Source organism: Wohlfahrtiimonas sp. XWW7 (genome assembly GCF_056716055.1).
In genome coordinates this window covers 612,672-670,342 of record NZ_CP168032.1, presented here as the reverse complement: position 1 = coordinate 670,342, position 57,671 = coordinate 612,672, and the positions used below count along the sequence as shown (strand labels likewise).

Annotated in this window: 40 protein-coding genes and 4 tRNA genes (2 of these 44 cut by a window edge); 21 read left to right on the top strand and 23 right to left on the bottom strand. The window is 38.0% G+C overall.

The window, feature by feature from the left end:
• Positions 1 to 182, bottom strand: a protein-coding gene (locus ACA100_RS03230; RefSeq protein WP_481076906.1) for an IS3 family transposase; it reaches 1,179 nt to the left of the window's first position. Within the gene, positions 1 to 182 belong to an annotated coding region that runs on past the window's edge; the region does not span the whole gene.
• An 80-nt stretch (positions 183 to 262) separates the two neighbouring features.
• A complete protein-coding gene (locus tag ACA100_RS03225; RefSeq protein ID WP_481078568.1) occupies positions 263 to 3,823 on the bottom strand; it encodes a hypothetical protein in 3,561 nt (1,186 codons plus the stop codon).
• 394 nt (positions 3,824 to 4,217) lie between these two features.
• Here ACA100_RS03225 and pbpC point away from each other — a divergent pair, with 394 nt between their 5' ends.
• The 4 genes from pbpC (at position 4,218) to ACA100_RS03205 (ending at position 10,100) form a co-directional block, all read left to right on the top strand.
• Entirely contained in the window at positions 4,218 to 6,347 is a 2,130-nt protein-coding gene (gene pbpC / locus ACA100_RS03220) for a penicillin-binding protein 1C (protein WP_481078567.1), read from the top strand.
• Between the two features lie 68 nt (positions 6,348 to 6,415).
• Positions 6,416 to 7,516: an extracellular solute-binding protein gene (locus ACA100_RS03215; protein WP_481078566.1), complete on the top strand. Its 1,101-nt coding sequence runs from the start codon at positions 6,416 to 6,418 to the stop codon at positions 7,514 to 7,516.
• A gap of 125 nt (positions 7,517 to 7,641) precedes the next feature.
• The gene (locus ACA100_RS03210) at positions 7,642 to 9,549 is read left to right on the top strand and encodes an FUSC family protein (protein WP_481078565.1); all 1,908 of its coding nucleotides are present in this window, start codon (positions 7,642 to 7,644) and stop codon (positions 9,547 to 9,549) included.
• 23 nt (positions 9,550 to 9,572) lie between these two features.
• Positions 9,573 to 10,100, top strand: a complete 528-nt coding sequence (locus ACA100_RS03205; protein ID WP_481078564.1) for a GNAT family N-acetyltransferase — start codon at positions 9,573 to 9,575, stop codon at positions 10,098 to 10,100.
• 55 nt (positions 10,101 to 10,155) lie between these two features.
• On the opposite strand, the gene torD is transcribed toward ACA100_RS03205, so the two are convergent.
• The 12 genes from torD to ACA100_RS03145 all read right to left on the bottom strand — a co-directional run bounded on the left by torD (position 10,156) and on the right by ACA100_RS03145 (position 34,134).
• Positions 10,156 to 10,797, bottom strand: coding sequence for a molecular chaperone TorD (gene torD / locus ACA100_RS03200; RefSeq protein WP_481078563.1), 642 nt, complete (start codon positions 10,795 to 10,797; stop codon positions 10,156 to 10,158).
• Positions 10,794 to 13,295 carry a trimethylamine-N-oxide reductase TorA gene (gene torA, locus ACA100_RS03195; protein ID WP_481078562.1) on the bottom strand — a complete coding sequence of 834 codons (2,502 nt, stop codon included), beginning with the start codon at positions 13,293 to 13,295 and terminating at the stop codon, positions 10,794 to 10,796. Before torA ends, torD begins: the two co-directional genes overlap by 4 nt.
• Before the next feature lie 24 nt (positions 13,296 to 13,319).
• Positions 13,320 to 14,513, bottom strand: coding sequence for a pentaheme c-type cytochrome TorC (gene torC / locus ACA100_RS03190; protein ID WP_481078561.1), 1,194 nt, complete (start codon positions 14,511 to 14,513; stop codon positions 13,320 to 13,322).
• A 44-nt stretch (positions 14,514 to 14,557) separates the two neighbouring features.
• Entirely contained in the window at positions 14,558 to 14,716 is a 159-nt protein-coding gene (locus ACA100_RS03185) for a periplasmic nitrate reductase, NapE protein (protein WP_481078560.1), read from the bottom strand.
• Between the two features lie 199 nt (positions 14,717 to 14,915).
• Positions 14,916 to 15,290 (bottom strand): type II secretion system protein GspG, encoded by a 375-nt coding sequence (locus ACA100_RS03180; RefSeq protein ID WP_481078559.1) that lies wholly within the window; start codon positions 15,288 to 15,290, stop codon positions 14,916 to 14,918.
• Entirely contained in the window at positions 15,287 to 16,567 is a 1,281-nt protein-coding gene (gene aroA / locus ACA100_RS03175) for a 3-phosphoshikimate 1-carboxyvinyltransferase (protein ID WP_481078558.1), read from the bottom strand. The genes ACA100_RS03180 and aroA overlap by 4 nt, the downstream gene beginning before the upstream one ends.
• Positions 16,568 to 16,743: 176 nt before the next feature.
• Entirely contained in the window at positions 16,744 to 17,709 is a 966-nt protein-coding gene (gene bioB, locus ACA100_RS03170) for a biotin synthase BioB (protein ID WP_481078557.1), read from the bottom strand.
• A 162-nt stretch (positions 17,710 to 17,871) separates the two neighbouring features.
• Positions 17,872 to 19,095, bottom strand: a complete 1,224-nt coding sequence (locus ACA100_RS03165; protein WP_481078556.1) for a beta-barrel domain-containing protein — start codon at positions 19,093 to 19,095, stop codon at positions 17,872 to 17,874.
• A gap of 15 nt (positions 19,096 to 19,110) precedes the next feature.
• The gene (locus ACA100_RS03160) at positions 19,111 to 21,327 is read right to left on the bottom strand and encodes a type I secretion system permease/ATPase (RefSeq protein WP_481078555.1); all 2,217 of its coding nucleotides are present in this window, start codon (positions 21,325 to 21,327) and stop codon (positions 19,111 to 19,113) included.
• Positions 21,328 to 21,416: 89 nt separating this feature from the next.
• Positions 21,417 to 22,829, bottom strand: a complete 1,413-nt coding sequence (locus ACA100_RS03155; protein ID WP_481078554.1) for a TolC family protein — start codon at positions 22,827 to 22,829, stop codon at positions 21,417 to 21,419.
• Positions 22,830 to 23,098: 269 nt separating this feature from the next.
• The gene (locus ACA100_RS03150) at positions 23,099 to 33,670 is read right to left on the bottom strand and encodes an Ig-like domain-containing protein (protein ID WP_481078553.1); all 10,572 of its coding nucleotides are present in this window, start codon (positions 33,668 to 33,670) and stop codon (positions 23,099 to 23,101) included.
• 62 nt (positions 33,671 to 33,732) lie between these two features.
• Entirely contained in the window at positions 33,733 to 34,134 is a 402-nt protein-coding gene (locus tag ACA100_RS03145; protein WP_481078552.1) for a hypothetical protein, read from the bottom strand.
• A gap of 334 nt (positions 34,135 to 34,468) precedes the next feature.
• Here ACA100_RS03145 and ACA100_RS03140 point away from each other — a divergent pair, with 334 nt between their 5' ends.
• Together ACA100_RS03140 and ACA100_RS03135 are read left to right on the top strand one after the other, a co-directional pair.
• Entirely contained in the window at positions 34,469 to 35,224 is a 756-nt protein-coding gene (locus ACA100_RS03140; protein ID WP_481078551.1) for an IS5 family transposase, read from the top strand.
• Between the two features lie 108 nt (positions 35,225 to 35,332).
• Positions 35,333 to 36,598, top strand: a complete 1,266-nt coding sequence (locus tag ACA100_RS03135; RefSeq protein WP_481078550.1) for an MFS transporter — start codon at positions 35,333 to 35,335, stop codon at positions 36,596 to 36,598.
• On the opposite strand, the gene folK is transcribed toward ACA100_RS03135, so the two are convergent.
• On the bottom strand, positions 36,566 to 37,078 hold the full coding sequence (gene folK, locus ACA100_RS03130; protein WP_481078549.1) for a 2-amino-4-hydroxy-6-hydroxymethyldihydropteridine diphosphokinase: 513 nt from the start codon (positions 37,076 to 37,078) through the stop codon (positions 36,566 to 36,568). The two genes, ACA100_RS03135 and folK, sit on opposite strands and share 33 nt — an antisense overlap.
• Before the next feature lie 100 nt (positions 37,079 to 37,178).
• Here folK and focA point away from each other — a divergent pair, with 100 nt between their 5' ends.
• The 4 genes from focA (at position 37,179) to clpB (ending at position 42,095) form a co-directional block, all read left to right on the top strand.
• Positions 37,179 to 37,988 carry a formate transporter FocA gene (gene focA, locus ACA100_RS03125; protein WP_481078548.1) on the top strand — a complete coding sequence of 270 codons (810 nt, stop codon included), beginning with the start codon at positions 37,179 to 37,181 and terminating at the stop codon, positions 37,986 to 37,988.
• Positions 37,989 to 38,170: 182 nt separating this feature from the next.
• Positions 38,171 to 38,374 (top strand): cold-shock protein, encoded by a 204-nt coding sequence (locus tag ACA100_RS03120; protein WP_008316013.1) that lies wholly within the window; start codon positions 38,171 to 38,173, stop codon positions 38,372 to 38,374.
• Positions 38,375 to 38,515: 141 nt separating this feature from the next.
• Positions 38,516 to 39,382, top strand: coding sequence for a class II glutamine amidotransferase (locus tag ACA100_RS03115; RefSeq protein ID WP_481078547.1), 867 nt, complete (start codon positions 38,516 to 38,518; stop codon positions 39,380 to 39,382).
• A gap of 109 nt (positions 39,383 to 39,491) precedes the next feature.
• On the top strand, positions 39,492 to 42,095 hold the full coding sequence (clpB, locus tag ACA100_RS03110) for an ATP-dependent chaperone ClpB (RefSeq protein WP_481078546.1): 2,604 nt from the start codon (positions 39,492 to 39,494) through the stop codon (positions 42,093 to 42,095).
• 64 nt (positions 42,096 to 42,159) lie between these two features.
• On the opposite strand, the gene ACA100_RS03105 is transcribed toward clpB, so the two are convergent.
• The 6 genes from ACA100_RS03105 to ACA100_RS03080 form a co-directional block, all read right to left on the bottom strand.
• A complete protein-coding gene (locus tag ACA100_RS03105) occupies positions 42,160 to 42,822 on the bottom strand; it encodes a hypothetical protein (RefSeq protein WP_481078545.1) in 663 nt (220 codons plus the stop codon).
• A 169-nt stretch (positions 42,823 to 42,991) separates the two neighbouring features.
• Positions 42,992 to 44,758 (bottom strand): BCCT family transporter, encoded by a 1,767-nt coding sequence (locus ACA100_RS03100; RefSeq protein WP_481078544.1) that lies wholly within the window; start codon positions 44,756 to 44,758, stop codon positions 42,992 to 42,994.
• A 194-nt stretch (positions 44,759 to 44,952) separates the two neighbouring features.
• Positions 44,953 to 45,975 (bottom strand): tRNA preQ1(34) S-adenosylmethionine ribosyltransferase-isomerase QueA, encoded by a 1,023-nt coding sequence (queA, locus tag ACA100_RS03095; protein ID WP_481078543.1) that lies wholly within the window; start codon positions 45,973 to 45,975, stop codon positions 44,953 to 44,955.
• A complete protein-coding gene (lysA, locus tag ACA100_RS03090; RefSeq protein ID WP_481078542.1) occupies positions 45,965 to 47,206 on the bottom strand; it encodes a diaminopimelate decarboxylase in 1,242 nt (413 codons plus the stop codon). Before lysA ends, queA begins: the two co-directional genes overlap by 11 nt.
• Positions 47,207 to 47,326: an LPS translocon maturation chaperone LptM gene (gene lptM / locus ACA100_RS03085; RefSeq protein WP_481078541.1), complete on the bottom strand. Its 120-nt coding sequence runs from the start codon at positions 47,324 to 47,326 to the stop codon at positions 47,207 to 47,209.
• 12 nt (positions 47,327 to 47,338) lie between these two features.
• Positions 47,339 to 48,280 carry an asparaginase gene (locus tag ACA100_RS03080; RefSeq protein WP_481078540.1) on the bottom strand — a complete coding sequence of 314 codons (942 nt, stop codon included), beginning with the start codon at positions 48,278 to 48,280 and terminating at the stop codon, positions 47,339 to 47,341.
• A gap of 164 nt (positions 48,281 to 48,444) precedes the next feature.
• Here ACA100_RS03080 and ACA100_RS03075 point away from each other — a divergent pair.
• The 5 genes from ACA100_RS03075 (at position 48,445) to ACA100_RS03055 (ending at position 51,585) form a co-directional block, all read left to right on the top strand.
• Positions 48,445 to 48,520: transfer RNA gene (locus ACA100_RS03075), tRNA-Lys, on the top strand.
• A 62-nt stretch (positions 48,521 to 48,582) separates the two neighbouring features.
• Positions 48,583 to 48,658: transfer RNA gene (locus ACA100_RS03070), tRNA-Lys, on the top strand.
• A 61-nt stretch (positions 48,659 to 48,719) separates the two neighbouring features.
• Entirely contained in the window at positions 48,720 to 50,462 is a 1,743-nt protein-coding gene (locus tag ACA100_RS03065; RefSeq protein ID WP_481078539.1) for a tRNA(Met) cytidine acetyltransferase TmcA domain-containing protein, read from the top strand.
• Between the two features lie 91 nt (positions 50,463 to 50,553).
• Positions 50,554 to 50,629: transfer RNA gene (locus tag ACA100_RS03060), tRNA-Thr, on the top strand.
• Positions 50,630 to 50,736: 107 nt separating this feature from the next.
• Positions 50,737 to 51,585, top strand: a complete 849-nt coding sequence (locus tag ACA100_RS03055; protein ID WP_481078538.1) for an endonuclease/exonuclease/phosphatase family protein — start codon at positions 50,737 to 50,739, stop codon at positions 51,583 to 51,585.
• Here the strand turns inward: ACA100_RS03055 and rdgB are convergent.
• A complete protein-coding gene (gene rdgB / locus ACA100_RS03050) occupies positions 51,530 to 52,141 on the bottom strand; it encodes an RdgB/HAM1 family non-canonical purine NTP pyrophosphatase (protein WP_481078537.1) in 612 nt (203 codons plus the stop codon). The genes ACA100_RS03055 and rdgB overlap by 56 nt on opposite strands.
• On the bottom strand, positions 52,141 to 52,905 hold the full coding sequence (locus tag ACA100_RS03045; protein ID WP_481078536.1) for a transporter substrate-binding domain-containing protein: 765 nt from the start codon (positions 52,903 to 52,905) through the stop codon (positions 52,141 to 52,143). Before ACA100_RS03045 ends, rdgB begins: the two co-directional genes overlap by 1 nt.
• Positions 52,906 to 53,598: 693 nt before the next feature.
• Here ACA100_RS03045 and ACA100_RS03040 point away from each other — a divergent pair.
• From ACA100_RS03040 to nusA, 6 genes are all read left to right on the top strand, one after another.
• Positions 53,599 to 53,913: a hypothetical protein gene (locus ACA100_RS03040; protein ID WP_481078535.1), complete on the top strand. Its 315-nt coding sequence runs from the start codon at positions 53,599 to 53,601 to the stop codon at positions 53,911 to 53,913.
• 12 nt (positions 53,914 to 53,925) lie between these two features.
• Complete coding sequence (locus ACA100_RS03035; RefSeq protein WP_481078534.1) at positions 53,926 to 54,309, top strand: hypothetical protein; 384 nt, start codon at positions 53,926 to 53,928, stop codon at positions 54,307 to 54,309.
• A complete protein-coding gene (locus ACA100_RS03030; RefSeq protein ID WP_481078533.1) occupies positions 54,306 to 55,535 on the top strand; it encodes an extracellular solute-binding protein in 1,230 nt (409 codons plus the stop codon). The genes ACA100_RS03035 and ACA100_RS03030 overlap by 4 nt, the downstream gene beginning before the upstream one ends.
• Positions 55,536 to 55,613: 78 nt before the next feature.
• Positions 55,614 to 55,690 (top strand) — tRNA-Met (locus ACA100_RS03025).
• A 65-nt stretch (positions 55,691 to 55,755) separates the two neighbouring features.
• Positions 55,756 to 56,271: a ribosome maturation factor RimP gene (locus tag ACA100_RS03020; RefSeq protein ID WP_481078532.1), complete on the top strand. Its 516-nt coding sequence runs from the start codon at positions 55,756 to 55,758 to the stop codon at positions 56,269 to 56,271.
• 23 nt (positions 56,272 to 56,294) lie between these two features.
• Positions 56,295 to 57,671, top strand: partial view of a transcription termination factor NusA gene (nusA, locus tag ACA100_RS03015; protein WP_481078531.1) — the 5' portion only. It continues 114 nt past the right edge of the window; the window shows 1,377 of its 1,491 coding nt (coding positions 1–1,377); its start codon is at positions 56,295 to 56,297; its stop codon lies beyond the right edge, outside the window.

The following is a 57,671-nucleotide window of genomic DNA, read 5'->3' as shown; positions in this document are numbered from 1 at the left end:
GAATATAATCGTTTTGTTGTTCTTGGCTGAATCCCTGATTGACCATGATACTGATAAGCTTTGACCCACTTTTTAACGGTGGAGTGATCAATATTAAAATGATCAGCTGTAGAGCTATATCCATTTCCTTTTTGATAAAACTTAACAACTTTTAATTTGAAATCAAAAGAATACTTCGCCATATAAAAACACCCCAAAGTTGTGTCCAACTTTTGGGGTGCAGTTCATTAAATCATCAGGGTTTATTTTTACACCCAATTATTTATGAGCTAAATAGTGTTTGTATGCTTAATCGAATTGGATCACTGCCAACAGGAGCCGTTCGTTTAATTTCCACACACTCAGATTGTCCATTAATGCCACCGACACAATAAACACCCGATTTATCACGATCCGTTTCATATGTACTGTTCTCAGCATCTACCGCTTCTTCCAATTCTTCCTGAACTTCAATCTCAAGATCTTCTAATTTAGTTTCAGTATTACCTTCAGGTGCAGATTCAACATCATCACCAGTCAATGTTCCTTCTGCAGTGCCAGTTTTACCTGCATTTGCGATCCCTATTTCAAAAGAACCACCGCCTGTACCCGCATAAAATGATAATACTTTACCAAATGCTAAATCCGAAACACATGGATCATTTTTAACTGCATCATCATAAAAATCACCACGTTCTCTAACACCCCATGTAGAAAATACTACAGCATCATGTCTAGAATCATATTGTGGATTTAAAATCACACGTTCACCAGAACCAATTTCACCCACTTCACTATTAGTACCTGTAGAGTTTTTAATGCCAGGATTGTCCGCAGATAGAATCACGTACCATCCATCTTCATATTTATTGCCTGTATTGTCGATATTTGGCTTAGTTGGTGTGTTAAGCTCCAACTCATAGCGATCTAATTTTTCATAATCAGGCAATACACCCTCAGCATAATTCACTCGACCTTTCTTCAAATTAGCCACTGTTAATGCTGGCGTCAAAGATCTATTAGACTCATTCGCAAATTTTCTAGAATTTGCTGGCACACCATTGGCAAGATCCGTAATACCATAAATACCATGTGTCACTAAGGAATGTTTATAACGATCTAAATCATAACTTGCTGCCATCCCTGTACCAAAAAACACACGATATAAATTGGAGTTCTGCGCCTTAACCACTAAAGGTTTCACAGAAATAGCTGACTGTCCATAATTAGTCTCTGGCGTTTTAAATAATGCCGTCACAGTAACATCATTGGCTTTGAAATCACTGGTTGGAAAATCAATTTTATACAAAGTGCCCGAATAATCACCGACATAAATACGATCAATTTTTTGACCACCTGTGATGTCATCTTTATTCACAACAATAGATGGCGTTCCTGCACCTAATCCTTTTGGATCTAGTACAATTTGATGAAGTTTTTCACCTGTATAAGCATCAATGAAATATAAAACAGATTTTTCTGTACCAAAGCCATTACCAAAAATCGCAACTGCTTGACCTTCTAATTGAGTGTCTAAGCCAGGAATATCCTGTTTGCCTGAAATTCGATTAAAGAACTCAAAACCAGAATATGTGTAACCTAAATCTTCAAAGCCTGCCGTTTTATTAGGACCTTCATTCGTAATTTCAAATAACGGCGTTACTTTTTTATAAATACTATTAGGATCAGTTTCCCCTGCTGTCTGTTTGTTCTTAGCCCAGTTCTTCACTGCGCTCTCTGTTTCGGCGTAAATACGGTAACCAACCAGACCTTTACCACCGCCGCCCATGCCAGTTAAACCTAAGGTTGCATATAAATATTCACCACCCAAAGATATGCCAGATCGCTGACGTACTTTTGCATCCACAAGATCAGTTTTACCTTCCATCACCAATGTTTGTACACGATCCGCCTCAGCAATTTCATCAAAACGATGCACTAACATTTTTGGGAAATAAGCCGTATCTCTATGTCCGCCCTTATGTGATCCCGTTAAACCACGTTGAGCATTAATGAAACTGATAAAACCATCATTATCACCCACGATCAATAAGTTTTTAGGCTGATAATTCGCCTTATACAATAACCAATTCGATAGTTCTTTTCTTAATGGCGCTGACATTTTTTCTTTAGCAGCACTAATATTTAAAACATCTTTATTAACCGTCACAATGTCAGAGTTTGTGATACTGCCTAAAGGATTCAATCGTGCGCGTAATCCATCAGTCCCAGACTTTTTAAAGTCTGTTAACCAAGTGATATAACTCGACTTAAAGTTAGGATCAATCGCTTGAAACTGAGTCAATACATCTTGATCTGTTAATTCTGATAAATAAGAGCCAACCGTTTCCTTAGGTTTATCTAATAGCGTGACATAACGACCTTGATCAGGCGTTATGGATTTGTCTGTACTCCAAAGTTCATATTGTAAAATGACAGGATTGCCCTTTTCATCTTTATTCACAGGATCTTGATAAGGCACACGCGCACGCACACTACCAAAATTTTGTCTGAAATCATAAATCGTATCGTAACGAATCGTTCCCAAAGATGTTAAATCAACATTGCCATTCGCATCCATAAATGGCGGTCTTGTTAACATATCTGAGTGAATACGGTCATTCATAGACAAAGTACTACTTGTACTCAAAATGATGGACGAAAAGATTGTATCAAAAGCTAACAAAAGATCTTCGGCATTACCTTCACCTTGCTTGAAACCTAAGTTCATACCAGCTTTCTCTTTATTGTTTGCTTTATTAATGGCACTCGTTAAGCCTGTATAAACTGGTGAGTCAGGATTTTGGCCTAAGCTAACGGTATGAATATAAACAGGTGCAGGCTTAGAATATTCATCATTAAACCATGGTTTGCCCGCTTGATCTTTATCCGTCTTTTGATATGTACGCAGATCTGTATTCGCCGCTATATCACCTAGTATTTTTGCCAAAGCTTCATTTTCATAGTTTTTAGAACCAATAGAATAATATCGATGCATATGAACATTATCGACGATCAATGATGATAAATAGTATGTATATCTTCCATCTTTATATCTGCCTAGATTACTATTTTTATATAAATCAGTATCTTCCTTAGCAATGCCAAAGATACTGTTTGTATTAGGTTCACCATCCGTCATCACTACCATATGATTTTGCTGACATCTATAACGCAGAGGATTTTGTACATCTGTCGTATAGTTGTAAAAGACATTACCATTTCGATCTTTAACAATGGAATAACCATCCCCATCACCATTCGATTCATTCAATGGCTGACCACGAAACATTTTAATTGCTTCATAAACGCTACGATATACTGGCGTACCACCTCCAGAGCCATAAATTTTATTTTGAAGAGGATATAAAATGGATTCCTCTAGCTCTGTTGCACTCACATACTTATCACCAACCCATCCCCCACGAGAGTGATCATACCAACTATTAAGTCGACTTGAACGATTCTTATCAATATCATCTAATTTTGAGTAATCACCGATTGGCAGATAAACAAGCCCTTGATCCTCTCTATCTCTATCCCAAAGGAAAGATATCCCTAAATAGGCTTTATCACGATACTTACGCAACAATGTCTTAACAGTGTAATCTAGCGCTGTGGCCCTTGAAACGGTTTTGTTATTCAGCGTCACATCCCAAGCACCACGGTTATTCATCGACCCAGAATCATCCAGCACCATATGGATATTAGGTTTAGCTCTTGGTGTACTAAACACAGGCTCATTCGATGGTTTGAATTTTACTTCTTCAGCAGAAACTGTTGTCATACCAATCACTGGGATTGTCAGTAACAACACTTTATACAATAATTTTTGGTTTAACACTCTATTACTCTCTCGCAATTGGTTATCATCTATACTAATTATCATTATACTGCCAATAACATTAATTTATGCTAATGCAAGTTACACTACATGATTAGCTTTTTAGATTAAAGTGCCATCATTTATGAAAATATCAGCAAAAATCAGCTATAAATGAATAAAATAATAAAAACATTCAATAATTAAAAAGATGATTTTATGATTTATGTCTAAAAATATTTATTAAAATATTATCATTGAGATAACTTTTACTTAATATTTCTAGCCAAAACTTAAAATTTCATAGGGATAAGAGTAGTACATAGACTCAAAATATTGCACTTTTTTCATACAATTTTTTACCCTATGTATAAAATATAATGCCAACCAATCCAATAATCCTAAAGCTGACATCATGAATCGCACTCTTAAAAAGATCTTAAAATATTCGACATATACTGTTGTTGCGATTGCCGTTTCTATCATCGTAGCTTTTGGATTATTTAATCACTTTAATCCATTAGCAATTCCCAAAATAGAACCATCGACTGTTGTTGTGGATCGAAATGGACAAGTACTCAGGCAATTTTCCGATCATAATGGTGTATTTCGTCATTGGGTTGAACTTGAAGATATTAATCCTTTGTATATCAATGCCCTCATTAATTATGAAGATCGATATTTTTATCAACATTTTGGTGTGAATCCACTCGCAACACTTCGGGCTTTTGGGCAATTCATCACAAATGGTAAAGTCATTTCTGGTAGTTCCACATTAACCATGCAGGTTGCGCGTTTATTGTATCCTCATGAACGCACCGTACTTGGCAAAATAGAACAAATGTTCCGTGCTATTCAACTGGAAATGGTGCTCTCAAAGGAAGAGATTTTGACGTTATATGTCAATATTGCGCCTATGGGCGGTAATATTGAAGGTGTTCAAACTGCCAGTTGGCGTTATTTCTCGAAAGATGCCAATAGCTTAAATATCGCAGAAAGTGCATTGTTAGTCGCCTTGCCGCAAAGACCAAGTATTTATCGCCCCGATTACTCATTAGCGAAAGCTAAGATGGCACGTAATAAAGTGCTAGCACGTTTATCGGAATTTGGGCATTTATCAGAACAAGATGCAAAGCGATATCAACAGGAGCCTGTGAATTATCGACCATCACAAACACAATTTTTAGCGCCATTATTGGCTCAGACATTACAAACTCAACAACCTGAAGAGCATATTATCCACACAACTATTGATGGTAATCTCCAAAGAAAATTAGAAAAACTGATCAAAACACAAAGCCAAACATGGCCAGAAAAAATTTCCGCCGCAGCACTTGTTGTGAATAATCATGATCATCAAGTTTATGCTTATATCGGCTCTGCGGATCTTTTTGATCGTGATCGTTTTGGTTATGTGGATATCGTGAAAGCCATTCGCTCACCAGGATCCACACTTAAGCCTTTTGCGTATGGTATGGCAATGGATTATGGCATCATTCATGAAGCGAGTTTACTCACTGATGTTAAGCGTGGATTTGATGGTTATTTCCCTAAAAACTTCGATGATCAATTCCGCGGGGCTGTACCTATGTTTACAGCATTACAAACCTCTTTAAATGTGCCCATTGTGCAAGTATTTCATCATTTAACACCGCACTATTTTGTGAAAAAATTACGAGATGCCAGAGTTGAGCTACATGTCGATACACCAACATTGAGTATCATTTTAGGTGGCGTTGGTATCTCTCTTTGGGAGCAAGTGCGTCTATTTTCTAGTTTAGCTACGGAAGGTAAAATTTACCCAATCACAACATCACCTGAGATCATCACGGATGGCTACGAAATTTTATCCCCCGAATCTGCATGGATTACTTATAAAATCTTAAGTAAAGTCCGCCCAACCAATCGTTTTAATCCCAGAAAAATCGCATGGAAAACAGGAACAAGTTATGGCTATCGAGATGGTTGGGCGATTGGCACAACCGCAGATTGGACAGTTGGCGTATGGATTGGTCGCCCTGATGGCGTGCCCAATGTTGGTGCTTTAGCCAATCGCTATGCAACACCAATGCTTTTTGATATTTTTAACTATCTTCCCAAAGACCAAACTCAATTAATCAAGCCTTATGCTATACAATCTGAAACCATTTGTTGGCCAAGTGGACGAAAAATCACAGAAGTTCCCATTGAATCCTGCTTAGAGCGCTATGATATTGACACAATTGATGGTAAAACGCCGCCAACCTTATACGATGCACCAGGAGAAATGCCGCATTCAGGCTGGCCAAAATTATTGGACATTCAAGATGTCACAATACAATCCGTTCAAATTCTCACATTACAAAATGAAAGCATCATTTTTAAAAGTCCATATGCCATCGAGTTAAAAGCACGCGGTAATCCACCATTTCGTTGGTATTTAGACGGACAGTTACTTGAACATGCAGAACTGGACATTCAATCCCTAGAAATTGGCATGCATACATTAAGCGTTCAAGATTCTTTGCAAAAAGTGAATAAAGTATCATTTGAAATTCGTGACTAAGTTTTCATAAAAAGTATGTTACCCTCTGCAATCGTTCATTTTTCTCTTGATCAATTGGAGGGCAAATCATGTCATTTATTCGTCGACTTTCTGGTGCGTTATTCGCTTTATCCCTAACTTTTACTGCTCAAGCACAAGCAGAGCAAAAACAACTCAAACTCTATAACTGGGTCTCTTATATCGATCAAGAATTAATCGATGAGTTTACAGCACAAACTGGTATCGAAGTGATTTATGACACTTTCGATAGCAACGATACACTGCTTGCAAAAACATTGGCGGGCAATTCCGGCTATGACATTGTTGTTCCTTCTGATTTTGTTGTGACTTACTTAATGCAAGCGGATCGTTTACATAAATTGGATAAAACAAAATTACCCAATTATGAAAATATTTGGCCACTAGCTTTAGAGCGTTTATCGGCATTTGAAGGCATTAATGATTATGCAGTACCATATTTCTGGGGCACAACAGGCATTGGTTACGATGCCAATAAAATTAAAGAATTAGTGCCTGATGCACCTTTAAATTCTCTCGAATTGATCATGAATCCTAAATATGCTGAAAAAATCAGCCAATGTGGTATTTACATGATCGATAATCCTAGTGAATTGTTACCAATCTTCAATATGTATTTGGGTGCGACTGATCCTGAATCTACATCCAAAGAAGATTTGAAAAAAGCAGATGATGCATTGAAGCAGATTCGCCCATACATTAAAAAATTCCATTCTTCTGAGTATATCAGCGCATTAGCCAATGGTGATGCTTGTATGGCTCTCGGTTGGTCTGGTGATTTCTATTTAGCGCAAACAAGCGCTGAAGAAGCAGGCAGAAAAACAGATCTTCAATATGCGATTCCTAAAGAAGGAACAATCATTTGGTTTGATGAATTTGTCATCCTAAAAGAGGCAGAAAATGTTGAAGAAGCTTATGCATTCATTAACTTCATGTTGGATGCAAAAAATAGTGCAAAAGCTGCAAATAATGCCATGTATGCAACTGCCAATAAAGCAGCTTTTGAATATATGGAGCCTAAATTACGTGATAATCCCATTTTGTTCCCGCCTGAAGAGAGCTTACAAAATATTCACATCAAGCAACCTTACACAATCAACGAGCAGAAAAAAATCATGCGAATGTGGATGAATATGAAAAAAGATAAATAAGCCAATGATCTTTATAATCGGCTGATGAATGAGCGCTTTGACAGCGCTCTTTTTTATATTTGATAAAAATTTATGCAAATTCTCTATACTAATAGCTGTCTAATCGGAAATAAGGAGTTTGTCACATGAAAGAAAATTGGTGGGCCATCATTCGAGAAGCAATGGCTGTCAATGGTCGATCAGCACCGTGGGAGCGAGGAATTGGTGCTGCACTTTCAATGACACTTCCAATTCTGGTAGGGCTTTTCTTTGATCAATTGCAATTGGGATTGATCGCGGGTTTAGGCGGATTCACTTATCTCTATGCATTTCGCTTACCTTATGCACTATTATCAAAACAATTATTATTTGTTGGCATATCCATTGTATTGTCAGCATTTTTAGGCTCAATCGTTGCCCCTTATCCCATTGCTGCAACCGTTGTCATGGGCTTGATTGCTGCATTTATGATTTTCATTTTCAATGCTTTGAAATTCATTGGTCCATCTGCCATGTTTTTTGTGTTAGTTTTTGCATTAACAGCAGATATGCCCCATGTTGATTTTTTAGGTGCTCTCACTCGAGCAGGATTAGTTTCGCTAGGTGCTGCATTATCATGGCTGATAGCCATGAGTGGTTTTCTTATTCATCCACATCGCCCAGAAATTCAATCCATGCAAAAAGCTTATCATCAGCTCATTCAACTCACCAACAGCGTTGGCACAAAACAATTTCAACATGAAAAATATTTAACAATGGCAGCTTTAAAAGAAGCAGAAGAGACATTAATTGCAGGTCAATTGCCGTGGTCGCCTTCAGAAACTTATACGCGCCTATTGCATCTTGCCCTTGAAGGTAACGAGTATATGCTTTATCTCGGGAATCACTATGCACAATCCAATGAACCATTACCTAAGGGGATCACAGAACAATTACAGCAAATTACTCAAGCACTTAATACCAAACTTAAAAGCTATCAACCTATCAATAATGTCATATTTGAAGATGTTGAATTACAAGAGTATTTAAACGCTATGCAACAAGCATTAATCTCCCCGATCAATTCTCTCAAAACCATCACACACCATTATGATTATTCTGTGCGAGATATTTTAATTCATGCGCTCGATCGCAATTCTCTTGTCTTCGTCACAGCATTACGATTTGGTTTAATCACAACAATCGCCGCTTTAATTGCTTATGGTTTTGATTTCACAAGGTCCTATTGGATTCCACTTTCTTGTGTTGCTGTTATGTCTGGTGCATCCATGATTGCAACCTATTATCGTGCCATCCAAAGATCTATCGGGACATTGATCGGCATTATCATTGCCAGTACGATTTTATATTTCCATCCTTCAGGCTATGTTTTAGCGGTGATTATTTTCTGCTTCACATTAATGACAGAGATGCTGATAGTGAAAAACTATGGCTTAGCCGTAATTTTTATCACACCCAATGCGCTACTTTTAGCCGAAACCATCACTCAAGGGCAATTTTCCTTCTTCCACTTCTCAGGCGCTCGCATTATCGATGTTTTAATTGGCAGCATGATTGGTTTAATGGGCGTATTATTAATGGGTAAACGAACCGCATCCATCAGAATTCCAAGAATTCTGATGCGTACTTTACGCAATCAATCCCAAATGATTCTTCTGCTCTTCTCTCCACAAAAAAAGAGCACACCGCAACAGATTCAAACGCGCTTAATCAAGATGAAGACAAATTTAGCCAACCTCACAGCATTATATAATGCCGCTATTGGCGAAATTCCTAAAAATAAAGCGCTCATTGAATATTATTGGCCAATCATTTATTCTATGGAAAAATTAGCGTTCTTACTTGAACATGCAGCAGAAAATCCAAATCGCCCCACATTAACGGAAGATGATCTGGCAAAGATACTTTATCTATTTGAAACACTAGCTAATTCAGCTCAATTTGATGAGCCAATGGAACAGATCAAAGTTCCTTCAATACCAAATTTTTATAGTATTGAACGAGAAATTAATACGCTACAATCTGCATTTAGCGTAAACTCCACAAACATTTAATTGATTGCGTAGGTTATTTATCTATGGAAGAATTGTCCATTCAAATTCGTGAAGCTCGTGCAACTGATATCGAGCATCTGCCAGAGATCGAACGATCAGCGGCTCAAATCTTTAAACAAGAAAAAGATTTAGCATGGCTGGCAGATGATGAAGTGCAGCCCACATCATTGCATCAAAACTATATTCAATCTCGAAATAGTTGGGTTGCTGTGCATGATGATATTCCTGTAGGATTCATTAATGGCGTTGAATACAACAACACTTTTCACATCTGTGAATTATCTGTTTCAGAGGCTTGGCAAAGTCAAGGTGTTGGCAGAGCTCTGTTAAATGCTGTGGAACAAATTATGCGTAATCGTGGCATCGCATTCATGACATTAACCACATTCAAAGAAGTGCCTTGGAATGCGCCTTTTTATGAAAAATTAGGTTATGTCACATTATCAGAAAAAGATCTTTCTATATTTCTCATGGACATTTTAGATGAAGAAGCGGAAGCTGGTTTTGATCCACACAGTCGCTGTGCAATGCAAAAGGCACTGCAAGAATAAAACAAAGGGCATCGAAAAGATGCCCTTTTTTACTTTTATCTCAATCAATCAATCATTAATCCTTCAATATACTGATATCCACATGAATGATTGCCAATAACAGCGTACTCAATGCAGGATAAACATCGTACTTTAATTGCTGGCTTTGACTAGCTTCTACAAATTCAGGCAACCATGATAACAATGCATCTTCTAAGAAAATCACTTGCTCAGCATTGATTCGCTCATAGTCATCAAAATTTTGCTCCGCCTTAATCCAATGAGCCATCAAATAAAGATACACCGCAAGATGATCAGCAGGTTCTTTAAAATCCGTTGAAAGCCGTAAAGCATTATCCGACAAAAACTCACGCATTCTACTCTCAACATCACCATATAATCTGCCATCTTCTAGATAGAAAGATGCATAAGGCAATGCTGAGATTTTGTCATCCAATAAGAAATGCTGTGCAAAATCTGCTGATAATTCTAGAACTGCATCATCATCCTGCAATACATCATGTATTGCTGCTCGAAAGTGCAAGCATTCAGCGGATAAACCAATTTGATCCAATAAATCATACAAGCCTGCTAAGCGATCATCTCTATAGCAATCTAATTGATCTTCTGTTTGCTCCAATGCAAACCATGAACCGAACCATTGATAAATGGCTGCACGCTGAGCATTAACAGATAACCACTCTTCTTTTGTCATCATACGATTGGATCCACCTCAATTGGCCCACCAAATGATGTAACATCTGGCGCGGGTCCTTCATACTTACGAATATCCACGATACAAGTATTTGCACTGGTGGCTTGTGCTAAATCAGATGTACCAACATCCATCGTCACAGTATTAGGATCACCATAAGTATCCACAGATCCTACTTCTGCATTCAACGGGCCGTACCAAGCGCCTTCAAATATCCTCAAAACACCTTTCGGGAAGTTGGGAGAGATATTCGCACCTGCAATTAAAGAACCTCGATCATTGAACACCAAAACAACATCACCGTGTTTAATGCCTTTGGCTTTTGCATCCTCTTCATTCATATATACAGGCTCTCTGTCCGCAATTGAATATTTAGCACGAGCACTATCAATCTCACACATTTGTGAATGCAGTCGAGAATCAGGATGTGGTGATTGTAACCAGAAAGGATATTTTTCAGAATTTGGCCCACCATGTGAGCGCTCATTTTTCTCTAACCAAACAGGATGGCCTTTACAGTTGTCATAATGATATGCCGCAATTTTACGACTAAAAATTTCAATGAATCCTGATGGCGTGCCTAAGGCATTGACTTCAGGATCTTCTCTAAACGCGGCATGGCGAACCCATAATGGTCCATCAGGGAATAATACATAACCATCTTCCCAGAATTTCGCAAATTCAGGCATTTCAAAACCTTTGACAGCATTTTCAACCTTACATTCATTATAGAGCTTTTCGATCCACTCCATTTCTGTTAAGCCTTGACGATACTCTTCTTCACGCCCTAAACGCTTCGCAAATTGCGCCCAAATTTCAAGATCTGGCTTGGAATGATATAAAGGATCCACTAATTTATGCATCGCGATCACACCACGATTGCTATACGTTCCATAAATATCAATATCATTGCGCTCATATGGCGTACAAGCAGGCAAGACAATATCTGCAAATCGACACGATGCTGTCCAGTTATAATCTGTATAAACCACTGTTTCAAGCTTCTGATATGCACGCTTCATTTTGTTACGATCTTGCTGACGATGCCATTGATTTGCGCCAGAGAAAATCGCCATTTTATAAGGTGGCAACTTAACTGTAGAACCATTGTAATTGATCTCTTTGCCTGGCTCTAATAACGCATCCACAACCCGAGCGACAGGAATTGTCGATGAATAACCTTGATAATCGGGCTGGTCATATTTCGCCGTGCGCCCAAAATCAAGCGCTAAAGGAAATGCGCCTGGCATAGAAGCACCAGATGTTGGTACACCAACAGAACAATAATGATGAGAATAACTAATGCCGCCACCTGGTAAACCAATCTGCCCAATCATAGATGCCAACACAGCTGCCATCCAATAAGGCTGTTCACCATGTTGCTGGCGCTGTGTTGCCCAACCAAAGATTAATTGCGTACGACCTTTTGCGAATAGTCTTGCCAGTTCACGAATACGATCTGCTTTTACACCACAAATTGGCTCTGCCCATTCTGGCGTTTTTTCGATATTATCAACAGTTTTTCCCATCAAATATGGTTCAAACTGATCAAAACCAACCGTATAAGTTGCTAAGAAGTCTTGGTCATGCAGATTCTCTTTCACCATCGTATGCGCAATCGCAAGCATTAAAGCCACATCCGTCAATGGATTCACATATTGCTGCTCACAACCTAAGAAATTCTGCGTTTTACTCTTCACAGGATCTACAGAGATCACTTGAATTTCACCTTTGGCAATCTTATCTCTCAATTGTTCATAATAAGCAAAAGCTTCATGAGTTTCAGTATTCCAGCCCACTTGAAGATTCTTGATTGGATCATTGCCCCAGAAAACGATCAGATCGCTATTATCGAGAATCAATGGCCAAGAAGTGCCTTGTGAATAAACTTCGGTGGAGCCTAAAACATACGGCAAAATCGTTTGACCTGCACCTGTAGAGTAATCCCCAGCAGTGGTTACGCCAGAACCATGCATTGCCAAAGCGCGTAACATATTATTACCACAGCTATGTAGCTGCCCGACAGAACGCCAACCGACGTTACCGATATGCAATGCCCAAGCACCATATTGCGTTTGAATGCGCTCTAATTCGTTATACACCAAATCTAAAGCTTGATCCCAAGTCACACGCACAAAACGATTATCACCACGCTGCTCTGTATCGCTTTTGTGGCCATGTTTAAACCAATCCAAACGCACCATTGGATAACGCACACGAGATGAGTTATACACAAGCCCAGGAATGTTATAGATCATATCTGTTGGATGCTGATCAAATTCGAAAGGCTTCACTTCTAATAATTTATCCCCTGCAATTTTTGCTCTAAATGCCCCCCAATGTGAACCTGAGAACTTCCATTTCACCAAATTATGGGCATTTTCAGCAGCCGTCGCGCCTTTGAGAATGGTTTGCCCCAACACAACATTTGGAATTAAAGTGGCTGCTGAAGCTAAACTCAATGCTTTTAAAAAGCCACGACGTGATTGATTCGTACTCATAAAATTCTCTCCTCTAGCAACAGATTAGTGACGTTTGTCGCTATCAAAGTCTGATGAATGGAATTGTAAATATTTCAAAACCAATTTTTGGGTATCATTATCCATATTGGTGAAACCTACCATTCCGCTGAAGATTCCAGGCCAAGTGTTTGTATCAAAGTGATCAACAGCTGGCGGTCTATGACAAACACTACAACTTGTATTAAAGCTTGCTTTGGCAACATTCCATAAACCTTCACTCGATGCAGTTAAATCGCCTTTTTTCACCCAAACATCTGCTTTAACGTGTTCCCAACTTAAGCCTGTTAAAGGATCTTCCTTCGTATCCATCACCGTAAAGTTATCTTTATTCTGCGCAAACTCTTTTTCAAAAATTGCACTCACAACATTTAAACCAAATTTTTCATACCAAACGCGACTGAATCCTTTGCTTTTACGCCACAAAGATAACTCAACTTTATCTGCATCTTTCGTGGTTTCAATCACTTTAACGGAGGTTGCAACTTCTAAGGTACCAATACGGTTTTCTAGCGCGGAATCTGAATAAATTGGCTGAGCCACAACGTTATAACCCATTTGATCTATACCAATCTTTTCATTTTTTGCTGATGCGATAAGTTTCGCAAGCTCAGGGCTCATCTGCTGTTTAATTTCTGGCAATTTATGTGCAATCCCTTTATGACACTCAATACATGGCGTATTCAACTGTGCGGCATTCTTCATCTGCATCTGCGCCATAATACTCATTTTGTCAAAATCCATTTGATTATAATCATGACAAGCACGACACTCTTTTGAGCCATTCGCTGTTAAGCGTTTCCATTCGCGTTGCGCCAATTCAAGACGCTTTGCCTCAAACTTCTCTTTCGTATCAATATCGCCCATAACATGAGACAACACTTCTCGGCTTGCCTGCATTTTTCGCGCAATTTTATCCGTAAAATTATGTGGCACATGACAGTCCGCACAATAAGCACGAACGCCTGTACGATTCTTCCAATGTACAGTTTCCTGTAATTCTTCCTGATTATGGGACATCGTATGGCAACTCACACAAAATTGCTCTGTATTGGTATATTCCATGCCCGAGTTAAATGCTTGCCAAAATAATAAGCCCGCAATAAAACCACCAGTAACCAAAACCCCTAAACCAATGGTCATGGACGGTTTTACAAATAGATTTTTTAATTGAATTAATATTTTTTTAATAAACTGCATATTATAATCCCCTAAATTATAATTTATTCTTCAGCATTATTGATTTAATGCGGTGGCCCCCAGAATAGTAACTGCATAAACCAAATAATAAATCCATATGCGCATATGAGTAGAATCGCAGTAATAGGCAGTCCGATAAAACCTAGCAATAAAAAGTTACGCCAATCTTTTTTCTTGTCTGACGCGGAAACTTTATTTGTCATAATCATCTCCCTTCTATTCAATTTTATGATTTTTATAAGAATAATTTATTAGAGTCTAGCACGCTAATAAAGCGGTGTCTTAATTGACAGCCATCAAATTGTAATGAAATGTAATATATAATGATTTTTTCTTATAATAACATGATGATTATTAAGATAATGATAACTTATGATTAACAATTATTTAAATTCATTATCTTCACTCTTGATCAGCAAATATTACATATTCCTGACCAAAAGATTCATATTGATAAGCATCCCCCCAAGGATTAATGATTAAATCCTCTGCCAAATATGGCCCACCCCAATGTAGTAAATTGGGATTTTCTATTAAACTTTGTAAACCTTGCTCTGTTGAAGGATATTCACCAATATCCTTGTAATAAAGATTCAATGCACCTTCAATGGAGCGAATATCCTGTTTAACCGCCACTAATTTACTATCATCATCAAATCCCAAAAATTTCTGCCCCAAAATCGTGATCACAATCGCCACGATGACAGAAATAATCATTAACTCCACAAGCGATAATGATCGAGAATATAATGTGCTTAATGGCTGTTTAATCATCATTCGCTCACTAACTGCTTAAAGACATCAAAATATGTTGGGAATGTTTTATTCACACATTTTGGATCTTCAATGATCACTGGCACGAGGAAGCTACAAAGTGAAAAACACATTGCAATACGATGATCATCATAAGTAAAGATAGAAACATTTTCGTTGAGCTTTGCAACAGGAGAAACTTCAATGAAATCTTCACCTTCCACAACATCTGCACCGAGTTTTTTCAATTCGGTAGCCATGGCATGAATGCGATCTGTTTCTTTAACGCGCCAACTGCCAATGTTACGCAATATGGTTTTACCTTCTGCAAATAAAGCCAATACCGCAAAAGTCATGGCTGCATCAGGAATGTGATTACAATCTAAATCAATGCCCTTTAAGCCTGATTCAGGCTTTTTCACAATGACTTGATGTTCATCCCATTCAACAATCGCCCCCATCATTTCTAAAGCACGCAAGAACTCAACATCACCTTGAATCGTTTTTGTGCCAATGCCATGCATTTTAATTTCACCGCCAATCGCTCCTAATGCTGCAAAATATGAGGCACTTGAAGCATCGCCTTCCACATAATAATCTTTTGGGGATTGGTATTCTTGATGGGCAGGAATATAAAAAGATTCCCAATTACGATTTTCCACCACGATGCCAAAATCTTTCAGCATGGATAATGTGATCGTAATATAAGGCTTAGAAATTAATTCACCATCAATTTTAATCGTCATCGCTTTTTGCGTCATCGGAATGGATAGCAATAATGCCGTTAAAAATTGACTTGAAACAGAGCCTTTCACAGAAACGGTATCGGATGTGATTTCAGCAGGGAAAATTTCTAAAGGCGGATAACCTTCATTCTCCAAATAATTAATGGACAAGCCCATTTCATGCAATGCAGAGACTAAATCTTTAATCGGGCGTTCGTGCATTCTAGGAATGCCTTTTAAAACATAATGCCCTTTGTTTAAAGCTGTTGCTGCTGTCAATGAACGAAACGCTGTACCTGCATTGCCTAGGAATAGTTCAACATCTTTATTGGGAAAACCATTGGCATTACCCGTTAAAATGCATTCTGTGTCACTCAATGTGTTGATCACAATGCCAAGCGCAGTCAAAGCCTCTTTCATGTAGTGCACATCATCACTTTGCAATAAACCGCGTAAATGTGTTTGTCCTTCTGACAATGCAGCCAAAAGAAGAGCACGATTTGAAATACTTTTAGAACCAGGCAATGTCATCTCGCCATTGGCTTGTGTAACTTTAGAGAGCGCTAGAATTTCCATACTTTATCCACATCAAGAACATCATGGTTGAACAAATACTAATTCACCATTCTTCTCGATTCAGCCAATATTTTCAAGGTAAATCTATCAAATATGGAGAATTCTAATATTAAATATCATTATCAATTTTCCGCCCGAAGGGCGGAAAATAAAATTATGAATGCTTAAATATTAAATTAACATACATTATCCAACATTGGGCTATCTGCTGGCGTTAAGTTCAAACGCTCAAATAATGCATTATCATCATCTTGATCCGCATTTGGGCTTGTTAACAATTTTGCGCCATAGAAAATCGAGTTTGCACCTGCCATGAAGCACAAAGCTTGTAATTCCGATGACATATTTTCACGGCCCGCTGATAAACGCACCATCGATTTTGGCATCATGATTCTTGCAACAGCAATCGTGCGCACAAAATCAAAATCATCCACAGGTTTATTATCACCCAATGGTGTACCTTTAATCGGAATTAAACGGTTAATCGGTACACTTTCGGGCGGTGTTAACATATTCGCTAACTGCGTTAACATCGATGCGCGATCACGCTCTGTTTCACCTAAACCAATGATACCGCCAGAACAAATTTTCATGCCAGATTCACGCACGTGATCCAAAGTATCTAGGCGGTTTTGGTAGCTATGCGTTGTGACAATTTCACCATAGAATTCAGGAGAAGTATCCACATTGTGGTTGTAATAATCCAAACCTGTATCGGCTAAAGTTTTCGCTTGCTCAGAAGTTAAGCTACCCAAAGTCATACACGTTTCCATGCCAAGACCTTTCACTTCTTCGATCATCTTTTGAATGTATGGCATATCACGATCTTTTGGATTACGCCAAGCTGCACCCATACAAAAACGGCTTGCGCCATCTTCTTTGGCTTTCTTCGCAGCTTCAATGACTTTTTGCACTTCCATCAATTTTTCAGCATCCAAACCTGTATCGTAGCGAACACTTTGCGAACAATATTTGCAATCTTCCGAACATTTACCTGTTTTAATGGATAACAGACGACTCACTTGGATCTTGGTGGGATCAAAATTTTCACGGTGGACTTTTTGCGCTTCAAATAATAATTCAAATAAAGGCTTTTTAAATAAGCTTTCAGCATCCTCAATCGTCCAAACTTTTTTACTCATAATTTATTTGCTCACTGCATTAATAGAATGAACACATCATAGATGAAACATTGCATCAATGTAAACTAAATTAATATTTATAGATTTACATAAGATTTAGGGCAGGCTCAAGCACAATAATAAAAAGCGATAATTCAATGAATTATCGCTTATCTATTTATCTTATCTCTCTCTCATCGCCTCTTTAATTCTACCAAACGGTTTCATGAGATAATCAAATACCGTTTTTTCCCCAGACTTCACATCAACAGAAGCAACCATACCTGGAACAATCGGATAGCTCTCTCCTGTATTCTTATCAACCAAAGAATCAGTATCTGTCAAAATAAAAACACGATAATAAAAAACTTCTGGTTTAACTTCATCTTGAATAGTATCAGGTGAAATTACTTTCACTTTTCCCTCTAATCCACCAAAAATTGAATAGTCATAAGCTGTTATCTTCACTTTAGCTTCTTGCCCAGGATAAATATATGCAATATCCCTTGGGGACATTCTCGCCTCTATCAATAGTTGGTCATCCAATGGTACGATCTGCATCAACTCACCATTCGGCGGTACAACACCACCTTTTGTCGTTAACATCACATTTTTCACAATGCCACGTACAGGAGATCTCAATGTTAAACGTGATAAAGAATCAGAGCGACCTTTAACGATAGATTCTAATGATTCAACTTCGGCTTGAGTTCTACTGAGTTCTTCTCTCGCTTTAACCATATATTCTGACTGTTTATCTGTAATTTTCATTTCAAGATCAGCCAATTGCCTTTGTAATCTTAAAACATCCACATTGCTCGATGCGCCTTGTTTAGCCAAAGCTTGCGTCAGTGCTAATTCTTCTGCAACCAACTCCACAGATTTTTGCAAACTACTAATAGATTCTTCCAATGCTTCTTGGCGAGTATTATATAAACGTGTTTCAGCTAATGTTAATGCAGGAAAGTCGTTGAGCTCTTCTGGAAAAACTAAATCACTGCCATCTACTTCTGCTTTTAAACGAGCAATGCTGGCCAAACCCGCACGATATTTAGCAGCACTTTCCTCTACCGTTGCTTCTGTTTTGGTTAAATCCAACTGAACCAAAATCTGATCCTTTTCAACAACATCGCCTTCTTTCACATAAATCTCCGAAATGATTCCGCCTTCTAATGACTGAATCACTTGATCTTTAGATGTTGGTACAACTTTGCCTGTTCCTGTTGAAACTTCAACCAATACCGCAAAATATGACCAAACCAATAAAGCCACTATCAACAGCAAACTGCACCAAATAATGCGCGATGATCTTACAATTTCAGCATCATTGATTTGATCGTTATAACGGCGCTTATCTTCATCATAATCTAATAATAGAATATGATCGTCTTTCGACATATTTTTCATACATACTCCTTTATATTATTTGATTTGACCTGATAATTTAGCGAGTGCAACATCTTTTTGTTCATCTAAAACAATCTGTCCATGATCAATCACAATGATACGATCCACCATATTCACAATGCTCATCTTATGAGTTGCCACCACCATTGTTTTATCAGCAACCCAAGTATTTAAACCATTCAATAAATGTTTTTCCGTCACATCATCCAAAGCAGCTGTTGGTTCATCCAACAGTAAAATATATGGATTGCGGATCAAAACACGCGCCAATAATAGAGATTGTCTTTGTCCACCAGATAACCCTATGCCACCTTCTGCTAACATGTGATCCAAACCTGTTGGCAATCGGCGGATAAACTCTGCCGCACCTGTAATATTTAAAGCCTTATTAAGGTCATCATCTGTCGCAAGTGGCGCACCTAACATTAAGTTTTCTCGAATGGTGCCATGAAACAAACTAGAGCCTTGTCCCATTAAACCAATATCTCGCCTCACATCCGCTGGGTCAATGTGAGATAAACTAACGCCATCTACACTCACAACCCCATCACGAGGCTCTAATAAACCTGATAATACTTGTAATAATGTAGATTTCCCTGCACCGTTACGTCCAAGAATTGCGATCTTTTCGCCTTGTTTAATGGTTAAGTTCTTCACAAGCAAAGAAGGGATAACACTATCTTGCCCATAGAAAAAACTTGCCTTTTGAATGTTGTAATTACCTAAAATGACCTTTTTATGTACCTTTTTTTGTTCTTCAGGGTTATCTACAGGTAATTTCATTAATTCATTAATCCCGTGATAAGCAGACTTAGCTTGTTGCCAACGCGTTAAAACTTGTGTTAATCCTGCCATTGGTGCAATCATTCGTCCACTCAAAATCGATGCTGCAATTAATGAACCTGTTGATAAATCACCATTAATGACCATTGGTGCGCCGAATAATACAATTAATGCAAAAGTTGCTGTCTGCACACCTTGTGTCCAACTGGTCAATGTGCTTGTTAAAGATCTTAATCTGAGATTTGCATCTGTTAATACAGCATTATAGTTATTCCATTGATGTTGAAAGCGTTGCTCTGCCTGTAATGTTTTAATATCTTCATTACCTTGCACTGCCTCAATTAATATTGAGTTACGCAACGAACTTTCTCTCATTGCTTCGTTTGCTAATGCTCTTAATTTACCTTGTACTAATAAACCAGGCAGCACCATTAAAACAACCGCGATCACAGGAATCCACACCAAACTTCCCGCCATGTACCAAAACACAACACAAAACAGCAAGAAAAAAGGGACATCGACAAAAGCTGTCACTGTCGTTGATGTGAACATCTCACGCACACTATCTAAATCTCTAATCTGAGAAATAAAAGTTCCCAATGATTTTGGCCTATGGGAATTTTTAATACGCAATGCGTGCCCAAAAACACGATCAGAAATTCTTAAATCAGCACGTTTTCCCAATAAATCAATCACTCTAGTTCTCAGTTTTTGTAACATAAAACTGAAAATAATCGCGATCATCACGCCGCTGAATAATACATATAATGTTGGATACGATTCTGCTGGAATCACTCGATCATAAACTTGTCGTGTGAATAATATGCCCGCCAAAGCCAATATATTAATGATAAAAGAGGCAATAAAAACATGGCTATATGGCTTCCAATCCCTTAAAACCAGTGATTTAAACCATTTCGGATCATGCGGCTTGATATAATCATCAATGCGTGAATCGGGCACTGTATGCGATGGCCTTAATATCACTGCTAATTTGACATTAGCTAATAACGCTTGCTGGCTAATTTGGCTTCTAACACCGCCATCACCACTGTAAATGATCCCTGCTTGCTGATCTTGATCAATGGATTCCACAACCGCAATTTGTCCATCCACAAATTGCACAACTAATGGCAAACGCCAAACAGATAATTCTTTTTCTGTAAATTTAACAACACTAACACTCAACCCAGCTTGTCTAGCCATTCCTCTTAAAACATCACTGAGCGGTTGATCTTTCAACCAATGACTCGTCAATGAAATATTTTCTTTGGAGACATCTAATCGATAATGTTTTGCCACTGTGATCACAGCTTCAATCCAATGGCTATAATCTTTTACTTTATCGATATTTTCTTGTTCACTCACAACACTATCCTCTTCAGTTACCCATAGATTTAAACATTCAAAATGACAAAAATATTCAAATCTATATGCACTGAGTAGCATAAAAGCAAAACACCAAATCTTTAATGATTTGGTGCTTTGATTTGTTGAGTATAGTATTAAATTTCAAATATTTATTATGTATCAATAAACTATTCAGTATAGATATTTAAAGATTCAGCTAACTTGCCTTGTTGATAGGCACATTCCAACTGAGTTTGAATAATATCAAAACGATTATTCACAACATCCACTTGTGCTCTATGGAATTCTTGCTCAGAGTTCAAAAGATCCACCAAAGTTCTTGTGCCTAATTCTAAATACTGCTGCTTATAAAGCTCTTTTGTATTCTTTAAATTACTCACTCGCTGAGTTAATAAATTTTTACGTTGGTTCAAATTCTGTAAGCTCACTTGTGCTTCACTGATTTTCTGTTCAATGTCTAATTGAACTTCCATTCGTTTAGCATCGGCAGATTCCATACGACTTTGAGCTGCTTTTTTACTGGCAGACAATGCACCGCCTTGATACAACGGTATCGAAACATTAATGCCAACTTTGGTATCTAAGCGCGAACCATAACGTGGTGATGCATTTAATGCTTGTGAAGCATGACCATTTAGAGAAATTGTTGGTAACTCATCTGCCCTAGCTCTTTCCAGTTCAGCCACTGCTCGTTCTGCTTCAATCTGTGCTAATTCATACTCAGGTATTTTATTCCATGTCGGTGTGATAAAACATGCTTGCTCTAGCTTGGCAGGCAATTGACCTACAGTTGCATCTTTAATATTTCTTTGTCCTATCATGACCCCCAAAGATTTTACAATGCTTTGATGTTGAGATTTAACATCTAATTCTTCTGATAAAACATCATTTAATCTAGACTTGGCCTGATAAACATCCGATAAGTTACTTGCACCTTTAGCATGACGTTCTTCCACTAATTTACTTAATGAATCCACACTATTCACTTGCTGTTTGGCCAATGAGCTTAAATCTTTAGAACGATTAGCTGTTATCACTGCCAAGGATGAGATATGAATCAGCTCTTCATTGGTTAATTTTGTTTGAACTTGCGCGCCCAAATGTCCATATTTTGCACTCTTCACTGCACTGGAAATTTTACCAAAATCATATAAAACCTGATTGATCTCTAATTTCATGTCTTGCAGATATTTTTTATCATAACGGCTTGATCGATCATTTTCTCTTTGAGCACCTAAACCACCAGAAATCTGCGGATAATAAGCAGCTTCTGCGATTTCGATCATTTCCGCTTCGGTATTTTCATTACCTTTCGCTTGGAATATGCGAGGATGGAATAAAACGATTAATTGTGCCGCATCCTTCAATGAAACCACTTTTTTCTGACCTGAACTATATTTCTGAGTAACAGCTCTTGCCTCTTTGGCTTGTTTGAGGCTTTCTTCAGTGGGTACAACAGGATTCTTTGCAGGATCATCTTCTTGCAAAGGCAAGCTCATTTCAGCGCATGACGCCAATAAAAAACTACATAAACTTAAAAGTACGATTTTCTTCTTTTGGGTTGTAAAGCCTAGTTTCATTATTTACCTATCAAAATCATAAGGATAATTCAAAGATTTCACATCAATAACATAAAACACTCACTATAAACCAAATAAAAATCGTTCAATGTGAAATATGATTCATGATGACTTTTTATACAGCCTCGCATCATAACACAACTCATCAATATAAAATTCTATGTGTAAAGTTAAGTCTTTTAACGATCAATATGCATCTAAAAAAACACGCTTAAGATATTAAGCATCCTAAGCGTGTTTATCACTAATATTGAATCAACATAAAATGATTAGCCAATCACAATTTGATTATTTGCCAATAAATCATCTAACTTAATTTCTGTATCTTGATTCGTCAAATGCAACAATGTTTCTGATGTGTAATGATTGGAAGCATCACCATCACGATCGACAGAAATCGTTGCTGTTTGGCTTTCTTCATCATAATTCACAGTAATGAACTTACCAATAGTTGAACTATCATCAGATAATAGATCTTCCATCGTTAAACCAGTGAAGAAGTCCTCTGAGAATTTAAGAACATCAGCATTATCATCAGTTGTAGGATTACCTAATGCAAAATCAACCCAAGTATCAACACCATGACCACCTGTATTATCATTTTCTAAGCCTGATAATAAGTTGTAAATCACTGTATCGTTGCCTGCGCCTGTTGAGATGATGTCATTACCTTGGCTGCCGATCACTTGATCATTACCAGCACCAGCAATAATAATGTCATCGCCTGCACCGCCATCAATAGTGTCGTTACCACCTTTCACAGTGTTATCCGCTGCATCTGCTGCTATAAAATCTTGATAGTTTTCTTTCAAATAATCATAGATCTCATATTTTGTTGGTTCAGCACCATTTGTAACAGTTGCTTTCAAGTAATCGATTAATGTTGAATAACCTGAATACTGAGGATGTTTCACTGAATCACGACCATCCCATGTCAAATCATTCGTGTTAATTGCATCACCAAATAAGATGTCATGACCATTACTACCTGTAATCTCATCATTACCTGCTGCTGCCGATTTAAACTGAGTAGTGCCACCAATCAAATAAGAAATCAATGCTTCTTGATCTTTCAATACCTGAGTTGAACCTCTATGACTCGAATCCCAATTCTCAACCTTATTACCATCGATATCAGTATTGTCATAACGTTGAACATTATCGATATCAACTTCACCCAAACCTACGCCAAATACTTTGCTCTTATCCGATAACTCTTTAAATTTAGCATCACGATCCGCCCAAGCTTCCGTAGTTTTTCTGCTTGGATCACCGTCTGTAATGAAATAAGTTTGATTTTCATAGCCATTCGCTTGTTTATCAAACCATCCATTCACTTCTTCAAAACCAGCTTCAGGCGCTGTGCCACTATTTGTTTGAGGAATATCATCGATCATCTTAATAATATCATTAAGATTATCTTTATTTGCAGTAAATGTACCGTGATTAACCGCATTATAATCAAACGTAATCAAAGTAAAATTAATTTCACCCTGATGATTAACCATCTGATTTACAAATAATTTCAAACCTTCTTTAGCCACATCCATACGTTTAGGACCATCAGCTACAGCGTTATCCATAGGCCAATACATACTGCCAGATGCATCTAATACAACCGCAACATTATAATCACTACCTGCAGCAAAGTTTGTTTGAACACCACCTTGATCACCTATTAACAGATTGTGAACATCATCCTGTCCGTTAATAACTTCATTACCATTACCTGACGTCTTAATGTCCATTTCAGTGATTAAATCAGCTGGATCTTTAACTGTAATATCAAACTTGAATGAATCTGATTTTGAATCACCATTATCTTTTTCAGTTGCTGTAACTGTTACTGTAATAGTTTCTGTTCCAACTGTGGCGCCTTTGGGTAATTCAAGCACAAAATCTTTGAACTCTACAATATTATCACCGCCACTAATCTCCCAGATACCATTCTTATAAACAGCTTCTGCTGTGCCAATCACCCCATCTTTATCAACAGTTGTGACAGTTAACTTAGAACCGACAGGCACACCATTTAAGGTTACTTCTAATGTTTCAGAACCATCGACATCAGCTAACTTAGCATGAATTCTATCTAACTTAATTTGCTCTGCTTCATAACCAGCATAACCATATTTTACTCCATAATAACCATCTGGATGCTTATTATCTAATTGTATAAACTCTGGTAATTCATCACTAACTGCTTCAGGTGATGGATAGTATTTGACATCTGCACCATTTTCTTCAGTGACTTTAAAGTCAAAGTTACCGATACCACTTTGGTTATAAACATAAAGATTAAAGTCATAAAAACCTGTCTCTTCAACAATAAAATCATTACCATGTGTACCAGAATTTACTCCACCCCAACTTACATACTGAGACGACAAACCATTACCAATAATAATCATACCTGTATCATCGGCTTTACCTTGATATGTATAAGTTTTACCAGCTTCTAAATAAACCAATCCATTAATTAAAATTGCAGCACTTTCATCCACTGTATTATCGATAAGTTTTCCATCTGCATCTTTACCTGAATGCAATTCTGTCGTTGTAGTATGTGTAGCATCCGATACTTTATGTTTTAACAAAGCATCAATACCATTCACAAGTACATCCTTGTTGATACCACTACCAACCATACCGCCGCCATTTGTAACATCATCAAAGTCATATACGCGACCATCAATAGTTACTTTATTTTTAATATTGTTCCAAACATATTTATTAAGCGCTAATTCACCTACATTAAAGTCCATAGATTCTGTAACTGATGGCATATCTGCTACAGCTTCAATAGTTACAGGAACTTCAATAACTGTTGTTCCTTTCCCATTATCTACAATGACTTTAAATGAGTCTGTACCACTATAATTTTCATGTGGTGTATATGTGTATTCACCTGTTTCTGGATCAATGACCACAGTACCATTTTTAGGTTCATTTTCAGGATCAAGTTTATACGTTACTGTATCGCCATTAGAATTAGAAACTATAATTGTTCCTTTTCCTTCCTCATCTTCATTTGTATTCACAGAAGCTGGTTCTACTTGTGGCCCTGTATCTGGAATCGTTACTGAACCCGTACCTTCTTCACCTGGATTACCTGTTTCATCAGTATAAGAACCTGCTGGCACCGTCACAGTCACATCACCATCCACTGCTGGCGGTACTTGACCTGTAATCGTCACTTCACCTTGATCATTGGTCACAGGCTTATCGAACACTACCGTGATCGGACCTTCTGGGCCATCCACTGTAATCTCACCTGTTTGAATCGTTTCAGGATCCACATCTTTTGGATAAGTGATCGTGATCTTACCGTTTGGATCCACTGACACTGTTACTTGTGGTGCATCTGTATCCACAGAACCTTGACCATCTCCAGGTTGACCTTCATTACCTGTTTGATCTTTATAAGAACCTGCAGGGACAGTCACAGTCACATCACCATCCACTGCTGGTGGTACTTGGCCTGTGATCGTCACTTCACCTTGATCATTGGTCACAGGCTTATCGAACACTACCGTGATCGGACCTTCTGGGCCATCCACTGTAATCTCACCTGTTTGAATCGTTTCAGGATCCACATCTTTTGGATAAGTGATCGTGATCTTACCGTTTGGATCCACTGACACTGTTACTTGTGGTGCATCTGTATCCACAGAACCTTGACCATCTCCAGGTTGACCTTCATTACCTGTTTGATCTTTATAAGAACCTGCAGGGACAGTCACAGTCACATCACCATCCACTGCTGGTGGTACTTGGCCTGTGATCGTCACTTCACCTTGATCATTGGTCACAGGCTTATCGAACACTACCGTGATCGGACCTTCTGGGCCATCCACTGTAATCTCACCTGTTTGAATCGTTTCAGGATCCACATCTTTTGGATAAGTGATCGTGATCTTACCGTTTGGATCCACTGACACTGTTACTTGTGGTGCATCTGTATCCACAGAACCTTGACCATCTCCAGGTTGACCTTCATTACCTGTTTGATCTTTATAAGAACCTGCAGGGACAGTCACAGTCACATCACCATCCACTGCTGGTGGTACTTGGCCTGTGATCGTCACTTCACCTTGATCATTGGTCACAGGCTTATCGAACACTACCGTGATCGGACCTTCTGGGCCATCCACTGTAATCTCACCTGTTTGAATCGTTTCAGGATCCACATCTTTTGGATAAGTGATCGTGATCTTACCGTTTGGATCCACTGACACTGTTACTTGTGGTGCATCTGTATCCACAGAACCTTGACCATCTCCAGGTTGACCTTCATTACCTGTTTGATCTTTATAAGAACCTGCAGGGACAGTCACAGTCACATCACCATCCACTGCTGGTGGTACTTGGCCTGTGATCGTCACTTCACCTTGATCATTGGTCACAGGCTTATCGAACACTACCGTGATCGGACCTTCTGGGCCATCCACTGTAATCTCACCTGTTTGAATCGTTTCAGGATCCACATCTTTTGGATAAGTGATCGTGATCTTACCGTTTGGATCCACTGACACTGTTACTTGTGGTGCATCTGTATCCACAGAACCTTGACCATCTCCAGGTTGACCTTCATTACCTGTTTGATCTTTATAAGAACCTGCAGGGACAGTCACAGTCACATCACCATCCACTGCTGGTGGTACTTGGCCTGTGATCGTCACTTCACCTTGATCATTGGTCACAGGCTTATCGAACACTACCGTGATCGGACCTTCTGGGCCATCCACTGTAATCTCACCTGTTTGAATCGTTTCAGGATCCACATCTTTTGGATAAGTGATCGTGATCTTACCGTTTGGATCCACTGACACTGTTACTTGTGGTGCATCTGTATCCACAGAACCTTGACCATCTCCAGGTTGACCTTCATTACCTGTTTGATCTTTATAAGAACCTGCAGGGACAGTCACAGTCACATCACCATCCACTGCTGGTGGTACTTGGCCTGTGATCGTCACTTCACCTTGATCATTGGTCACAGGCTTATCGAACACTACCGTGATCGGACCTTCTGGGCCATCCACTGTAATCTCACCTGTTTGAATCGTTTCAGGATCCACATCTTTTGGATAAGTGATCGTGATCTTACCGTTTGGATCCACTGACACTGTTACTTGTGGTGCATCTGTATCCACAGAACCTTGACCATCTCCAGGTTGACCTTCATTACCTGTTTGATCTTTATAAGAACCTGCAGGGACAGTCACAGTCACATCACCATCCACTGCTGGTGGTACTTGGCCTGTGATCGTCACTTCACCTTGATCATTGGTCACAGGCTTATCGAACACTACCGTGATCGGACCTTCTGGGCCATCCACTGTAATCTCACCTGTTTGAATCGTTTCAGGATCCACATCTTTTGGATAAGTGATCGTGATCTTACCGTTTGGATCCACTGACACTGTTACTTGTGGTGCATCTGTATCCACAGAACCTTGACCATCTCCAGGTTGACCTTCATTACCTGTTTGATCTTTATAAGAACCTGCAGGGACAGTCACAGTCACATCACCATCCACTGCTGGTGGTACTTGGCCTGTGATCGTCACTTCACCTTGATCATTGGTCACAGGCTTATCGAACACTACCGTGATCGGACCTTCTGGGCCATCCACTGTAATCTCACCTGTTTGAATCGTTTCAGGATCCACATCTTTTGGATAAGTGATCGTGATCTTACCGTTTGGATCCACTGACACTGTTACTTGTGGTGCATCTGTATCCACAGAACCTTGACCATCTCCAGGTTGACCTTCATTACCTGTTTGATCTTTATAAGAACCTGCAGGGACAGTCACAGTCACATCACCATCCACTGCTGGTGGTACTTGGCCTGTGATCGTCACTTCACCTTGATCATTGGTCACAGGCTTATCGAACACTACCGTGATCGGACCTTCTGGGCCATCCACTGTAATCTCACCTGTTTGAATCGTTTCAGGATCCACATCTTTTGGATAAGTGATCGTGATCTTACCGTTTGGATCCACTGACACTGTTACTTGTGGTGCATCTGTATCCACAGAACCTTGACCATCTCCAGGTTGACCTTCATTACCTGTTTGATCTTTATAAGAACCTGCAGGGACAGTCACAGTCACATCACCATCCACTGCTGGTGGTACTTGGCCTGTGATCGTCACTTCACCTTGATCATTGGTCACAGGCTTATCGAACACTACCGTGATCGGACCTTCTGGGCCATCCACTGTAATCTCACCTGTTTGAATCGTTTCAGGATCCACATCTTTTGGATAAGTGATCGTGATCTTACCGTTTGGATCCACTGACACTGTTACTTGTGGTGCATCTGTATCCACAGAACCTTGACCATCTCCAGGTTGACCTTCATTACCTGTTTGATCTTTATAAGAACCTGCAGGGACAGTCACAGTCACATCACCATCCACTGCTGGTGGTACTTGGCCTGTGATCGTCACTTCACCTTGATCATTGGTCACAGGCTTATCGAACACTACCGTGATCGGACCTTCTGGGCCATCCACTGTAATCTCACCTGTTTGAATCGTTTCAGGATCCACATCTTTTGGATAAGTGATCGTGATCTTACCGTTTGGATCCACTGACACTGTTACTTGTGGTGCATCTGTATCCACAGAACCTTGACCATCTCCAGGTTGACCTTCATTACCTGTTTGATCTTTATAAGAACCTGCAGGGACAGTCACAGTCACATCACCATCCACTGCTGGTGGTACTTGGCCTGTGATCGTCACTTCACCTTGATCATTGGTCACAGGCTTATCGAACACTACCGTGATCGGACCTTCTGGGCCATCCACTGTAATCTCACCTGTTTGAATCGTTTCAGGATCCACATCTTTTGGATAAGTGATCGTGATCTTACCGTTTGGATCCACTGACACTGTTACTTGTGGTGCATCTGTATCCACAGAACCTTGACCATCTCCAGGTTGACCTTCATTACCTGTTTGATCTTTATAAGAACCTGCAGGGACAGTCACAGTCACATCACCATCCACTGCTGGTGGTACTTGGCCTGTGATCGTCACTTCACCTTGATCATTGGTCACAGGCTTATCGAACACTACCGTGATCGGACCTTCTGGGCCATCCACTGTAATCTCACCTGTTTGAATCGTTTCAGGATCCACATCTTTTGGATAAGTGATCGTGATCTTACCGTTTGGATCCACTGACACTGTTACTTGTGGTGCATCTGTATCCACAGAACCTTGACCATCTCCAGGTTGACCTTCATTACCTGTTTGATCTTTATAAGAACCTGCAGGGACAGTCACAGTCACATCACCATCCACTGCTGGTGGTACTTGGCCTGTGATCGTCACTTCACCTTGATCATTGGTCACAGGCTTATCGAACACTACCGTGATCGGACCTTCTGGGCCATCCACTGTAATCTCACCTGTTTGAATCGTTTCAGGATCCACATCTTTTGGATAAGTGATCGTGATCTTACCGTTTGGATCCACTGACACTGTTACTTGTGGTGCATCTGTATCCACAGAACCTTGACCATCTCCAGGTTGACCTTCATTACCTGTTTGATCTTTATAAGAACCTGCAGGGACAGTCACAGTCACATCACCATCCACTGCTGGTGGTACTTGGCCTGTGATCGTCACTTCACCTTGATCATTGGTCACAGGCTTATCGAACACTACCGTGATCGGACCTTCTGGGCCATCCACTGTAATCTCACCTGTTTGAATCGTTTCAGGATCCACATCTTTTGGATAAGTGATCGTGATCTTACCGTTTGGATCCACTGACACTGTTACTTGTGGTGCATCTGTATCCACAGAACCTTGACCATCTCCAGGTTGACCTTCATTACCTGTTTGATCTTTATAAGAACCTGCAGGGACAGTCACAGTCACATCACCATCCACTGCTGGTGGTACTTGGCCTGTGATCGTCACTTCACCTTGATCATTGGTCACAGGCTTATCGAACACTACCGTGATCGGACCTTCTGGGCCATCCACTGTAATCTCACCTGTTTGAATCGTTTCAGGATCCACATCTTTTGGATAAGTGATCGTGATCTTACCGTTTGGATCCACTGACACTGTTACTTGTGGTGCATCTGTATCCACAGAACCTTGACCATCTCCAGGTTGACCTTCATTACCTGTTTGATCTTTATAAGAACCTGCAGGGACAGTCACAGTCACATCACCATCCACTGCTGGTGGTACTTGGCCTGTGATCGTCACTTCACCTTGATCATTGGTCACAGGCTTATCGAACACTACCGTGATCGGACCTTCTGGGCCATCCACTGTAATCTCACCTGTTTGAATCGTTTCAGGATCCACATCTTTTGGATAAGTGATCGTGATCTTACCGTTTGGATCCACTGACACTGTTACTTGTGGTGCATCTGTATCCACAGAACCTTGACCATCTCCAGGTTGACCTTCATTACCTGTTTGATCTTTATAAGAACCTGCAGGGACAGTCACAGTCACATCACCATCCACTGCTGGTGGTACTTGGCCTGTGATCGTCACTTCACCTTGATCATTGGTCACAGGCTTATCGAACACTACCGTGATCGGACCTTCTGGGCCATCCACTGTAATCTCACCTGTTTGAATCGTTTCAGGATCCACATCTTTTGGATAAGTGATCGTGATCTTACCGTTTGGATCCACTGACACTGTTACTTGTGGTGCATCTGTATCCACAGAACCTTGACCATCTCCAGGTTGACCTTCATTACCTGTTTGATCTTTATAAGAACCTGCAGGGACAGTCACAGTCACATCACCATCCACTGCTGGTGGTACTTGGCCTGTGATCGTCACTTCACCTTGATCATTGGTCACAGGCTTATCGAACACTACCGTGATCGGACCTTCTGGGCCATCCACTGTAATCTCACCTGTTTGAATCGTTTCAGGATCCACATCTTTTGGATAAGTGATCGTGATCTTACCGTTTGGATCCACTGACACTGTTACTTGTGGTGCATCTGTATCCACAGAACCTTGACCATCTCCAGGTTGACCTTCATTACCTGTTTGATCTTTATAAGAACCTGCAGGGACAGTCACAGTCACATCACCATCCACTGCTGGTGGTACTTGGCCTGTGATCGTCACTTCACCTTGATCATTGGTCACAGGCTTATCGAACACTACCGTGATCGGACCTTCTGGGCCATCCACTGTAATCTCACCTGTTTGAATCGTTTCAGGATCCACATCTTTTGGATAAGTGATCGTGATCTTACCGTTTGGATCCACTGACACTGTTACTTGTGGTGCATCTGTATCCACAGAACCTTGACCATCTCCAGGTTGACCTTCATTACCTGTTTGATCTTTATAAGAACCTGCAGGGACAGTCACAGTCACATCACCATCCACTGCTGGTGGTACTTGGCCTGTGATCGTCACTTCACCTTGATCATTGGTCACAGGCTTATCGAACACTACCGTGATCGGACCTTCTGGGCCATCCACTGTAATCTCACCTGTTTGAATCGTTTCAGGATCCACATCTTTTGGATAAGTGATCGTGATCTTACCGTTTGGATCCACTGACACTGTTACTTGTGGTGCATCTGTATCCACAGAACCTTGACCATCTCCAGGTTGACCTTCATTACCTGTTTGATCTTTATAAGAACCTGCAGGGACAGTCACAGTCACATCACCATCCACTGCTGGTGGTACTTGGCCTGTGATCGTCACTTCACCTTGATCATTGGTCACAGGCTTATCGAACACTACCGTGATCGGACCTTCTGGGCCATCCACTGTAATCTCACCTGTTTGAATCGTTTCAGGATCCACATCTTTTGGATAAGTGATCGTGATCTTACCGTTTGGATCCACTGACACTGTTACTTGTGGTGCATCTGTATCCACTGTCACTGTGTATTCATTGGAGCTTACTTCGTTGCCTAATGCATCTTTTGCCACAGCTTTAATTGTGTGAGGTCCATCTTTCAATGCAGTTGTTAATTCAGGTAATTTCCACTTACCATCTTGACCAACTTTTGCCGTACCTACCGATTTTCCATCAATAAAGACTTCAACTTCTGTTGCAGCCTTTGCCATGCCGCTAATGCTAGGCGTATTATCATTAGTTGATCGACCAGATTCGATATTTTCAGGCGCATTACCTACATTATCTTCATAACCATCAATTGATACAGTTGTGGCAGGCATAATTGTTACAGGCACCTCAACAGTTGTTGAGCCACCTTTGCCATCTTTAATCGTTATAGTAAAAGTGTCACTGCCGTTAAAACCAGGATTAGGTATATATGTATATTCACCCGTTTTTGGATCAATGGTAACCGTACCATTGTTAGGTTGACTTGTTAAAACATAGGTTAATACATCACCATCAGGATCAGTAACATCACTGATTTTATCTATTTTTGGTTGGTTCTCTAATGTTGAAATAGGTTGTTGAGCTTTATTGCCAATCACTGTTGGTGCATTATTTCCATTACCACCATTGTCACTACCACCGCCACCGCCAGATAAAGCGGCAGCAGCACCCGCCGCACCACCAGCGCCTAACAATAGTGGCAACCATGGGATGCCACAATCTTCGTCTTCAAAAATTAAATCTGATTCTTCGTCATCTTTCTTCACAAAAAAGTTAGCAATAACAACTGTTTTACCATTTTTTAATTTTAATATTAAGTCATTACCATCTTGAATAAATTCTGCGACATCTTCTCTATATAATTTTGTATGCACTTCTGATGGTGATTTAAGTTCTACTCGTGAACCATTCACGTTCACTTCATTGGATGATTTTTTATCTACGATAACAAATGTTGACATAATTTTTTTATACCCTGATTGCTCTAACAATAATGTTTGGTCAAATTCTGTGGAACGATATTTTATTGATTAACAATAATGAACGGCTTGCCTGCTGCATCCGCTGATACAGTGAATTTTTGCTGTTGACCTGCTTTAATCTCAACATCTAAACCATATTGAGAACATCTGCCTTGACAGTTATCCACAGTAAAAGTGTAATGACCAGGTGATAACTGATAATCTGCACGCTCATCATTTGCAAAACTGCCCACTTTCGTATCGTTAATATAAAAGTTTGTTCGGCACTCTTTAGAGCCGTTAGAATTTTTGTGATCTCTTACAACTTCAATAATTGGATCATTTTTTTCATTATTCACAGCATATGTATTGTGATTAATATTAGAAGCACAACCAAACATCGTAACAGCCATTGATACGATGGTGATACATTTCCCCAGAGGGAAAAAAACTGCATGTTTCATTAATTAACTATCCTTAAACGCCTAAAAACAATATATTTTTTAAATGATTAGCCATTTTTTTACTTCTTATCGTCCATAATCGCTGGCTAATTCGTAATAAGTTATAAGGTTAGTACATAAAAGAAATAAATGTTTTTTCGCAAAAAAATATACTTACTTGATATTCATCAAAACAATTCATATATAAATAGGATGTTTGATTAGTTTTCAATCTAAATATTTTAAATTTTGTAATCTTAAAATAAATTTATTTAGGGCGTGTTGAACATTTGAGTTCAAAATAAAAAATAGCGAGCGGTATAATATTATCGCCAAACAAAATCAACCACTCGCTATGCCCCGAACCATGCTTACTGAAAAGCTTTGGCTGACGCTGAAGCCTATTCTCCTAGATTTAAATATCTATGACAAACCTAATTTAAGAAATATCTTTGAAGGCATTCTTTTCAGAATGCGAACAGGTTGCTCTTGGAGAGATATTCCTAGCTATTTTGGTGCTTCTAATACCATATTTAAAGCTTTTAGCCGTTGGTCAAAAAATAATAAACTGATGAAGTTATTTAAAAATCTATCTAAAAATATTGATTGTGAATGGTTATTCATGGATGGAACTCATATTAGAGCACATCAGCACAGCACAGGATCTGCATCAAAAGCAGATGAGGCAATTTCTAAAAGCGTTGGTGGCAATAGCTCCAAAATACATATGATTGTTGATGCTTGTGGCAATCCTTGCGAGTTTTTGATAACTGATGGCACAACCCATGATGTTAAAGTAGCACCTGAGTTACTCAGTAAAATATCGCTGAAAGCTACAGAATATGTAAGTGCTGATAAAGGTTATGACTCTGATAATCTGAGAAAGATTATTACAGATCAATCAGCTAATGCAGTGATCCCTAAGAAGCGAAATACGAAAGCTAATAATGATCATATGGATTGGTATATTTATAAAATCAGACATTTAGTTGAAAATGCCTTTGCTAGATTGAAGCATTTTAGAGGTATTGCAACAAGATATGACAAGCTAAAACAACATTATGAAAATACAGTTGCTTTAGCTTGTGCTTATATTTGGTTAAAATTATGAATGTTCAACACGCCCTATTTATTAATATTTCTCGTGAAGATCTATTTTAGTAATGCATACCCTTTTGCGGTACTATTCTATTTTTGTCATTTATGGATACATAAAGGTATGAATAATTCTTTGACGAGATCAGACATTAAAACCTTGTCTTTATCTTCATTGGGTGGCGCTTTAGAGTTCTATGACTTTATCGTCTTTTTAACATTTATTCCCATTCTGAAACTACATTTTTTCCCTGAACAATCTGAATTAGGCTCTTTGATGAGCATATATGGTATTTATGCTGTTGCCTATTTTGTCAGGCCATTAAGTGGCATTATTTTGGCGCATTTTGGGGACATTGTTGGCCGTAAAAGAATGTTCATGTTGTCACTGTTTTTGATGGCTGTCCCAACCTTAATGATAGGTTTATTACCCACTTATGAAAGCATCGGAATTTTAGCACCATTATTACTCTTATTTATGCGCTTATTACAAGGCATTGCTTTAGGAGGAGAAGTACCAAGTGCCCATGTATTTGTGACAGAACATGTTAAATCTAACCATTTAGGCTTAGCAAATAGTTTAATCGCCGCAGGTTTAACATTTGGTGTATTAATTGGCTATGCCATTTCAACATCATTGAACCTTATCTTTACAGAACAAGAAGTTAAGGATTTTGCTTGGAGAATTCCTTTTCTCATTGGTGGTGGATTAGGATTATTTTCACTCTATTTACGCCGCCATCTACAGGAAACGCCAGTATTTTTACAATTCAAAGCAGAACGAGATAAAAGTAGTGAATTTCCCATTAAGATTGTTTTAAAAAAATATCTTAAAGAGAGTTTATTTGGTGTTTTAACCACATGGTTATTAATGACTGGTGTCATTATGGTGCTATTGATTCCAAATTTAATGAAATCAGAATTATATGGATTAGCTGCACCATTTGTGAATAAAGTCGCATTAATGGCAACGGCTATGAATATCATTGGAAGCGTGATCGCAGGTTTGTTGGTGGATCGCATTGGCTTATCGAGAACAATGATTATGTTCTCTATTATATTAGGCACAAGCAGCGCAATCTTCTTCAGCTATCTCGGTACAGATACCAATACTTTATTCATTGGTGCTTTATATATTTTCAGCTCTCTATTTTTAGGATTAGTGGCCTGCGTACCAATTTTCATTGTAAAACTTTATGAACCGCAAGTCCGTTTAACTGGCATGAGTTTTTCATATAATATTGGTAATGCATTTTTTGGCGGCTTAACCACATTCCTTGTGCCAGTCATTGCACAAGGATTCAGTGAAAATGTTGTCAGCTATTACTTAATTTTCTTATGCGCGTTAGGCGTTTGGCTAGGCTTGATCGCCAAGCGTTTTAAGATCTAAAGGAATCACATAATCCTCTGGATCATTACGAGCAATTAAATCATCAATATGACCAAATGGCGCTAGATGCAAATCTGGCGCTATTTCTTTTAAAGGAATTAACACAAAGTTTCTATCTTGCATTCTAGGATGAGGAATGGTTAATTCAACATCATCCATTGTCACATCATCAAATAACAAAATATCCAAGTCCAAAGTGCGCGCACCAAAACGAATGAAGCGCTCGCGACCATGCTCTAACTCGATCTTTTGCAAAGCATGCAATAAATCATAAGGCTTTAATGCCGTCTCTATTTTAATCACCGCATTAATAATATCGGGTTGCTCTGGCCCAATAGGCTTAGTTCTATAGAAGCTAGAAATGGCTGTAATTTCTGTAGTTGATAGCGCTGCAACTTCTTGTAATGCAGCCTGTAAATGCGCAATAGGATCTTCTAAATTAGAACCCAATGCGATATAACTCGAAAATAATTGACTCATGTTATGATGTTCTATGCCGTAATTTGATCAAGGTAAATTTTGTAAAACAAAAGTAAAGTAAAATACATCTTTCCAATAATATTGCTTGAGAAAGTTTCACATGAATAATTATAAAGTAGTGGCAGAAAAAGCGTTAAATATAATGACTGCAAAAGCCAAAAAACCTAATCATACAGCTTTTTTGCTCGCAATTATGGCAGGCGTATTTATAGGTCTTGGCTTTGTCTATTGTGTCATAGCCAATGTTCAGGGTGCAGGAAAAATTGTGGGCGGTTTAGTCTTCAGTTTGGGCTTACTATTAACCATTGTTTTGGGTGCGGATCTTTTTACATCAACCACGATGACAGTGATGTCCGTTGCCAGCAAACAAATCACCTTAAAAAAAATGCTGAGCAATTGGAGCATTGTCTATTTCGGCAACTTCATTGGTGCATTAATTTTGGTTGGCTTAATTATTATAAGTGGCCATCCTTTCGATTATGGCGGTAAAATTGGCCTCTATTACATTACTACATCAGAACATAAATTAGCCCATACATTTATAGAAGCTGTCGGTTTGGGCATTTTATGCAACATTATGGTTTGCCTAGCTGTTTGGATGAGTTTTAGCGCGCAATCTTTAACAGATAAAATGGTCGCTGTGCTATTCCCTGTTGGCTTATTCATTGCGGCAGATTTTGAACATAGTGTTGCCAATATGTTTATGGTTCCAGCGGGCATTTATTCATTGATGTTGGCAACACCTGAGATGCTCACAACACTGACTAACATAGAAACATTACAAGCTACATTAACTTGGCAAAACTTTTTACTCAATAACTTAATCCCTGTCACATTGGGCAATATTATCGGCGGCTCAATTTTTATTACCTTATATCAATGGTTTATATATTTAAGAAATAATAATTAATTAATAATCCGAATTAATCTTGATTATTTAGGCTTTATTTGATCAAAATTCTTGCAAATAGATTAAATACCACGTAATGTATTTAACGTCTTCATAAGTCATGAAGATACTTATCGAATTTATCGGTAAGTGGTTTAAAAACGACTAAGAATTTAGTCACTCTTTGTTTGAGGTTTTAACATATGCGTATCGGAACTGTAAAGTGGTTCAATGAGTCTAAAGGCTTTGGTTTTATTACTCCTGAAGATGGTTCACCAGATGTATTCGTACATTTCTCAACTATCCAAGGCGATGGCTTCCGTACTTTAGCGGAAGGTCAAAAGGTAGAATTCGAAGCTAAAGAAGGCGACAAAGGTTTACAAACTACTGTTTGCCGTGGTCTTTAATAGATTCAACTACTTTTAAAATATAATAAGAAAAATGAGTTTTAAGCTGTTGATCTCACCAAAGTGTGAATAAGAATTAAAACGTATCTTTCTGTATAATTAAACCCTGATTTATCAGGGTTTTTTTATGGGAGCCAAAAAATGTGCCAACTATTAGGAATGAATTGTAATACGCCCACAGACATTCTATTTTCATTTGAAGGATTTCGTCGACGCGGCGGTGTGACAGATGTTCATGTGGATGGTTTTGGCATTGCATTTTTTGAAGGCAAAGGGGTTCGCATTTATCAAGATGATCGCCCAAGCGCATCATCTCCCGTGGCGGATCTCATTAAAAGTTATCAGATCAAATCCAAAAATGTCATCGCCCATATCCGTAAAGCAACGCATGGCCAAGTTTCCTTAGCCAATACTCATCCATTCATGCGTGAATTATGGGGAGAATATTGGTTATTTGCACACAATGGCCATTTACAATCACCTGAAATATTATTTGCCGATAGCCAACAGCAATATTATCGTCCTGTTGGCATTACAGATTCAGAGCAGACTTTTTGTTATATCTTAGAAAATTTACGCCAAAAATATGATCAAAAGCCTAATGATGAAATTCTGTTTCATGAAATTAAACTGCTGACGGAAAAAATTAGAACTGCGGGTATTTTTAACTTCACCTTAACCAATGGTGATTGGATGATTGCCCACGCCAATACTTTATTGCATTACATTGTGCGTAAAGCGCCTTTTGGCGAAGCAAAACTTTTAGATGATGATGTCAATATTGATTTTGCTGCCGTCACAACACCCAATGATAGAGTGGCTGTCATTGCAACACTGCCATTAACTTGCAATGAACATTGGACGCAATTGGCACAAAATGAATTGCTCATGTTCAAAGAAGGTCAAATTATCGCGCGTGATTGTCCTGATGATACACAATTTTTAAGCATTGAAGATGCATTGGCAAAAGCGCGTGCTGTCGGTGCTTCTGCTAATATTGTGCTTTAAATATTAAAAACCTGTGGATAACTTTGTGGGTAACTCTTGAAATAAAATTAAATGATCCCATTATGATTTCGTTAAATATTAAAATTAAAAATCATAAGGAGATCTCAATATGAGTTCAGAAAAATTTACAACAACCTTATCCACTGCTTTTGCAGAAGCGCAGAGCATTGCGATTGAACACAACAATCAATTCTTAGAACCTGCACATGTTTTATTGGCAATGTTACGCCAAAAAGATGGTTCCATTTTACCGTTATTACGTCAATGCCGAGTGAATGTAAATCGCCTCACAGAAGATGTGGATAACTTGGTGAAAAAATATCCTCAAGTGGAAGGCACAAACGACTTTCAAGTGAGTAAAGATTTTCAACGCACTTTAATCGCCGCAGAAAAATCTGCCAATGCACGTGGTGATCAATTCATTTCATCCGAAATATTCTTAATCGGTATTTTAGAAGAAAAGGGGAAACTTGCGGATATTTTAAAAGAAGCGGGCTTAAAGAAAGAGACATTATCCAATGTTATCGATAATTTACGTGGCGGAGAATCTGTGAATGATGCAAATTCAGAAGAAAATCGCCAAGCGTTATCTAAATATACTGTAGATTTAACTAAACGCGCGGAAGAAGGCAAATTAGATCCTGTCATTGGCCGTGATGATGAAATCCGCCGTTGTATTCAGGTTTTATCACGCCGTACTAAAAATAATCCTGTGTTAATTGGTGAACCTGGCGTTGGTAAAACTGCAATCATTGAAGGTTTAGCGCAGCGCATTATCAATGGTGAAGTACCTGAAGGATTGAAAAATAAATCTGTCTTATCATTGGATATGGGCGCATTAATTGCGGGCGCTAAATTCCGTGGTGAGTTTGAAGAGCGTTTAAAAGCTGTCTTGAATGAGCTCGGCAAACATGATGGCCAAATCATTCTATTCATCGATGAAATCCATACGATGGTTGGCGCAGGTAAAGGCGATGGTGCTATGGATGCTGGCAATATGTTGAAACCCGCATTATCTCGCGGAGAGTTGCATTGTATCGGCGCAACAACTTTGGATGAATATCGTCAATACATTGAAAAAGATCCTGCATTAGAGCGCCGTTTTCAACGTGTTCTAGTGGATGAACCAACAGTTGAAGATACGATTGCAATTTTACGTGGTTTGAAAGAGCGCTATGAAATCCATCATGGTGTTGAAATTACAGATCCTGCAATTGTGGCAGCAGCAACTTTATCGAATCGCTACATTACAGATCGTCAATTGCCTGATAAAGCCATCGACTTAATCGATGAAGCAGCAAGCTTGGTTCGCATGGAAATTGATTCTAAACCTGAAGAGATGGATAAGTTAGATCGCCGTTTGATTCAATTAAAAATTGAACGCGAAGCCATTAAAAAAGAGAAAGATGAAGCTTCTAAAAAACGCTTAGAAATTCTCGAGCAAGAAATTGCGGATTTATCTCAAGAATATGAATCTTTAGAAGAAATTTGGAAAAAAGAAAAAAGCGTGATGCAAGGTGCGACATCTTTGAAAGAAGATTTAGAAAAAGCCCGCAATGAAATGGAAGTTGCCAAACGCTCTGGCGATTTAGCAAAAATGAGTGAGCTGCAATACGGTAAAATTCCAGAATTAGAAGCACAATTGAAAGAAGCTCAAGCGAATGAAGATAGTACGGAAACTCGTAACCAATTAGTGCGCACGAATGTAACTTCTGAAGAGATTGCAGAAATTGTATCTAAATGGACAGGCATTCCTGTGACAAGAATGCTAGAAGGCGAACGTGAAAAATTGCTTCACATGGAACAATTCATCGGCAACCAAGTGATTGGCCAAAAAGAAGCAATTACAGCTGTTGCAGATGCGGTTCGCCGTTCTCGTGCTGGTTTATCTGATCCTAATCGACCCATTGGTTCATTTTTATTCTTAGGACCAACAGGTGTTGGTAAAACGGAATTAACCAAAGCATTGGCTAACTTCTTGTTTGATTCTGAAGCTGCAATGATTCGTATCGATATGTCCGAGTTTATGGAAAAACATTCTGTGGCTCGTTTAATTGGTGCGCCTCCAGGTTATGTGGGTTATGAAGAAGGCGGTTATTTAACAGAAGCTGTTCGTCGTCGTCCTTATTCTGTGATTCTATTGGATGAAGTTGAAAAAGCGCATCCTGATGTATTCAACATTTTGTTACAAGTATTGGATGATGGTCGCTTAACAGATGGACAAGGCCGTACTGTTGATTTCAAAAATACTGTAATTGTAATGACGTCAAACTTAGGCTCAAGCATCATTCAAGAGCAAACTCATGCATTAACAGGTTTGGATGCAAAAGATCAATATGAGGCGATCAAAGCTTCTGTGATGGATGTTGTGGGCCAGCATTTCCGCCCTGAATTTATCAATCGTATTGATGATATCGTTGTATTCCATCCATTGGATAAAGACAATATTCGTCAGATTGCTAAGTTACAAGTGGATCGCGTCATTAAGCGTTTAGCGGATCAAGACATTCATTTAGCAATTACAGATGGTGCTTTAGATGAATTGGGAGAAGTTGGATATGATCCTGTATTTGGTGCGCGTCCATTGAAACGTGCAATCCAAATCCATTTGGAAAATCCATTAGCGAAAGCATTCTTGAATGGTGATTTCAAACCAAAAGATGATGTATTAATTCAAGATGATTTAACGTTCCACGTGAAACATAATGATTAATTTTTATTCATAACAAAAAGCTCGGCATATTTAACATGCCGAGCTTTTTTATGTAAACAATATATTAATCCTCAATCACAGGATAAAAAGGATGCCCCCAGTTTTCGTCATTCGGATTATTCAAAACTACCAAAGCAAACACAGGCACTAAATCTTTGAGTAATCCACAAGCAGTGGATAATTGTAGGCGATTAACACTGCTATTAAATGTAGAGCCACCGTGGAAAATTTGATTGCGCAAGGTATAAATACGATCAAATAAAATCAATAACAGTTCTTCTGAGTTTTTTGATTTTAAGCATTGTTGAGCGCGTAAATTATCATCTTCAAATGCCAAACTCCAATTTTTAGCATCAATACCATCACTATTGTGAAAATCCCAAAACTGGCGAAATACATATTTATTTTTCAAGAATACATTGATTTTAGATGAGTAGATTTCCCATAAAATTTTATTCAATTTTTCGCTCTCTTTATCATTAATGACTTTGATGAAAGCCTTAAAGCGCTCTTTATCATCATTCCAATCTTTACGAGCATAAATCGCATTGAAAGCGATCCACAAGCTGATGAATTGTGAATCCAAATCAGGAAATTTTTTATCCCTGTTTTCTATATCATCTGCTTGATTTAACCAGCTTAATGTACGATAAATTCTATGTTGAACATGATTTGGTAAATTGACTGATTGTTCTTTGAATAATTTTTGTAATTCTTCTAAATACATGTTGATTTCCATTACCATAAAATAATTATAGAACATCAAGTTATCATACATCTTATATAAAATCTGCGATAAAAATCTTGTGATGGCAATGATTTCACGTGAAACATTACAAATAAAAAAGCTCAATGAACAAAATCATTGAGCTTCTATTATTTATTCAACTGATTATTTACAATTCAGGCTTCTTTTCTGTTGCCTCTTCATCATTAGTTTCATTCTGCTGACGAATCAATTCATATTCAGCTTCTTGATGTAAGACTGATCCTTCTGGTGGATTTGAAGTTTCACCTTCTTCCCATGGAGAATTTTCAGGAATCTCTTCAATATGAATGGTTGGCTTTTCATAATCAGGCTGGAACCATAAATCGAATTTAGCCGCTTTAATGATCGAAGCCATCATCATTGCCATTATGATAATGAGCGGTGCACCCGCAAAGATCGATGCCGTTTGTAACGTATTCAAGTCACCAAAGAACATTAATACCGCTGGCATGAAACATAAAGCAAATGCCCAGAATAAACGATTCCAACGTTTTGGCTCGCCATCCACTTCTTTTTGTACAACAGATGCCAAAATATAAGAGATAGAATCAAAAGTCGTTGCGGTAAAAATAACAGCAAGCACTGTAAACACTGCAACAACAACAGTGCCCATTGGTAATGTTTGTAAAATTGCAAAAATTGCCGCAGATGCGCTTTGATCATTCAAAATACTCACAACATCCAATTCATTAGTTAACTGTAGATATAAACCATAGTTACCCAAAATAATGAAGTACATCGCACAGCCCAAACTACCAAAGAAGATAGAACCAACAACAATTTGACGAATTGTACGGCCTTTAGAAATGCGCGCAATAAATAAACCAATTGTTGGTGCGAACACTAACCACCAAGCCCAATAAAATACTGTCCAATCTTGTGCAAATGTTGAAGGCTCAAACCCATAATCAGTAAATTGATTAAAGGCACCAATATTAGTCATCATCTCAATACTATGACTTAACGATCTCCCCAAACTTTCCAAGCCTACATTTAACATGAAACCTGTTGGGCCAACTAACAATACAAAGCCTAAAAATACTAGTGCTAGATAGAAGTTAATGTTAGAGAGCAATTGAATGCCATTTTTCATGCCTTGGAATGCACTATAAGCAAAAATTGCTGTTGTTAATAATAAAACGATTAACTGCATCCAAATATTGATTGGCAAACCAAATAACTGATTTAAGCCATTCGTGATCATAGGGGATGCCAAACCTAAAGTCGTCGCACCACCGCCGATCATACCGAAAATAAAGAAGATATCTATCGTTCTGCCCCAACGACTGGAAGCAATTTTATCACCCAATAATGGTGCGAGTGATTGGCTTACTTTTAAAATGGGTTTATTGCGTACATGATAAAAATAAGCGATGGGAATAGCTGGTACTAAGTAGATTGCCCACGCAACAGGACCCCAATGGAAAATGCCATAAGTTGCCGCCCACTTAATAGCATCGGGAGATGCTGCTTCTAATCCAAATGGCGGCGATTGATAATAATATGCCCATTCGATCATTCCCCAATACAAAATACTGGCACCAATACCAGCACAAAATAGCATAGCAGCCCACGATGTCGTTTTAAATTCAATATCATCTTCTGGCTTACCTGCTTTAATATTGCCAATGTCTGAACATGCGATGTAAATGACAAAAATGACTGATACAACGCCTATTCCTAAATAAAATACACCGAGTTTTTGTGTAACAAGTGTTTTAACCTCAGCAACCCAGCGAGCACCTGCTTCTGGAAAAAATAAAAGCGGTAAAGTTACCGCTAATATCATGGCTATAACGCCTATAAATGTATACCAATCTATACTGTCATTAATTGTTGATGAATTTGTTATTTCTGTTTCTTTTTGTTTCAAATTTTGGTTTTGAAACACCATAAACCTCTCCTTTATAAAATAACCCAATGAAATATATTGAAATATTTCATATATGGGCGAGGTCTAACATAGTACTACAGCTTCACCATCATTTACCACAAGAGATATTTAATTTTGTAAATTTTCAAAACAAAAATTTAATCTTCATCAATTTTCTTTCAAAACATATATTAACTTTTTGATGTCAATATAAATCAAGGCATTAATAACATCGCATCACCATAGCTGAAGAATCTATATTCATTTTCTACAGCATGATGATAGATATTTTGGATGCGATCATAACCCATAAACATAGAAACAAGCACTAATAGTGTTGATTTAGGTAAATGAAAGTTTGTGATCAGCGCATCGATCACATGAAACTCAAAACCTGGTTTAATAAAAATATTTGTATCACCTTCAAATGGCTTCAATTCACCATCCAATGCTGCTGTTTCTAATGAACGACAAACCGTCGTGCCTACAGCGATCACTTTTTTACCATTTGCTTTAGTTTCTTTAATTTTATCAACCGTTTCACGTGAAACAGAAATCCACTCTTTATGCATCACATGTTTGTCTAAATCTTCTTCACGCACAGGTTTAAATGTGCCAGCACCCACATGTAAAGTCACTTCAGTGAATGAAGCTCCTTTCTCTTCAATCGCCTTCATTAAAGCTTTTGTGAAATGCAAACCTGCTGTTGGTGCGGCAACTGCACCTTTTTCCTTATTAAAGACTGTTTGATAACGCTCTTTATCAAAATCACTGTCATTGCGTGTGATATATGGCGGCAATGGCATATGGCCCATTCTTTCCAAAATTGGAAATACAGGTGAACCATCCACCGTTTCATAGATAAAGAAAGCATCATCGCGCTCGATCATTTTGAATACAGGTTCATTCTCTACATAAACAACCTGCCCAACTTTAGGTGATTTACTTGCACGTGTTTGTGCTAAAAACGAAGTTTCTGTGAGTAAACGCTCAACTAAAATCTCCACTGCCCCGCCCGTTTCTTTGTGAGCAAACACACGCGCAGGCAAAACGCGCGTATTATTGATCACCAATAGATCGCCTGGCTCAATATAATCAATAATGTCTTTAAAGACTTTATCTTCCATAATGTCGCCTTTGGCAACCAATAAACGGGATGATTCACGATCTTCTTTTGGAAACTGCGCGATTAATGATTCAGGTAAATGGTAATCATAATCGGAAATTTTATTTTTCATCAAAACTCACTACTTTTTCATTGGCAAACAGATCTTCTAGGCGTTCACGCTCACGAATCAAGTAAGATTGATCATTATCCACTAATACTTCCGCAGCACGCCCACGAGTATTATAGTTCGAACTCATCACAAAACCATATGCACCCGCTTGTTTAATTGCAATAACATCTCCAGATTCTAAAGCTAATTCACGGTCCTTACCTAGGAAATCACCTGTTTCACAGATTGGACCAACGATGTCATAATTTTCAACTTTTGCGCTGCTCTCTTTCGTTTGCTCAATGCGCATCCAAGATTCATACAATGCAGGACGAATTAAATCATTCATAGCCGCATCCACAACCGCAAAATGTTTGCCTTCATTTTCTTTGGTTAAAATCACTTCTGTTAACAAATAACCTGAATCACCTACGATTGAACGGCCAGGCTCCATGGCAATACTTAGTTTACGATCACCCAATTTTTCATAGATCATATCCACTAAATCTTGCAAATTAATAAGCTCTTCACCTTGGTAATCAATGCCAACGCCGCCGCCCATATCAAAATGAGATAGTTGAATACCATTGGCCGATAATTCGTCAATCAACTTCAACATACGATCCACTGCATCACAATAAGGTGCCAATTCTGTTAATTGTGAGCCAATATGACAATCAATGCCTTTGATTTCAATATGACTCAAAGCATGTGCAGCTTTATAAATACGAACCGCTTCATCATAAGGAATACCAAATTTGTTTTCACGCAAACCTGTAGAGATATAAGGATGTGTTTTTGCATCCACATCAGGATTCACGCGGAATGATACGGGTGCTTTCTTGCCTAATTTTTCTGCTTCTTCATTGAGCATATAAATCTCTGCTTCAGATTCCACATTGAAGCAATGAATTCCTGTTTCTAAGGCAAAGCGAAGATCCTCACGAGTTTTACCAACACCAGAAAAAATCACTTTATTCGCATCACCACCAGCTTTCAATACACGCAATAGTTCACCACGTGAAACAATGTCAAAGCCCGCACCCAATTTAGCCAACAATGCAATCACAGATAAATTGCTATTGGCTTTAACTGCATAGCAAATCAAATGCTCTTTATCACCAAACGCCTGTTTATACTGTTTAAATGCCTTCTCAATATTGTTTTTGGAATAGACATACAAAGGTGTGCCATATCTATTAACTAAGTCTGAAACCGCTACATTTTCAATATGAGATGTAATGCTGGACATTTAACGCTCCGTTGGTTGATGTTGTGATTGCTGATTCGCATCAGGTAAATAAAGTGGACCTTTTTGTCCACAGGCTTGTACAAATAATGCTAATCCAATAATTAATAGTATCTTTTTCATCTTGTCAATCTCTTATTCATGTGAATTTAATAACCATAAGGTTAACCAAATACGCGCCTTAGCGGCATGGGAATATGGCGATATCATTAAACCATATTGGTCATTCATGATTTTACCTGTTGGTACACGTGTTGCCACCATTGCAGGAACAGTTCTATCAGCCATTGTTAATGCATTCAATATATTTTGATGCACTGTACCATTCCCTGTACCATTAATGATCAAACCATTTACACCATTATCCACAAGTAATGAAATGAGTTTTTCACTGGCAGAAATATCACTGTAAATAATTTCTACCCAAGGATAGTTTTGATCAACATCTGGCAATACATCCAAATTAACATTCATTTTTTGTGAATGTTTAACATTCCTAAATAACTCTACTTTAGAGTTATAGACATGCCCAATTGCACCAAAATCGCCCGCATAAAACCCATCCACTTTCAATGTATGGGATTTTACAACTTCATCAGCTAAATATATCGTATTGTTGAGCAATGCAAAAATACCCACATAATCGCTGGATGCTAGCATTATGCTGTCCAATAAATTCAATGGGCCATCTGCACTCAGTGCTGTAGATGGGCGCATCGATGCTGTTAATACAATGGGTTTATTAGGAACAACTGTACAATTTAAGAAAACACCTGTTTCTTCTAATGTATCTGTACCATGTGTGATCACAATACCTGCAACATCATCACGATCCATCAAATCATTTAAAATCACTGCCATTTTTTTCAAAATGGCAAAAGTCATATCTTTACTATCAATTTGGCAAAGCTCTATGGTTTCAATTTCAATATTGTCAGGCACAGGAATTCCAAGTAATAATTCCGCAGCTTTTTTCTCACCTGCTGAATAATTTACCAACTCTTTTTCATTCGCAGCATTGCCTGCAATCGTCCCGCCAGTACCAATAATGACTATTTTTTTTACAATTTCAGACATATCAAAGCGCCTCTTCACTAATACAGTTTGATATTATGACCGAAAATCATCTGAAAACGTAATTTATATATCATTGATTTATGGATATAAATATTTTTTTATATTTTTTTTGAAAAAAAAGTTTGACGTACCTGTTTTTTTCCCTATAATAGCAAACCTCTTCCGGGTCATTAGCTCAGTTGGTAGAGCAGTTGGCTTTTAACCAATTGGTCGAAGGTTCGAATCCTTCATGACCCACCAAATTTATAGAGGCATCTAGTAGTCTAGATGCTTTTCTTTTTCCGTTAGAACACCAAGTTAACGGGTCATTAGCTCAGTTGGTAGAGCAGTTGGCTTTTAACCAATTGGTCGAAGGTTCGAATCCTTCATGACCCACCATTTTTTAGAAACCTTCTAGATACCTAGAAGGTTTTCTTTTATCTGCTGTTGGAGAAAGCTTGTGAGAAAGTTATTCCTTCTATCAGAAACAAATACAGAAATTATCAATCAAGCACTCATACAATTACATCACCAATGCGCTGATTTGATCGTTTTATCTCCTGATTATTCCCTATTTGCAGCTCAACCATTACATCATGCTAAAGGTTTATTGGGCCATACATTAAACTGTATTGTGTTGGATTGCAGACAAGGCTTCCCTTTAGATTATTTTCTCTGTGCAGCTAATACGATCCAAGATGACGGCTCTTTTATTTTAATTTGGCAACAAAAAAATATTGATGAGCAAAGCTCAAGATTCCACACTGAAGTGATACCAACGCCAAATTTTCAAGATTACTTAGCTAAAGGACTTCAAACATTCAGTGAACCATGGAATATAGAACAATCTATAACGCCAACAACTATCCAAAATCAGTGCAATCATCTGAATCATGGGCAAATAGCTGTCTTACATTCCCTACAAAAACAGCAAAAAGGTATCACAACACTATTTGCACCACGTGGCACGGGGAAGTCTTTCGTAATTGCTGAATTCATTCGATCATTGAATGATGATTACATCATTACAGCCCCCAATCAAACTGCTCTTCAAAGTTATCAAAATATTAAACTTAATTTTAAAGCGCCCGATTATCTGTTTCTAAATCATGAGATACATATCCCTCAGAAATGGCTCATTATTGAAGAAGCTGCTCAAATGCCTCTTGCACATTTAGAAAAGCTTTCCAAATTGGCTGAAAATATATTACTAATATCATCCATAGAAAATTATGAAGGCACTGGTAAAGGGTTAGAGAACAAACTCAATGATATTATCCTGATCGATTCAGCTTTAACCTTATCTGAATGCCAACGCTTTGAGAGTAATGATACTTTATCCCAGTTTTGTGAATATATTAGCTTTCAAAATTATAATAAGATCAATATGAAGGATGGTATTCATCTTTATTCTCATGAAAATCTACATGAATTTCAAAGCAACCACGCTTTAGTGCATGCTTTCTATCAATTCATGAATCAACACCATTACCAAACCAATGCACAAGACATTCGTAGATTATTGGATTCACCCAATCAAATATTTATGATCACAATTCAAAATCACGAAATCATTGGTGGTATTTGGGCCATTCATGAAGGGGAATTATCACCAGAACTCTCACAAGATGTTTTCAATGGTTATCGCCGTCCTAAAGGCAATCTAGTGGTACAGACATTGGCAGCACATAGTTATTATCCTGAATTGATGACTTTAAAAAGTTTACGCATTTCTCGCATTGCAGTGGATCATCATCATCGCACACAAGGCATTGCAAAGCAGATGCTTAAACGACTTAAGCAATATGCCCAATATCTTGATTATGATTTTTTATCCACAAGTTTTGGCTTAACAGAAGCTTTATTAAAGTTTTGGCAGCAGTGCCAATTCAAGTGGATTCATTTAGGATCACATAGAGATAAAACAACAGGCTTACATGCAGCAATATTATTACTGCCTATTTCAAAAAAAATGACAGAAAAAATTAGTGATATCCAGAAAAAATGGCAAAACGATGCTTTTCATTTATCAAATGCTTATTTTATTCACCCATCTATTCATTATTTATTGGAAAAACAATCTATTAAAGGTAATTTCGACCCATTAGATCAGTCTATTTTACATGCTCATTTTCATCATAAAAAACCTAAAGAATCTGTTTTTTCAGCCCTTGAACGACACAAAAGCAGTACTGATCAATAATTAAACATATTTTTTTATAAATATATTTGACAAGGAATACCTTCATCCCTATAATGCAAACCTCTTCACAGCAACAACGAAGAAAAACAAAGCCGGTATAGCTCAGCTGGTAGAGCAACTGACTTGTAATCAGTAGGTCCACAGTTCGATTCCGTGTGCCGGCACCATACAAATAGAAGACCCTGTTAACGCAGGGTTTTTTATTGCCTAAAATATAACGAATTAAGTTATCATAACCATTATAGTTATTCCAATATATTTAAAGTGGCATTCAATGATATTTAAAGATATTCTCCATAAAATTCGTTATAAATACTCACACTTCAAAGTTAATCACGTTAATATTTACGGCATCTCTCAAAAATATCATTTTAATAAAGATACGCAACAATATTGCATAGAGCAGCCTCAAACGACAACTTTAGATGCTAATCATATTGTTTTATATTCTTGGAATATCTATAAACAAAAATTAGAAAATTCCATTCCTGAATTATCTTATATGTTAGGCAAAGCAGATATTGTTCTCCTTCAGGAAGCTCGTGAAAGTGAAACCTTAATGTCGATGATTGAAAGCAATCAATTTAAAGCCATTCATGTTGTTGCTTTTAAAGATGGTTACCATGCTAATGGTGTCATGACGATTAGTAAAACTGCACCGTTGAGTTATACCGCACAAAAATATTCAGAACCTTGGATTCGCTTTCCGAAATCAGGATTAATTTCCACATATGCACTATCTAATCAACAACAATTAATGGTAGCAAACTTCCACGCTGTTAATTTCTCACTCGGCTTAAAGGATTTTGTACGGCAACTTCGCACTATTTCTGAAATTCTACAAAAACATTCAGGCCCAATCATATTAGGTGGAGATTTTAATACTTGGAAAAAATCACGCTATGTTTATGTCAAACGATTGATTCGAGAATTGAATCTAAAAGAAATCGACTACCCTATCGATCAGAGAACTAAAGTCATGGGTAAAATTTTGGATCATATTTTTATTCGTAATCTGCAAATAAAAGAAGCCAAAACGTATGACATTTCGGCTTCTGATCATAATCCTATTCGCTTGAAGCTGGCTTACGAACCACAAATTTCAACTGATCACGCATATTAGCTAAGGCTTTAGCTCGATGAGAAATCTGATTTTTTTCAGATAATTCAAGCTCAGCCATGCTTTTATCTAATCCATCAATTAAAAAGATTGGATCATAGCCAAAGCCTTGAGATCCTCTCTCTTCTGTCAAAATTCTGCCATAAATACGGCCTTCAGCAATCAATGGTGTAGGATCTTCTGCATAACGCACAAAAGCCAAAACTGAAATAAAGAATGCAGCACGGTCTTTATTTTCTACACCTTCTAAATTTTTAAGCAATAATTGATTGTTAGCTTTTTCCTCTTTCACAGGGCTATAACGTGCTGAGTGAATACCAGGTGCACCTTTTAAATAAGGTACAACAATTCCTGAATCATCAGCTATTGCAGGTAAGCCACTTTTTTTAGCCGCATGTCTTGCTTTAATAATTGCATTTTCAATGAAACTTAAACCACATTCATCAGCATCTTCGACATTGAAATCACTTTGTGGTCGTACCGTTATGTCCAATGAAGCAAATAGCTCATTGAACTCACGGATCTTTCCAGCATTATTACTTGCTAAAATTATTTCCATTATTCCGCACCATAAACGTCAATAGAGAAATATTGGTCTGCAACTTTTTGATAACTACCATCTGCGCGTGATTTCAAAATAGCTTCATTGAATTTTTCCATCAAAGCATCGTCACCTTTACGCAAACCAACACCAATACCATCACCAAATACTTTTGGATCGTTGTAATCACCACCAACAAATTCCAAAGTCTTATCATAACCTTTACGCAAGTATCCGTCATCCAATGGAACGCTATCTGCGAACACTAAATCAATACGACCCGAATCTAGATCAAAAATTGCTTCATCTAAATTACGATAACTTCTGACATCTGCATACTTCGTAAACTCATTGTTAGCGTAAGTTTCATGAATAGTTCCACTTTGAACACCAATGGATTTGCCTTTTAAAATATCTGGATTAATCTCTTTATACTCACCTTTTGCTGCAACGAATTTAGCAGGTGTTTGATAATATTTTTGAGTAAAATTAATGGCTTGCTTGCGCTGATCAGTGATTGACATAGATGCTAAAATCGCATCAATTTTCTTTGTATTTAAAGAAGGGATCAGAGCATCAAATTCTACTTGTACTATTTCACACTTCAATTCAACTTGTTCACAGAACAATTTAGCTAAGTCTGGTTCAAATCCACCCAATGATTTATCAGGATTCATATAACTGAATGGAGGATATGAGCCTTCAATACCTATTTTGATTGTATCTTGTGCAAATGCAATAGAACTTGTGAGTGCAATTCCTAATAATACTTTCTTTAACATCATCTTCTCCTTTATATTAATAACCTCTTATATATATAGGATGATGATAAGTTTGACAAGTTATCCACATGAGTAAAAATATTTATAGTAAATTCATAAACATAGCTATCTTTTTGATTGTGAATAAAATCTGTAGAAGTATAGCCATAAAATATTCATAAAAAATAGTCATATTTATACACTCGTTATTCATAGATTTTTAAATAATGTTATCCACAGTCTTATTCACATAGTCTTATTATTTATTCTATTTTTCATCTGCTTATCTTCAGTTTTTAAATTTATATTTATATATAAAATAGATGATGATAAGTCATGCCCTTTATTCACAGATATGTTATATTTTTATTTAATATTAATAGGTTATATGTATTATTACTTGTTGATAACTATGTATGTATGAGGGGCTTTTAATTTTGGATAATTTCTCCTAGTTTTTTTAAACAAATTGTCGCCAATATTATGATCAAAGTTATCCACAGGTTTATCCAGAAAAGTGGGAAAATTAGAATAAATCGGATATTTTACGAAGCTCAATATGGTTAACTTTTGTAAACCGATTGCGAAATGTAAATTTTATAGAAGTTTAAGATATTAAACTTTTTTACTTGATAGAAGTCTGTGTAATGAATCTTTTCCTTCGCGGTTAATCTGAGGTAAAATGCGAAGTTTAAGTAATCGTAAAAACAGGATATGACCCCAAAAATTCCCGAAGCATTAGTTGAACAGTACATTCAATCTTTTAGTGAAAAAGATCATGCTTTGATGTCATTATTGGATACGCTGAATCATTGTCATGCATCATGTGAGACTGAAGAAAATAGTGTTATCTTGAGAGATCTTCATCATTTTGTTTATGAGCTAAATAGTTCTGCTATGACGTATGAACAGAATTTATTGGCTAGCAAAACACGTGAATTTTTGAAATTAGTGGAACAAGGCGAAGTGAATATTCAAGATGTTTTATTATGTGGTCAGCAGCTTTCTGGGCTTCTTCAACATCCTTAAATGAGGTAAATCATGGATCAACTCCAAATACTACAGCCGTTTTCTGATTGGGTTTCTGATGTTTTAGTGGAAATACCTGATGAAACGAATGCATTTGTCTTTAATATTTATGAAGAAGATGATGCTTATCTAGTAGATATTACAGGGACAACCGCTTATGATGAGAGTGATGAGTCTTGGACAGAGGATATCAACTGGGATTCAGGTGAAGAACTGTTTATTATTCCAAAAGAGAAATTTGATGGTGATTGGGAAGATATTCATGATGCTATTGCTGAGAGCTTAGAAGCATTGATTGATGTTGATAATGAATTGTCAGATGCTCTTTGTGATTCAGATGCAATTGCAGTTGGGTTTATTGATGGTGATCTTGAGATTGTATGGCAGGCAGAATGAGAAGAAATATAAAATTGTCTAAAGTGGTTTTAGGTATGACATTGGTTGCATTAATGCCAATGACCAGCATAGCAGCATTGAGTGTTAGTTATGATCAAATGAGTTATCAAGAGTTACCAGCGACAGTTTTATATCCTTTTTCGTATCAAGGACTTGTTTCTATTAGTGAGAACAATTTACCCAATGGTCAAAGTTATTTATCTAAACAAATACCAGATTATTGGGATGTGGTTGTGGTTGGGCGTGAAATTTTAGAGCAAGAATGTAAGCCTAATGGCCAGTTGGAAGTTTTAGATTATGATAATTTTCCCCATAAAGATCTTTTAACCAATGGTGCAATTCAAAAGTGTGGCGTGGGATTTAGTGTTCAAGGCATGACTTTAAACTATGCTTTGATCCATAAATATGGTGTTGCACCGAGTCATTGGGTCGATTTTTTTGATTTTAATCGCTTTCCTGGAAAAAGAGCATTACCAAAGCAAGCTAAGTACTTGTTTGAGGCTGTATTGTTGGCGGATGGTGTTCAGCCAAGTTATATTTATCCATTATTAGCAACCAAAGAAGGGCAAGAGCGCGCATTAAATAAATTAGATCTTATTTATGATGAAATTATTTGGTGGAATGATATTAATAATTTGAAACTCTGGTTAGAGCAGGGTATTGTTTCTATGTCTATTGCGCCAGATGGTGCTATGTTGTCTCAGGATGGTGTAGATACTATAGGTGTTTCACGGCAGCAAGTATTGTATGAGATGAAATACTACGGCATATTGAAAGCATCGAAACAAAAAGATATAGCTTACGCATTTGTTTCATATGCAACGCAACCAGATCAACAGCTGAAGTTTGCTAATCACCAATACTATGGCCCGACAATTAAGCAGTCTTGGCGTTTAGTTTCACCTAATTCAATTGATTATATTACGAATAATCCAAAGAATTTGCAGGGCGGAATATTATTAGATTATGCCTTTTATGCAGAGCACGGTGCTGAATTAGAAAAGCGTTTTCATGAGTGGTTAAGTGAGAAAGAAGCACCAGTTAAGCGCGTTTCTATGGCTGATACATCTGGTGTGGCTGTGATTAAAGCATTAGAAAAGAGTGCTGAAAGTTTAGAAATATCTGTTGATAATGGAGAAAGTGCATTTGTTGGCCCAAGAATAGAATTATTTGAAGAGAATTTTATGGGGCCTCAATTAATGGATTCTACGATTCAAAATCAATAAAATTAGGGGATATGTGCTTTTTAGTGAATTAAAATTTGCATTAATAAAAAAATCATGTATAGTACTTAACTTCACAGACGCGGGATGGAGCAGTCTGGTAGCTCGTCGGGCTCATAACCCGAAGGTCGTTGGTTCAAATCCGGCTCCCGCAACCAATTATAATGAAGCCCACTTGAAAAAAGTGGGCTTTTTCGTTGCTGATCATTTTGGAGGTGTTGTTATGCGCAAAGATCCTTTTGGATTAACTGAATTACTTGAACCATCCATTACAGCGATGGGTTATACTTTGTGGGGCGTTGAGTTTCATGCAAACTCTGTGAATGCTCTTTTGCGTATATTCATCGATAAAGAGGCTGGCGTAACCGTTGATGATTGTGCTCAAGTGAGTCATCAAGTTGAAGGTCTTTTAGATGTTAATGATCCAATCAGTACAGCTTACACATTAGAAGTTTCCTCTCCTGGCTTAGATCGCTCATTCTTTTCTATCGAACAAATGATGCAATATATAGGCTCAGAGATGGATGTCCAATTGATCAGTGTTGTGAATAATCGTCGTCGATTTAAAGCGGTGCTGAGTAAAATTGAAGGTGAGAACCTAACATTTTTTATCTCAAAAATTACAGGAAAAAAAGGTAAAGCTGCAAGACAAGCTGAAACAACAGAAGGTGAAGAATTAACTGTTGATTACAGCATGCTAGATAAAGTGAATCTTTCCCCTAACTTTTCAAAAAAATGATTGATTTATAAGAGAATAGAGCTATGAATAATAAAGAAGTGATGACAGTTGCAGAAACAGTATCCAATGAAAAAGGCGTTTCTCGCGGAATTATTTTTGAAGCATTGGAATTAGCATTGGCTGCGGCTGCAAAGCGTTCTTATCCTGTAGAAGTTGATTTGCGCATTCAAATTGATCAAAGAACAGGTCATTATAAAACTTTCCGTCAATGGAAAGTTGTACCAGATGATTTGCCTTCAGAAGAGCAAATGGCAACAAAACAAATTTCATTATCCGCAGCACAGTTGGATGATCCTGAGATCGAAGTGGGTGCAACGGTTGAAGAGGAAGTGGATAACATTCCTTTTGCTCGTATTGGTGCACAAACTGCAAAGCAGATCATTTATCAAAAAATCCGCGAAGCTGAGCGCAATCAAATGGCTGAATTATATAGCCAAAAATTGGGACAATTGGTACGTGGTACGATCAAAAAAGTTGAACGTGGCAATATCTATGTAGATTTAGGTGAAAATGTAGAAGCTTTATTGCCTAAAGAAAATATGATCCCACGTGAAATGTTAAAAATGGGTGATCAAGTTCGTGCGATTCTAGAAGATATTGCACAAGATATTCGCGGTCCACAGATCATTTTATCTCGTACAACGCCTAAATTGATTAAAGCTCTATTTGAGATTGAAGTGCCTGAAATTAGCCAAGGTAGCATCGAAATTTTGAATGCAAGCCGTGATCCAGGTAGTCGTGCGAAAATTGCAGTGAAATCATTTGATCAGCGCATAGATCCTGTTGGTGCATGTGTTGGTATGCGTGGTTCTCGCGTACAAAACATCACTAAAGAATTAAATGGTGAGCGTGTAGATATCATTCTTTGGGATGATAATCCAATTCAATTCGTGATTAATGCAATGAGCCCTGCTGAAGTTGTTTCTATCGTTGTAGATGAAGATCGCCATATGATGGATATTGCAGTTGAGCAAGAAAAATTATCTCAGGCGATTGGCCGTAATGGTCAAAACGTGCGTTTAGCATCTGAGTTAACAGGCTGGGTGTTGAACGTTATGAGTTCTGAAGAAGCTGAAAACAAACAAAATAAAGAATCATCTCGCATTAGTAACTTATTTGTTGATGAGTTAGGTGTGGATGAAGAAGTTGCAGAAATCTTAGTTCGTGAAGGTTTCTCATCATTAGAAGAAGTTGCGTACGTTCCAATTGCGGAAATGTTAGAGATTGAAGAGTTTGACGAAGAGATTGTTGAAGCACTTCGTGATGCAGCGAAAACTGCATTAGAATCATATGCAACATTAAAACAAGAGCTAGGCGATAAAGCACCAAGTGCTGATTTGATTCAATTGTTGGAAGGTGATCATATCCTCGCCTATAAACTTGCTAAACAAGGTGTAAGT

Excerpts from the sequence above, each read along its gene's own strand:
- pbpC (WP_481078567.1), top strand. The coding sequence starts at position 4,218 with ATGAATCGCACTCTTAAAAAGATCTTAAAATATTCGACATATACTGTT.
- ACA100_RS03215 (WP_481078566.1), top strand. The coding sequence starts at position 6,416 with ATGTCATTTATTCGTCGACTTTCTGGTGCGTTATTCGCTTTATCCCTA.
- ACA100_RS03210 (WP_481078565.1), top strand. The coding sequence starts at position 7,642 with ATGAAAGAAAATTGGTGGGCCATCATTCGAGAAGCAATGGCTGTCAAT.
- ACA100_RS03205 (WP_481078564.1), top strand. The coding sequence starts at position 9,573 with ATGGAAGAATTGTCCATTCAAATTCGTGAAGCTCGTGCAACTGATATC.
- torD (WP_481078563.1), bottom strand. The coding sequence starts at position 10,797 with ATGATGACAAAAGAAGAGTGGTTATCTGTTAATGCTCAGCGTGCAGCC.
- torA (WP_481078562.1), bottom strand. The coding sequence starts at position 13,295 with ATGAGTACGAATCAATCACGTCGTGGCTTTTTAAAAGCATTGAGTTTA.
- torC (WP_481078561.1), bottom strand. The coding sequence starts at position 14,513 with ATGCAGTTTATTAAAAAAATATTAATTCAATTAAAAAATCTATTTGTA.
- ACA100_RS03185 (WP_481078560.1), bottom strand. The coding sequence starts at position 14,716 with ATGACAAATAAAGTTTCCGCGTCAGACAAGAAAAAAGATTGGCGTAAC.
- ACA100_RS03180 (WP_481078559.1), bottom strand. The coding sequence starts at position 15,290 with ATGATGATTAAACAGCCATTAAGCACATTATATTCTCGATCATTATCG.
- aroA (WP_481078558.1), bottom strand. The coding sequence starts at position 16,567 with ATGGAAATTCTAGCGCTCTCTAAAGTTACACAAGCCAATGGCGAGATG.
- bioB (WP_481078557.1), bottom strand. The coding sequence starts at position 17,709 with ATGAGTAAAAAAGTTTGGACGATTGAGGATGCTGAAAGCTTATTTAAA.
- ACA100_RS03165 (WP_481078556.1), bottom strand. The coding sequence starts at position 19,095 with ATGAAAAATATGTCGAAAGACGATCATATTCTATTATTAGATTATGAT.
- ACA100_RS03160 (WP_481078555.1), bottom strand. The coding sequence starts at position 21,327 with ATGCTACTCAGTGCATATAGATTTGAATATTTTTGTCATTTTGAATGT.
- ACA100_RS03155 (WP_481078554.1), bottom strand. The coding sequence starts at position 22,829 with ATGAAACTAGGCTTTACAACCCAAAAGAAGAAAATCGTACTTTTAAGT.
- ACA100_RS03150 (WP_481078553.1), bottom strand. The coding sequence starts at position 33,670 with ATGTCAACATTTGTTATCGTAGATAAAAAATCATCCAATGAAGTGAAC.
- ACA100_RS03145 (WP_481078552.1), bottom strand. The coding sequence starts at position 34,134 with ATGAAACATGCAGTTTTTTTCCCTCTGGGGAAATGTATCACCATCGTA.
- ACA100_RS03140 (WP_481078551.1), top strand. The coding sequence starts at position 34,469 with ATGCCCCGAACCATGCTTACTGAAAAGCTTTGGCTGACGCTGAAGCCT.
- ACA100_RS03135 (WP_481078550.1), top strand. The coding sequence starts at position 35,333 with ATGAATAATTCTTTGACGAGATCAGACATTAAAACCTTGTCTTTATCT.
- folK (WP_481078549.1), bottom strand. The coding sequence starts at position 37,078 with ATGAGTCAATTATTTTCGAGTTATATCGCATTGGGTTCTAATTTAGAA.
- focA (WP_481078548.1), top strand. The coding sequence starts at position 37,179 with ATGAATAATTATAAAGTAGTGGCAGAAAAAGCGTTAAATATAATGACT.
- ACA100_RS03120 (WP_008316013.1), top strand. The coding sequence starts at position 38,171 with ATGCGTATCGGAACTGTAAAGTGGTTCAATGAGTCTAAAGGCTTTGGT.
- ACA100_RS03115 (WP_481078547.1), top strand. The coding sequence starts at position 38,516 with ATGTGCCAACTATTAGGAATGAATTGTAATACGCCCACAGACATTCTA.
- clpB (WP_481078546.1), top strand. The coding sequence starts at position 39,492 with ATGAGTTCAGAAAAATTTACAACAACCTTATCCACTGCTTTTGCAGAA.
- ACA100_RS03105 (WP_481078545.1), bottom strand. The coding sequence starts at position 42,822 with ATGTATTTAGAAGAATTACAAAAATTATTCAAAGAACAATCAGTCAAT.
- ACA100_RS03100 (WP_481078544.1), bottom strand. The coding sequence starts at position 44,758 with ATGGTGTTTCAAAACCAAAATTTGAAACAAAAAGAAACAGAAATAACA.
- queA (WP_481078543.1), bottom strand. The coding sequence starts at position 45,975 with ATGAAAAATAAAATTTCCGATTATGATTACCATTTACCTGAATCATTA.
- lysA (WP_481078542.1), bottom strand. The coding sequence starts at position 47,206 with ATGTCCAGCATTACATCTCATATTGAAAATGTAGCGGTTTCAGACTTA.
- lptM (WP_481078541.1), bottom strand. The coding sequence starts at position 47,326 with ATGAAAAAGATACTATTAATTATTGGATTAGCATTATTTGTACAAGCC.
- ACA100_RS03080 (WP_481078540.1), bottom strand. The coding sequence starts at position 48,280 with ATGTCTGAAATTGTAAAAAAAATAGTCATTATTGGTACTGGCGGGACG.
- ACA100_RS03055 (WP_481078538.1), top strand. The coding sequence starts at position 50,737 with ATGATATTTAAAGATATTCTCCATAAAATTCGTTATAAATACTCACAC.
- rdgB (WP_481078537.1), bottom strand. The coding sequence starts at position 52,141 with ATGGAAATAATTTTAGCAAGTAATAATGCTGGAAAGATCCGTGAGTTC.
- ACA100_RS03045 (WP_481078536.1), bottom strand. The coding sequence starts at position 52,905 with ATGTTAAAGAAAGTATTATTAGGAATTGCACTCACAAGTTCTATTGCA.
- ACA100_RS03040 (WP_481078535.1), top strand. The coding sequence starts at position 53,599 with ATGACCCCAAAAATTCCCGAAGCATTAGTTGAACAGTACATTCAATCT.
- ACA100_RS03035 (WP_481078534.1), top strand. The coding sequence starts at position 53,926 with ATGGATCAACTCCAAATACTACAGCCGTTTTCTGATTGGGTTTCTGAT.
- ACA100_RS03030 (WP_481078533.1), top strand. The coding sequence starts at position 54,306 with ATGAGAAGAAATATAAAATTGTCTAAAGTGGTTTTAGGTATGACATTG.
- ACA100_RS03020 (WP_481078532.1), top strand. The coding sequence starts at position 55,756 with ATGCGCAAAGATCCTTTTGGATTAACTGAATTACTTGAACCATCCATT.